This is a genomic window from Microcoleus sp. bin48.metabat.b7b8b9.023 (genome assembly GCF_013299185.1).
Taxonomy (GTDB): Bacteria; Cyanobacteriota; Cyanobacteriia; order Cyanobacteriales; family Microcoleaceae; genus Microcoleus.
The window spans coordinates 1-57,671 of sequence record NZ_JAAFKG010000035.1; the positions used below are offsets into that span (position 1 = coordinate 1).

Consider the following 57,671-nt stretch of genomic DNA (forward strand, 5'->3'; position numbering starts at 1 on the left):
CGCAAGACTCTTTGTTATTCTAAATGTGAGGAAATGCTCAAGCATTCTATTAAATTATTAATACATTACTTGAAGTTTGACGATATTCCCATTCCTGGAGCATTCATACCTTGATTCAGCAACGCCCAAATATTGTCGATGTGCATTATATATATCGGTGAACTCGCCCCTACAGCATCCGCGCATACATAAACCCGCAATGACAACTGACATGGCCCGCACGGGGTCACCGCCCCTACATACCGTCAAATATCAACGCTAATTTACAGATAATTGTTTTCCTGAATCTTGGGTTGGGGAGGGCGAGTTTACAAATATTGTCGGCGTGAATTATATATATGCGTGAACTCGCCCCTACAGCATCGGCGCATACATAAATTCACAATGACAACCGACAACGGACAACCAACAACTGATTAATTAAGATTCTTCGTCCAAGTGTTCGGCGACTGCTTGGTAAAGTTCTAAAACGTGTCGATCGAGTAAACTATAAAAAACTTGTCTCCCAACTTTGTGGTACCTTACCAACCGCATCGCTCGCAACGCCCGCAATTGGTGCGATACAGCCGATTCGCTCATGCTCAAAGCCGCCGCCAAGTCGCACACGCACAATTCTTGATTTGCTAACACAGACAGCAGCCGCAGCCGGTTCGCATCTCCCAAAAGACTGAAAAACTCTGCCATCCGTTGGGCTTTTGCTGTCTTCAGCACTTGTGTTTGGATGTGTCCAACCCGTGAACTTTCAACTGCGTGCGATCGCCCGCAGGTTGGTGTATCGTTTTCTTGGTCAGGCTGACTTATCGCTCCGTTAACAGCAGACTTCGGTGACATCTTTTCCCGGCTGATTTTAATTCTCATTTTCATATTAGCGCGATCGGTCAACCTTTTGTTACAAAACTTTTACCAGAAACAATTAGTTGAAAGCCCCAAACCGGAGCGGGAGAAATGAAAATCAGACTTTTCATTATTCCAATCCTCGGACTTAAAGGTAGAGGTCGCCCTCCTTCGGTCAACTGTCAACTGTCAACTGTCAACTGTCAACTGTTGAAATCTCCTTGACATATACCTGAATATATGTTCATATATAAAGTAGAGCGAAACACACCAGGAGAATGTAAAATGACCACAGTCACCCAAATGAAATGCGCCTGTCCTTCTTGTTTGTGCGTTGTCAGCCTCAGTGAAGCGATCGCAAAAGACGGAAAATCCTACTGTTCGACTGCTTGCGCTGACGGGCACCCCAACGGTAGCGGCTGCGGCCACACCGGCTGCGAGTGCAGCAAATAAATATTCCGCTTCCGAAAAGGTTAAGGAACCTCTGTAAAAATATATATAAGGGGAGATGCGAACAGCGCATTTCCCAATTTTTGTGTTTTTAGGTTAAATTAAGGTTAAAATAAGGGTAATCAAAGATTAAAAGTGGTTTAATCGACTAAGTACACAGGGAAAAAGCACAATTGTTACGTTGGGAATACAATAAAAGCAAGTTAGGGTCGCAATACTAAGTGCAAAGACTGCTATTAATAGCAGAGATCAAACCAAAAGTTGAATTAGGAGGGGGCAATGAAAGACCGGGAAGATTTTTTACATCCTCGCAGTCGCTACTACGGTGATTTCACACCTGAAAACTTGGCATTTAATGCCAACTTGCAGGAATTTGCTCAGAAAATAACTTATATTTGCTCTCTGGAAACTGGGGGTAAAATTAGCGCCGAGAAAGCCTATAAAGATATTAAGGCGCTTTGGAAAGATTTAAAATCCTCTAAGAAGCAATTGGGAATTGGGCAAAACCCCCCCAGTACCGATGACGGCAATTCGCCTTATTGATAGAGTCTAATAAGGTTTGTAGTGAGGACTTTAGTCCTCTGATTGATGCGGACTAAAGTCCTCACTACAAACCAAATTGCGCGCACTACGGAAAGGGTGTACAATTGCCGCCGAGGCCGGAGGTAATTGCACAAGTATTGGTTTTTAGCATTCCTTCATAGGTATCAGCACCGGTGCCTGAACCACCTAACTCGTCGCTGTAAAGTTCTTTGTCGGAAATGTTGACATTTGCTTCCCTCGCTACAGTCTGCATTAACTTCGGATTGGTTGTGGTTTCTACAAAAATTGTTGGCACTCCTGCTGTCTTAATTTGTGATGATAATTCGGCAATTCTGGCGGCTGTCGGCTGTTCTTCTGTGGTTACTCCCTGCAAAGCTCCAGCTACCTCCAAACCGTAAGCATCGGCATAGTAACTCAGAGCATCGTGAGTGGTTACTAACTTGCGTTTATCCGCCGGAATTGTCGCGATTTGAGCCTTAATCCAAACATCTAGTTTTTGGAAATCACCTGTTAATTTAGCGGCATTGCTGGTATAAAGTTCGGCATTGTTGGGAGCAATCTTTTTCAATTCATCGCGAATAGTTTCTACCATGCGGATGCCATTTTGAGCATTGTGCCAAACGTGAGGATCGGGAACTTTTTCGCCTTCTGCGTGGGGTTTGTTTTCCGCTTTTTCTTCGTGTTCGTGTTCGTGTTCGCCCATCAGCGGTTTGGGAACGGCGAGTTCGTGTACGGCTATTTTGGGTGCGGCATTGGCACTGGATTTAATTAGTTTAATGATGCTGGGTTCGTGGTCGTAGCCGGCGTATAAAATCAGATTTGCTGTTTCAATGGCTTTGCTGTCTTCTGGTTTGGTTTGGTAGGCGTGGGGATCTTCTCCGGGCTTGATGAGACAGGTGGTGTCGATCGAACTTTCGGCAATTTTTCTAGTTATGTCGCAGATGACACCAGTCGTAGCTACCACTTTTGGCAAATTGGTGGCGGGAGTGGCTTGAGTTTGAGTGGTGGCTGGACTCTGGGGCGCCGACTTGCTGGTTTCGGAACCCGAAGAACACCCAACCAGTCCGCAGGCGATCGCCAAAACCGCCACACTGCACAATCTGCTGCTTTTTTCCGTCAAGTTTTTTAACATTTCACCTTTGGAACGATAATCGTTATTACTTTTAGAGTTATCCTATTCTAGTAGGCACGAACAAGAATCGTTCTCAAAATCTGGAATTATGTTAGAAGTGCAAGACTTGGCTGTAAATTATCGAGGAATTTCGGCCCTCAACGGCGTGAATTTTCAGTTAGATCCGGGACAGTTAACTGGTGTGTTCGGCCCCAACGGCGCGGGGAAAAGCACCATGGTGAAGGCGATGCTGGGATTGATTCCGGCGTGTCGGGGTTTGGTAAAATATCAGGGGCGGTTGTTGAAGGAACAATTGCGACGGGTGGCTTACGTGCCGCAGCGATCGCAAATTGACTGGGACTATCCAATTACAGTGCACAATGCGGTGATGATGGCGCGGACTGTCCAGACTGGTTGGTTTCGCACTCCCTCGAAGCAATCGCAGGAATTGGTGAAAGCGGCTTTGTTGCGGGTGGGAATGTGGGATTTGCGCGATCGGCAAATTGGCGAACTCTCCGGGGGACAGCAGCAGCGCATATTTTTAGCAAGATCGATCGCCCAACAAGCCGACTTATTCTTCTTCGACGAGCCCTTTAGTGCGATCGACAAAGCCACAGAAGAGATTATCTTCGATATTTTCGCCGAACTCAAAGCCGAAAACAAAACATTGCTAGTAATCAGCCACGATTTAGGCGAAACCTTAAAACAATACGATAATTTATTATTGCTCAACAAGCAGTTAATCGCCACTGGTTCCTGCCGGGAAGTGCTGACTGCTGCCAATATTCAAAAAGCCTATGGATACGATTTAAGCTTAGTTTCCGCCTAAGCAAAATGAGATTATTTTAATTTTCAGGTGTGCAGAATTTTTAAATTTCATCTTCAGTCCGCGGAGGCGGACTTTGTTTGTGTAGGCGCGGTTTCAACCGCCGACTGTTATCTGTTATCAAGGAAATTTAATGTTAAACATACTAATCGATCCGCTTAAATTCGAGTTCATGCGAAATGCGATCGCCGTCGGCATATTGCTAGGAATTGTCTGTGCAGTAGTTGGCTCATACTTAATTGTACAGCAAATGGGAATGATGGTAGACATGATTGCCCATTCAGTATTAGCAGGACTGCCGGTGGCATTTTCTTTAGGTTTCAATATTTCCATCGGCGCATTTATCTCAGGAATCATTAGCGCGATAATTATGGCGTGGATTCAATCGCAATCCCGGATTAAAATAGATGCAGTTATGGCATTAATTTTATCGACATTTTTAGCAATTAGCGTCACCTTAATTAGCGTGTTGCGGACAACAAAACTAGACTTAGACGGGTTTTTGTTTGGGAATATATTGTCAGTTGCGCCGTCTGACGTACAGCAGACTTTTACGATAACTGTAATTATTTTAGTCGCAGTTAAAATCTTTTACAAAGAACTACTATTCTATACCTTCGACCCGCTAGGAGCACAGGCGTCCGGTTTGCCTGTAAACTGGATTTACTTGGGGATGATTTCGGCGATTACGCTGACGGTGGTGGCGAGTTTGCAAACGGTGGGCGCACTATTAGTAATTTCGCTGTTAATCGGGCCGGGAATTACGGCGTATTTGTTAGTAAAAGAGTTACATTTAATGATGGGAGTCGGCGCAATTATTGGAATTACAGCTAGTCTGACTGGAATGTATCTTAGCTATTATTTTAATATGCCATCTGGTGCGGCAATTGTATTAGTTGTTTTTGGATTATTTTTAGTAGCTTTGCTGTTCAGTCCCAGTCAAGGAATTTTGACGAGAAAGAGAGGAGAATAGTCCGATGAAAGGTACGTAGTTGGGCTTTAGCCCTCTTTGGATATATGCCTAAAAAGCGCTGAAGCGCAACTACGTACCTATTTTTGAAAGAGACGAGATAAGGTACGTTGTTGGGCTTTAGCCCTCTTTAATATATATGTGTAAAGAGCGCTGAAGCGCAACTACCTACCTATTTCTATGTTTGATGTACTTATTGACACCAATCCTTTTTAACCCGTCGTACAAATAACGGTTTTTTGATGCTTACTTAGCTTGACAATAGGTTTCGTAAACACCATCAAGCAGTAAATTAAGAGCAAAAGTTGCTTTCTCAGCAGCTAATAGCGCTTCTTGTTGTGCTTCTTCAGTTTCACAAAGCTGTAACAAAGCTTCGCGGGTGGCTTCCGAGTGGAACTCATCGGCTTTTTCGTGAACTTGGAAGAAAGACAAAGCAGCTTGTGAATCGATGCCGTAAAATTCCTTTAAACCAGCGATTTTGGTTGTAGAAACTTCGGGGATTTGTGCTTCGTAAGCGTAGAGGGCGGCTAAACCTTTGGCGGGAGATTCGCTGCGCGCTAAGTCTTTGAGAATGCGGACAGATTCGGTGGTTTTTTCTAAATATTCGCGATCGAGAACTGCATTTCTTTCTAAACCCAAACCTTCGGCGAAGCGCAGCCACAGTTCGGGGTGATTTGCGGCGCCTCTTTCTTCTTCAATGAGGTTTTCGAGGAGCATTTGACGAATTTTGATGTCGTCACAGGCGGCGTGGGTAGCGCTGACGTAGGTGGGGAAGTTATGAACTTGCAGGTAGTATTCTTGTGCGTACTCTTGCAACATTGCGATGTCGAGTTTGCCTTCGTTCCACATTTGGTAGAACGGATGTTTCAGCAGGTGGTTTTTGTCGAGAATGCTGTTGAGTTGTTCGAGAAATTGCTGTTGAGTCATAATTGTCGATCGCCCTTAGGGATTGTGCAGCCACTAAAATGTTATTGCAATCTGGGATTTTGTCAATACCAAGTTTTCAATTGTTTATGTTTTTGCTACACTGGGGCGATCGCCCGTTATGCCAGCTTAGCGCCGCCCGAACCCTTTGCCGCGCATAGACTTTGACCAAACCAGCAATTCCCCGCCACTACCGCCGGCTGCGAGAAATTGACCCTCGGGATGCCATGCAAGACAGGAAAAACCGCCCTCTGCACCTTCGAGAACTTGCAGCAATTGTTCTGCTTCATCCCACAAACAAACTTGACCGTCTGCGGCAGCGGAAGCTAATAAAAATGTGGTAGGTTGAAAGGCGATCGCATTTACAACTTTTTCATGAACCTCTAGGGCCCAACCTTCCCAACCGACACTTTCATCAGCATCTCTTTCCCAGACGGAAATGCCTCTTGAACTCGAAGCAGCCAACAAAGGTGCACCCAAAGAATTAGTTTTATCCGACCAAGCCAACTCGCGAACTTTCCCCGGAAAACCCTGCATTACCCACGGTTGAAAACTGCCCCACTCATTAACAATTAGGGTATTGTCCATATTGCCACAAGCTAAATACTGCCCTTGTGGCGACCAAGCAATTGCACCTGTTACAGACGGTACTGATAAAATTTCCGGGTCTTCGTCCCAATCTTCGCCACTCCAAACTTTAACACCTTGATAGCCGCTAACTGCCAGATATTGAACAAGAGGATGCCATGCTAAATCGAGGATAGATGACGAGTCGAAATTCAGCGTGACTTCCACAACATTATCATCAGCATTCCAGATTTGAACGCAGCGGCCCATGCTAAAAGCTAACTGATTGCAGTGCGGACTCCAAGCTAACTTATCAACCCAGACGCGCCGATTGTCCAAATCAGCAATTAATTCCCCAGAATTAACGCGCCAAATTCGCACCCGTCCATCTTGTCCACCCGCAGCTAGGAATTGACTGTCGGCAGAAAAAGACAAACAATCGACTGATTTCCCTGTAGCAGTTTGCAGCGGTTGTAAGGATAATTGATTAATTTCGCCTGCTGTCGCCAGCATCACTTCGCCCGCAGCGGAACAAACCGCTAAAGTTTTGCCGTCTCGCGACCAAGTAACAGCAGTTACATAGTCAGATAGCATTGCTTTCGCGTGAAATTCCAGGGCTGGTTCGCTACTTTTTAAACTAGACACCGGCGGAAATCCTCTCGCAATTGAGTTTCGTTTAAGTTGCGACCAATGAATACGAGCTCGTTTTTCGGAGTTTCCGTGGCTTTCCAAAGTCTATCGGGCTGGCCATCAAATATCATGTGCACTCCTTGAAAAACAAATCGCTCGTTTTTTCCCGCTATATTTAAAATGCCTTTTGTGCGAAAGATATTCGGGCCTTGAGTTCGCAGCAATTCCTCAATCCAATCGCTGAATTTATTACCATCAATCGCACCGGGTTCGACTATTGCTACGGAAGTTACTGTTGCGTCGTGTTCGTGTTCGTGTTCGCCCAAAAAGTCGGGTTCGATTTCTAAGGCGCGGTTCAAATCAAATGCTTTAACGCCCAACAAAGCATCCATGTCTACTTCAGCGTTGCGGGTGCGGTGGATTTTTGCCATTGCATTCATGGCGCGAATTCGCTTTTCTAATTCTGCCAACTCTTCGGCTGTGACCAAATCTGTTTTGTTGAGCAAAACTACGTCAGCAAAGGCAATTTGTTCTTGAACTTCTTCGGCATCCCAATGTTGCCATACGTGCTTGGCGTCAACGACAGTAACTACTGCATCTAGCAGCAATTGATCCCGCATATCTTCGTCTACAAAGAATGTCTGAATTACGGGTGCGGGGTCGGCTAAACCTGTCGTTTCGATGACTATGTGGTCAAATTTTTGGCGCCGCTTCATTAAGTTGCCGATAATCCGAATTAAGTCGCCTCGGACTGTACAGCAAATGCAGCCGTTGTTCATCTCAAAAATTTCTTCGTCGGCATCAATTATTAGTTGGTTGTCGATGCCTACTTCACCGAATTCGTTGACGATGACTGCAACTTTTTTGCCGTGCTCCTGTGTTAAAATGTGGTTAAGTAGCGTAGTTTTGCCTGCACCGAGATAGCCTGTGAGAACGGTCACGGGAACTGATTCGATCGCTCCAGCAGCAACCATATTTTACCTCTAGTTTTGTAGAATGATAACCATTGTCACTATTTTACACCAGACTGGCTGGTAGCAGCCACAATATTAAATAATATTAATAAATTGTTCGCGAGAGCCTGGACTTTAGTCCGCATCCATAGAAGAAGGACTAAAGTCCTGACTACGAACCTTGACAAATTGTAGGTTCGTAGTGAGGACTTTAGTCCGCATCCATAGAAGAAGGACTAAAGTCCTGACTACGAACCTTGACAGATTGTAGGTTCGTAGTGAGGACTTTAGTCCGCATCCATAGAAGAAGGACTAAAGTCCTGACTACGAACCTTGACAGATTGTAGGTTCGTAGTGAGGAATGCAAGTCCGCATCCATAGAAGAAGGACTAAAGTCCTGACTACGAACCTTGACAGATTGTAGGTTCGTAGTGAGGAATGCAAGTCCGCATCCATAGAAGAAGGACTAAAGTCCTGACTACGAACCTTGACAGATTGTAGGTTCGTAGTGAGGAATGCAAGTCCGCATCCATAGAAGAAGGACTAAAGTCCTGACTACGAACCTTGACAGATTGTAGGTTCGTAGTGAGGAATGCAAGTCCGCATCCATAGAAGAAGGACTAAAGTCCTGACTACGAACCTTGACAGATTGTAGGTTCGTAGTGAGGAATGCAAGTCCGCATCCATAGAAGAAGGACTAAAGTCCTGACTACGAACCTTGACAGATTGTAGGTTCGTAGTGAGGAATGCAAGTCCGCATCCATAGAAGAAGGACTAAAGTCCTGACTACGAACCTTGACAGATTGTAGGTTCGTAGTGAGGAATGCAAGTCCGCATCCATAGAAGAAGGACTAAAGTCCTGACTACGAACCTTGACAGATTGTAGGTTCGTAGTGAGGAATGCAAGTCCGCATCCATAGAAGAAGGACTAAAGTCCTGACTACGAACCTTGACAGATTGTAGGTTCGTAGTGAGGAATGCAAGTCCGCATCCATAGAAGAAGGACTAAAGTCCTGACTACGAACCTTTATAGGTATGACCGATGACTCAAGAGAATTAACTGCCAATTATAGCTGCAATTCGATCGCGCTCCAACTCTTTGCCAATCAGCACCAGTTTGGTTTGACGGAGTTCGGAAGGTTGCCAAGGGCGATCGTAAAAATATTCTATGCGATCGCCCACACCTTGCAACACCATCCGCATCGGTTTCTTGGGAACCGCTACAAACCCCTTAATCCGATAGATTTCTTCTTGCTGCATCAAGGCTTGCAGCTTTTTCACCAAGGCTTCTGGTTCAAATTCGCGATCGGCAATAAAGAAAGTCGAGTTAATATCATCATCGTGCTCGTGTTCCTCTTCCGTGTCGTGGTGACTCGGGCGAGACTCCAAATCATCCTCAACTGCTGCATTAAATCCCAACAGCACATCGGGGTTTATTTCGCCAGCCTTGCAAGGCACAATTTTCACACTCGGGCGTAACTCTTGCTGCAACCAGGTTTGAACTTTCTGGTGAGTTTCCGCATTTACGCGATCGACCTTCGTCAACAGTACCATATCGGCACAGGCCAACTGATCTTCAAACAATTCCTCGATCGGCGTTTCGTGATCCAAACTAGAATCAGCCTCTCGCTGCGCCATCAAAGCATCGATATCGCCGACAAAAGTACCGCTAGCAACAGCCTCGCAATCAACAACCGCAACCACACCGTCAACTGTAGCGCCCGTGCGAATTTCCGGCCAGCGAAAAGCTTGAATCAAAGGCTTAGGAAGTGCCAAGCCGGAAGTCTCGATTAAGATACAATCAATTTGGTCTTTGCGCTTCAACAATTCCTGCATAGTCGGCAAGAATTCCTCTTGCACGGTACAGCAAAGACAACCATTAGTTAATTCGACAATATTGCTGGTTACAGTTTCTTCTTCATCGCAAACTTGGCAATCGCGCAGCAGTTCTCCATCAATTCCGATTTCGCCAAATTCGTTAACTAAAACAGCAATGCGGCGGCCTTGATTGTTTTGCAATAAATGGCGAATTAGGGTGGTTTTGCCGCTACCGAGAAAACCAGTGATTACTGTAACAGGAATCTTGTGCATTATTAATTACCAATTGAGTGTTTAGAGTATGACACTTTATAGAAAGACAAGAGTGAAAATAAGTCAGGAGTTAGCATTCAATCAACTCTTAGCAAACCTTTTTATTATATAATAAAATTATTTTGCACCAGGTTTATTGAATAAAGGTACGTAGTTGCGCTTCAGCGCTCTTTGATCTAGAGCGCCCAAGCGCAACTACGTACCTTAGGAATGGCAATTTAATAACTTAAGCAATCTCGAACTTTCAATCCTTGCCTGCAAAGCTAGCGGGCGTAAAGATGCTGAAATTATTGAATTTTCATTCCTTAGAGTATTGACTCTATTTCCGCCATCTATCAAATTGGTCTTCGGAACAGCCATTAATAAATTGATTGTTCACCCAACCGTCAAGGATTGTAAAAGTTTCATTAGGAGCATTCCCAGAAGTTCGGGCGGCAATTTTCACCCAATTACCTTGTCTGCTAACAGCCCGAACTCCGTCTCCTCTTTTGAGTTTAGCTACAACCGGGTACTTATTGCCGGGGCCTTTGCGAATATTAACCGGGCCGCCTTCACCTGTAATAAACGAGCATTGAGTTTGCTTTTTTAAAGCTTCTACTTTTTCCGGCGAAAGACTTTGCTCTTTACCGAAAACTGGAAAGCTGTAAAGCGAAAAACTAAAACTTGCAAAGGCGGCTGCAATGAAAAAGGCTTTTGATTGACTAAAACTCAACATTTATTTAATCTCCTTGGGTGGGAAGGACTGAAGTCCTTACTACGAACTGTTATTTTACCGAAGCAAACCATTCGGTAATACCTTGGGCAATGGCAGAAGCTAACTTCTTCTGTTCTGTCGGATTCACAATCCATTCAAACTCTTCGGGATTGATCATAAATCCCAATTCCATTAAAACAGATGGAGCAACGGCAGGACGAGTCATCGCTAGATTGTTCCAGAATACACCATAGCTCGGACGGTTCAGTTTTGCAACTAAATAATTGTGCAAAAACATTCCCAAACTGTGCGCTTGTGGCTGAAACCAGAAAGCGCCGACACCTTTAGTATTAATCGCGTCGCCGTTATCCGGCAAAGCATTGTAATGAATTGAAATTGCAATCGCAGGTTCTTCTTTTTGAATCATTTCCACTCTCGGTGGCAAATCCAAATCGACATCTTCCACCCGCGTCATTACCACATTTGCGCCCCGATTTACCAATTCCTCCCGCACCAGTTTCGACACAATTAAAGCCACTGTTTTCTCGCGGTAGCCGGTGGGGCCGACACCCCCTGAATCCTGCGGGCCACCGTGTCCCGGATCGATCAGAATCTTAATTCCTGACAGCGGTTTTGCCTCAGAAATTGGCACCGCGCTTGTATTCACTGGCGGGTGTTTTAAAGACAGCACTAAAGTAGTGCCTTCGTATCTCAATTTATATCCCCACTGCTGGGCAGATTTGAGATTGAAAGTGTATTGTACTTGCAGCGGCGAGATTTGTTGCCATGCCAAACGCGAAATTACCGGGTCATCGTCGAGGCGAATAATGTCAGTTTGAGCGGTGGTATTGTACAGGGTTAAAGTGAACGTGCGTTCACCTTCTTGTACCGTGACTGGGACTGGTATTTCTAAAGGAAATAAGACCTCTGTCCAGCCGGAAACTTGACGGGATCTGGCGCTGCGAACAATCGATCGCGCAGGCACTGCATCCTTGACAATTCGCACCTCGGATGCTTTAATCCAAGCGCCGTAATCGAGCCGAATCCATTCTCCCTCGCGCCCGATAACTGTTGCCCGCGTTCCCTTGGGTAGCGGTGTCATCCGAGAGAAATCCGTACTCGCCCCGGTTCTAGCAACACCCGGATCTGCTGTGACTTCTGCTACTTCTAAATCGGCTGGAGATAGGATAGAAATCTTGCCAGTACCTGGTTGAGTGATAATTTGCTCGTTCATTGTTAGATAAAATATTGGTACTCCTAAATCATTTTTTTCTACCTTAGCAGAGGGGGAATTAGATTCATTGCCCCCCCTTACTAAGGGGGGGGTGGGGGGGGTAATAGCGCAACCTTGATACTGTTCGCTACTGCCTTTTTTGATGGGGGAGTTTTCGCCTAACAAGACAGATTTGTTGTCGGGGAGTTCGACTTGCGATCGCGCTTTGAGAGGAATATCAACGCCAGCCAATTTTACCGCAACTCGAGCATTCGCCGGAGCGATCGCGCCAAAGCAGATATATTCCCCTGGCAAACTGGCTGCATCGACTTTCGGCGTCAGGGAATCTTTCGCAAAAGCCAAGCCTGCGGGGACTTGTGGCTGATTCGACTCGCGCGTCACCTTGATTTGAACTTGCTGATTTTCGTAACGCAAGCTAAAGACATTTTCGCCGATTTGCAGGGGAAAAGTCGGGGCGAAATGGCCGGCTGCGCTACGCGCAATTTGTTGGCCATTTACCGATACTTGTCCGGTGGGCGGGGCTGTACCGATCAGAAAAATGCGATCGGCGATCGTTTTGTGGTTAGCTGGAGGATAAGCGACGAACAAAGGTTGAGCGGCCACAGCTACAGAAGAGAGGGCAAGTATCATCCCAAACACAACTAACGCTAAAAATTTTCTCATTCTAAATCGCAACTAATTGAGAGTCTGTGGGTTATTTATACTCGAACTTAGGCTGAGAAACCCGGTTGATGAGGGTTAAGTATAATATCATGTCTAGTCGATGACGATCGCAAAAAAGGTTCGTAGTGCGGACTTTAGTCCGCAGCGAAAAAGCGGACTGAAGTCCGCACTACGAACCTTACTTATTTTGGTTAATTGACCGGACATGATATAAGTCCTATTTACTATGCAGGCCCCAGTTTATCAGGTTTGTAGTGCCAATTGGCGATCGCACCTGAGAAACATCAATCAAGAAACTACACAACTACCCTTTCAATTTTCTCATCAGTTAACTCATACAACTTCCATAACTGCCGCAACTTACGATCGCAAATTCAATATTTTACAGAAGAATAAACGAGATATTAAAGGCAAAGTTGGTAAAATCAACTAATCTCAGAAATTCACAGGCAAGATGCCTGTGCCACTGATAGATAAGAAAAAAGATCGAGTTATTCTATATCTTCCTTCTTTTCTTACTCATCCTTCGCGCCCTAGCGCTTACGCGCGGCTTCGCCTAACGCGCCTTCGCGGTTCGTCAAATATGTTTTATTTCAGTAACAACAGATTAAAATAATCAAACCAATCCAAACACAGCCATATATAAAACCGTGAATCGACTTCCGCCCGCAATAATTATCCTAGGTCAAAACAGCCTAGCCATCGCCAAAACAATCTCCACAGTCTTCCCAGGTTCCCAGATTTACGGTTTAGTCGATCGCACATCCGACACAGATATCAACTTTAGCAACTTCGGCGAAACCCTGCGAGAACTATTCGCCACAGAAACCCCAATCATCGCCATCTGCGCCGCCGGAATCATCATCCGCACCCTCGCCCCGCTGCTATCAGACAAACGCGCCGAACCCCCAGTCTTAGCAGTCGCCGAAGACGGAAGCGCCGTAGTACCGCTGCTAGGAGGTTTGCACGGAGTCAACGACTTAGCCAGAGAAATTGCAGCAGCCCTCGGCGTACAACCCGCCATCACCACGACGGGAGATATCCGCTTTCGCACCGCCCTGCTGAGTCCTCCCCAAGGCTATTATTTGGCGAATCCAGAGGATGCGAAGACTTTTATTTCAAATTTGCTCGCCGGGGCGAAAGTACAGCTAGAAGGAGCTGCTAACTGGCTTTCCGAGAGTAATTTGCCGATGGCCCCCGCAGCCCAATTAACCATCCGCGTCACCGAAAAAGCGATTGTACCGACAGCCGACTGTTTAGTTTATCACCCGCAAATTGCAGCATTTGCACTTACAAATCTATCCTATGTTGAGCCGGAAATAGCAATTTCCTACGTGCAGCAAATCTTAGAAAATGCAGATTTAGCAGCAGCATCAGTTGCTGCTTTTTTTGCTTTGAAACATGATATGGGAAATCCGATATTAGAAGCGATCGGTCAATATTTTAAAGTGCCAGTCCGTTTGTTGAATCTTCCCGAACTTGTAGAATTCGACACAGTTAAATTAATACAATATAATTCCAGTTTTGATGTCACCGCCGCCCAAATTAGCCTGACAGCAGCAGGTGCAAACAGTCAATTAATCGCATACGATCGCACAAACGCCTTTAGTTGTGCGATCGCACTTGCTACCGAACCGATCGATCCAAGTGCGATCGGCATCAGCCGCGGCAAACTGGCGATCGTCGGTACGGGCCCCGGAGGCGCAGCTTGGATGTCCCCGGAAGTCAAGGAAATTCTGCGGGAAGCCACGGATTGGGTGGGTTACAAGTTCTATCTCGACTTAGCCGGAACTCTGCGGGAAGGACAAAACAGACACGATTCCGACAACCGCGAAGAGATCGATCGCGCGCGTTTTGCATTAGATTTAGCAGCATCCGGCCAATCCGTCGCCGTCGTTTCGTCGGGAGATCCGGGGATTTTTGCGATGGCGGCGGCGGTGTTTGAGGCGATCGACATTGACGCTAAACCCGAATGGGAAGGCATCGACATTCGGGTAGCACCGGGCATTTCTGCCATGCAGGCGGCCGCTGCTGCGATCGGAGCACCCCTCGGACACGATTTTTGTGCGATTTCGCTTTCCGACATTCTCAAGCCTTGGGAGGTCATAGAACAGCGGATTTCGGCGGCTGCAAAGGCTGATTTAGTTATGGCATTCTACAATCCAATCTCAAAACAGCGGATTTGGCAATTGGGAAGGGCGATCGAGATTTTGTTAGAAACTCGCGATGCTAAAACCCCAGTTGTATTGGGGCGAAACCTCGGGAGGCCCGGAGAATCCGTGCGCGTTTGTACTCTTGGCGAATTCCAGCCGGAAGATGCGGATATGAGAACTTTAGTAATTATCGGTTCCAGCCAAACTCGGATTATTCCTCGGAAGTTTGGAGATATTTGGGTTTACACACCGCGCAGATACAAAAATTGAGTTTAAATGATTTCTCTCTCTTCTCCTTCTCTGCGCCCTCTGCGCCCTCTGCGGTAAAAAAATCTTCTCCATAAAACCCGCCACCAATGAACCCTAAATTACCAGTTGTAGGGTGCGTCGCAGGGTAATAGTTGGTAGTAGCGAGAATTGTCGGTGGCGACGCACCCTACGCTGTCTACCTACTTCAACGAGCAGTTGAAAGCGATCGCATTATTTTTACTCAATCTGTATTGAAAACATCCTGCAAGTTACGATAACCGCTAATAACTCGCAAAATCTCAATACCATCACCAACTATTTGGTAAAAAATTATATATCCCATCAACGGTATACCGCGTAAATTGGGAGCAAATTGTGCGTAGGAACGCCCCAAATATGGATACTCCGCTAGATACTGACATTTTTTACCAAACGTTTCTACAAATCGATCGCCCGCATCTACACTTTGCGCCAAAAAATAATCAGAAATTTCAGATAAATCTCGACTATCCTAGATCGTAATTAGCAAGCGATTCATACTATTACTTCTCTAGCTTTTTTCACCTTATCTCTAAGTTGAGCTAATACATCATCTGCATTGAGCAACTCACCACGCCCGGCCTGTTCTCGTGCTATATCGATTTTCTTCCGAGTTTCTTCAACCCAAGCTAAATAGTTTGGGTTGTTGCTGCTATCGGATAAATTAAGGTCGTCGATTAATAACAGCAAGGCTGTGTTAATTGCTTCTTCAAGGGAGGAATATTGACCGTGCTTTACTAAAGCTTCAAGGACTTGGGTTTGATCTGAACTCAAGGTGATTTGCATTGTTACCTCTGATGGTGCAAGGCTTGGACAATACTTTTACTTTATCTCATTTTATCAAAAAAGCGATCGGGTGTATCTGGCGCAAGGCAAGGGTGAAGCATTTCGGCATATAATTTATGAACCAGAACCAGAGATTTACTGCCGAAATGCGATACCCCTACGAATATATTTGCATTCATTGATATGCACCCAAGTGGAATTGATGAAAGAATTCGATCGAACGTGCGATCGAACTCAATTTATCAACTCTACCGTCGCAGCAAGAGTCAACGGTTATATCGCCGGCTTTGGCACTTTATCAAATCTTCAAGAGAAATTAGAGATTTTGGTTTATCCGCAGCCTGATTTAGGTATGTAGTTGCGCTTTAGCGCTTTTTCCGATATCCCAAAAAGAGCGCTTTCATCGCAACTACGTACCTTCTGAAACCAGCATAATAATTTGCAAGATGTCTATTACTATGTAATTGTCAACTGTCAACTGTCAACTGTCAACTGCTATAGATGCCATCCTCACCTTAATCAATAGTTCATTCAGTGCAACCTTTGCATCAGAATTTGACGGCAAATGACTTGTACTGCTTGCATCTTCCAATAGTTTAATCAGCCGATCGCACTCTTGTCGATAAAACTCGATATCAGCATCTTCCAGCACCGATTTTTCCGCCCCGCCCAGCTTTCTCGCAATCAAATCGGGAATGTACGACAACTGAAACTTTTCATTTAGCTTCACCAAATTCGCCTCAATTCTCCCCGTTTGCATCAAATGAATCCCAGTCAGCAACACCCGAAAAACATACAGCAGCGGTTTCACCCGGCGCGGCCGTTCTTTCTCGAACAATTTCCATTGATTTTGAGCAAAACCGAGATAGTGGTGGCTGTGATGCTTCGTAATGCAGTTAGAAGCAATGGCTTTTAATTCCTCATGTTCGGGAGTAGTGTAAACGATTAGTGGCGAGTAAAGTTGTTCCAGTACATAGCCGTTGCGCCGCAACAATAAATCGAAAAACTTCTTAATATCGTGAGTGACTAAATCCAGTTCCAAATTTTCCCGCACCTCAGAAACTTCGATGGTTTCTTGTCCTGTAATCAATCCGACTACTTCGGGTAACGGCAAAATATGAACTCCCCGCAAATCGAAGTCAGAATCTGCGGAAGGAAAGCCGTATAAGTGCGATCCGCTGACAGTCGCAAACAGCAGCGGATAAGGTCGATCGGAGATAATCTTAACTAATTCCGAGATATATTTCATAAATTTTACCTTCTCTAAAAATGGTTCGTAGTGCGGACTTCAGTCCGCTCAATTGTTGCGGACTGAAGTCCGCACTACGAACCGATCGCACTTCGGCGTGCTACAATTAAAAATTGATTGGCTTTCTCGTAATTAGGGCGTTCTGGTAAGGAAGTTGATCCAAAAGCGCGATCGAACTCTGCGTGCAAGCTCAACCGCCAGCGATTCACCTCATCCCAGGGAATTTCTTGGTTGCGGATTGATAGCAATTGCGATCGATAATCCTGCACCCGCACCGGCACAAACCCCTCCTTAAGTACCGTAATTCCTGATAGTAGCAAGCGAATCAAGTGCATCGCGTGCTTCCAGCGAATTTCCCCAGTATTGCGGAGGTCTTGCTCCATTTTTTTAAATTGCGACAAAACGTAACTATTGTAAGTTTGATAAACCAATTGCGATAGAAAGATTTCGCGAATTTCCAGCAATTCTGCCGCTACCGGAGAAACCGTTTCTACCAAAGGCGTGTACAAACATTCGAGTACATTTGGATTAGCTTTTAGCGCCAAAATCAGAAACTTTTGCAGTTCCCAATAGCATTCCTGATTTTCCTTGTTTTCCAATTGTTCTGGAATGCCATAAAGCGACCAATGAAGAATTGCCGGCGGCTGGTAAATCCCGCGCCTGTCTGTATCAGATTGCTCGTTATCCAAACCGTAAGCTCTAGAACCAACAATGCAGCGGTAAATTACAGAATCATAGAGGTTATATTCTGCGAGAAAATCTCCTCCAGAATCCAATCCTTCGCTTTGAAACTGTTTGCGAATGCTGAATTCGTGCCGCCGCAGACTAACTTCTGTTCCGTCTGGGAGTTTGACTAAATATGCGTGGGAATTGTCCGTAGGCGATTTGACAATCACACCTACTGCTCCTTGTTTCCAAGATTGGTCGCCGCCGGGTTTTTTGACCTCAATTTTGGTGACAATTTGGGTTCCGGCGGGGACGATTAGGTTGAAATTTTGGGGAATATTGGCATTGGCCATCAGGGAACCTCCGGCGGGGGCACGAGTTACAATTTTAGTGTAGCATAGATGTAGTATAAAGGAAAGGGGGTTTTGGGCGATCGCGCCTTCCTGTTGTCCAGCACGCTCAATAACTCTTCAATAACGCTGCACCATCAGCCAACAGTTCAACCACTGTTCCAACTTGTGTGCCCCAGAGATTGTATTCAGGAATATCAACTGTCAAAGCAACAACATTGAGTAGTTTAATTGTATTCTTTACCACTTTTGTCACCTCCAGATACTACATTAGATTTGCGATTCAGCAGATCTAGATTCAGACAATTCAAGACACTAGATTTGATCGGACGCTTTTCATCCCAAAATACGATCGCAGAATAAAAATTAATTGCAGCCGATGAATTTAAAAGCTGAAAAGTTTGACGTGCAACTTCCTCGTTGTCAAAGCTGAGAAAGTAAACAGTATCATCAAAAACTACAGGTTTATTAGCTATTTCATTAATTAATCTGAACTCCAATTTTTTATAAAGCCCGCCGATCGCAATTTTCCAAGGCTTGAAAGTATAATCACCTACTCCGAAAATCGAAAATCTAGGGTTGTTTTGATAAATTTTGCTTTTTCTATTATCTAGATATTGCCCGCTTTGCTCCAGATATCTCCAGGTTTTAGGAGCTATATCTTTGATATTTTTCGTTGATTCCCCGATTGTTTTTTGAGTAATCAGCATATAGCGATCGGTAGCATTAATTCGATTTTGAGCAACACCAGATCCTTTGATCATTGGAAACAGATAAGTTTCCTCAATATCGGCAACTTCTCCCAACGTATTTACAAAATAATTATCAATTTTCCGAAATTCCATTACACTAGAACAGTCGTGCTTTACACCCGATCGCCATTTTGTCCCTGAATCCACCGCATATAGATCTCTCAATTTACTGAAAGCATCTATATCCTTAACCAGCAGATTGTTGTGATATCCAATTCGGTGACAGTTTGAACTTTCCAAACTGCTAAATACATCACAGAAGTAGTTTCGTGAATGAGCATCAAATTTGCAGAATAACAAACAAGCATCAACATTTGCATCAAAATATTTTTTAGCATCTATTGTGTAAGTTGCACAGTGAGCGAGATGCAGTTTTTGAGAATGAAGGTAATTCAATAACTTTCTGGCTGTCGAAGTCTTGCAAAGCATCGCCAAATCGGCATCGCGTTTTTGCAGCCATTGCACCGCCTGAATCAGCATCCATTCTGAGATATCGAAGTTACTCTTACCTGTGAGAGCATCTAAGCCTTTGTGATTTTGAAAGTTGTTTTTTTTAGGTAAATTTTCGCTGTGAATAGTTCCTTGTTTCGAGTTTGTCACCCAAGGAAAGTTGCCAAGTATGAGCAGTCTATCGGTGCAGTGGCTAACTAAGGATTCCCAATCGAATTGAAAGAAATCTCCGTGGAAAATATCACATCTCTCATCCTGAAATAATTGGTTATTAAGTCTAATTTGTGTTAAGTAATTTTGATTTATGTCAACTCCGATAATCTTGGCTGCGGATGGAAATGAACGTGCAGCAGCTTGAATAAAATTACCGACACCGCAGGTGGGTTCAATTATGGTGTTTGGATTGACATTAAGTTCTACTAATTTTCGACACACCATCTCGGCTAATGCCGGCGGTGTCTGAAAATCGCCGTATTCTAGTTTTGTTTTGCGATCTTTGGAACTCATCGGTTAGATTTATAAACTGCGATAACGCCTTCCTGTTGTCCAGCGCGCTCAATGACTCTGCCATACTGAAGTCTCCATTGCAACGCATTAGAAATAGTCAAAAACCCTTGCAATGGTGGATTTCTCAGTATTTCATCTGCAATGTTACCTGCTTCAATTTCGTCAACAGGTAGATTTTTGTCAAACATGAAAGCTAGCAAATCATCTTTATTGCCTTCGTTATCTAAAATATTGCGAATTCCACGAGTCATTTGAAAATCTGCTGTTCTTTCGGCACTCACGTAAATTGTATGCAAAATATTCAGCGTTGCAGTTCGGAGCGTACTGTTGTCTGTCTTTTCATAAACAAATATAATCAGTGAATATCCCAGCCCAAAAATCTTTTGCCTTGCAGATTTGAAAGGACATGACGACTGCGGTTGCCTAACGCTTGTTACTTTCACGTCAACCAATATCCCTGGGAAATCGATGCCACTTGCTGAATTGCCATCTATAAATTCATATTGCTGCTTGAGATAGAGTCTGAACTTTTGCTCCAAATATGTTCCAACAGCCTTTCCGTCTGTGATGCCATAAAGCAAAGGTTCCGGGTGTTGAGACTCGGCGGCTGAGAATATTGCGGCCTCAGAACAAAGAATTTCGGCGTTGCTTAATCATGGTATGAAAAAAATAAGTTTAAAATCCAAAACCTTTGTGGATACTGGTTTCTATGACAGACCTATTTAGCCTTTCATACCGTAAATCAGCAACGCCGAATTTCTACGGTCAGACTTGTCATATAGCGAGCCTTGCAGAATTTGTGAACATATACTTTCAATGAACGTTGGTAAGTTAGGGTGCGGTTCGATCTCTATTTATCAGTGTCCTAAGTTATCAATACTTCGGACAGTTTTTCAACGACTCTGTAAGCGTTACAGCGTAAGCCCTGGCATTTTTAATGTTTTTTTGAAAGTCAGGGCTAGACTCAAACATTGAAAAAATACTCATCCCTATAGCCATCAAGGGTTTGAGATACTCGATTAGATCTAAAAATGTCCGAAGTATTGAAGTTATATCATGTTTAGTATAACTCCCAAGTTCCCGAATTTATGCAGAATCAGGTTTTTTATCAGCCGCCCCAGGTTACAATTGAGAGGTTGGTGAAGTTAGAGTATATTATCGGAATAAAAGTGCGGGAGTTGATTAGTTTTATCGATCGATGAAAAATGAAAGTTAGAGAAGTTATTAAAATGTTAGAAGATGATGGTTGGTATCTAGCTAGAACAAGGGGCAGTCACCGTCAATTCAAACACCCAGAAAAGGCTGGAACTGTAACTGTGTCAGGTAATTTAGGCGTTGATATGCCAATTGGTACGCTTAAAAGTGTTTTGCGGCAATCTCAACTAGGGGAGGAAGATTAATGCGTTATGCTGTTGTAATTGAAAAAGGTGAAACTAGCTACGGTGCGTATGTTCCTGATTTACCCGGATGTGTAGCTGTGGCTGAAAGTTTAGAAGAGGTGAGAAATTTAATTAAAGAGGCGATCGCATTTCATATTGAAGGACTGCAAGAGGATGCTTTTCCGATTCCCGAACCTGTTTCTATTTGCGAATATGTTGAAGCTTAAGAATCTGACGGTGGTTGAAACCGCGCAAGAGTCAAACTAAGTCCGCCTGCATGAACTCAGAAATAAGACCGATAGGATAAAGTTTTTTATGGGCAATACAGGATTTGAACCTGTGACCCCTTCCGTGTGAAGGAAGTGCGCTACCACTGTGCTAATTGCCCGCAGATAGACATCATAACATACTGACTCCCCATTAGCAACTAAAATTTCCCAAAAAATTCAGCCGCTAGTTTCGGAGTGAAAATTCGACACAATGTGCGATCGCCCAATTGTCGATCGCACCTCACCATCAATCAACCACCCACCAACCCGCCGCAGGGCCAACAAACCGCACCGTCACCCACCAAGCTACCAACAGACTAATCCCGATCCAGCTTCCGCGAGATGTCCACTTCAAAAAATCGTCGCTTTGGGTTTTGGTGATCGGCAGCCAGGGATAGATACGCTCTTCTTGTCCGAACTTGTCCCCGATCGCCTCTTTGCGTCGTTTAGATTCGCCCATAATTTTTGTCTGCTAAATTTAGATTTCAATTCGATAACCACCAAATTATAGGCCAACAGGTCATCTCAAGCCTGCGTCAACCAAGTCGTATCCAAATAATCAATCCTCGCAAACGGACTCAACGCCGCTAAAATTTGCTGCCCGTAACTGCGGTGAATCACCCTGCTGTCAAAAATCGCTACCACCCCCTGACGCTCGCGCACAGGTGCGATCGCCCGCTGCAACTCATTCAACGCCGCCGGCAACAAATACAACCGAAACCAATCCCTCCGCTGCTCCTTATAAAAAGCCACACGCGCCGTCACCAAAGGATTTTCTAAAGAAGGTAGCGGCAAAGTCGCGATCGCCAGCAAGTGAGGTGCACTCAACTCCCCCTGATGTTGCCGCCAAAACTCCCACCCAGTCACCAAAATCGCATTCTCGCCCACCTCGGTTTTTTCCACCTGCACCCGAGAACCGAACTCAGAAGCCAAAATCGCCGCCATCCGAGCCTTCAGCGGTACATCCCCCACAATCAGCACCGTTAAACCCGCCACCGACGCACTCATCAACAACAAAGTCCGAATTTCTTCCATTAAAACACCCTGAAATTCCGGCGTATTCGGCAGCGGCAGCCAGTTCGGAATGTACAGTTGAATTAACTCGTTTTGTCGATCGGGCGAAAACTTCACACTCGTCAACTCAGGCAATCCCATCATTTGCCGGAAGATCGGAGCCTTCTGTTCCACATCCACCGCCCCACCAATCAACACCACAGGCACAGCAGACCAAATTTTGCTTAAAACATCAGCCACCTGCACCGGCGCGCAGAATAGCGAAAATGACCCAGCAGAGCGATGAATTTGCGCCCACCGCAGTCTGCCGTTGGTGTTCCACCGCTGCCAAAAATTGCTCCAAGCAGGCGGAATCCCAGGGTTTTGCTCGATCGTTTCAAACAGCCCTTGCAAAATATTTTGCTCTGCGGTTTCTAGCAAATAGCACTCGTCTGGTTTAGCTGGATGCTGAAACACAGCCCGCGTTAGCAACACTCGCGCTTGTCGGATCTCATCCGCCAGCATTGGCTCAGATTCCATTAAATCATTCCAATGGGCCGGTGCCAAACCCACCGTCAATTGCTGCCGCGTCCAAACTTCCAAATCATCCACACCGTCGATAATTGTCGGAATATTGCTGTGAAGTTCCGAATTTCCCGTCAAGCGCGCCGCCAGCCAAGACTGCGGATCTGCTAGCATCAACCCCCGTCCAGCGGCATTATGGGAATAAATCTCGATCCTCTTCGAGGGCTTCGCTAACGGCCTTTCAGTTTGCAGCCACTCTTGCAATCGCGGAATTTCCACCTCCTGCAAATGTTCCAGCAGCGGTGTCGGCGCCACTAAAATCACCGGATCCGGCCACATCAAAATTGGCATCAAATAGCTGACTCGATATCGCTGTCGGTAAGCCGATGCCGGCAGCCCAGTTTGGATCAGAGCGCTCCGCCCCAAGCGCAAAGCCCGCGCCACCAGTCGCGCCATCGTTAAATGGTGGGGCCAGTGCGGCTCGGAGTGCGATCGCAAAAAGCGGAGCAGCGAATTATGGACTTCTACCTCAATCAATCGATTTCACTGTTGATATTTATCAATCAAGATAATCAAAACTTGCCAGAAAATCAACTACTTTTTGACCCACAGCCAAACTAAATTTACTCTCCTGATTATTTCCACTTCGCCGACCAAAATCCTGATGAGACTGCACTGTAAAACTCTCCTGCCCCGAACTAATTAAAATAGTTTGGGTAGGTGACTGAAAAAAGTTTGTTTCCTGAGAGACATTTATTGTTGTTTCCAGCATTCTTTTCACATCAGTTAAATTAGCCATTGCTGCATTCAATGCTTTAGATAACTGTATTATCCGTTTTTTTTCTAAATTTTGATTTGCGATAGTTTTGCCAACCGCCACCACATTTTTCTGAGTTTCTAAGGCATCCTTAAAAGGAACAATCGCTAAAAAAGCTGCTGGCAATAAATGCTCGTCGCTATCAAATCTAAAAGTCAGAGTTGTCCGGCGATAGCCCACTTCTATATTGGGAGGACGGCTCATGGCTCCGTAATGCTTAGCTATTTCGCTATAGGTTGTTGCTAAAGTTCTGTTGGCTGAGTGGTCTAAAAGTGCGTCAACCACAATTCGCACCAACCCCGGCGTATGATTTAAAAACTTTCTCGCTTCAGACGACGAATTAAATTGTTGCACCAAACTGCGATCGCCTGCGGGGCTGATGTCAACCCACTGGCAATTAATATCATCTGCAATGATACCAAATCTGGGTACCAAATACATTTTTGCTCCAGTTAAAGTTGCCCCGGTCAAATCTGCGCCCACCCAATCTGCATTAATCAAATTGGTTTCTGTCAAATCGGCATGAACCAAACTAGCATTGGCTAAATTAGCATTTCTTAAATCTGCTCCGCTGAGGTTAGCTCCACTCAATTTAGTATCGCTCAGATCGGCGCCAGTGAGGTTAGCTCCGCTTAAATCCGCCCATTTGAGATTAGCTCCGCTCAAATCAGCACCGCTGAGATTCACCTCCTGCAAAGAAGCTTGTCTCAGATCGGCATTGCTCAAATTGACGCCGTTAAGTTCTGCCTTCATCAAATCGGCGCCGTGCAAATTAGCGTCTTTAAAGCTAGCTTCTTTTGCTGAAGAACCTCTAAGATTTGCACCGGAAAGATTCGCACCAGACAGATTAGCTTGTGTCAGTTTTACCTCTCTTAAGTCTGCTTCAGTCATGTTAGCGTTACTGAAGTTAGTCTTGCTAAGTTCGCAGCGGACTAATTCTCCTCTAATCAGAGATGCTCCAATTAATTGAGCTCCCGTTAAATCCGCTCTGACTAAGTTTGCTACGTTGAGACTAGCTCCGTTTAAGATTGCCCGCGAGAGATTGGTGCTGCTGAGTCTAGCCACATTCAGGTTAGCTTCGCTCAAGTCAGCTTCGCTCAAGTTAGCGCCGCTGATGTTGGTGACAAATAAGCTAGCCTGCCTTAAAATTGATTGGCTGAGGTTGATGCGGCTGAGATTAGCTTCATTCAGGTTGATTCCTGTGAAATCTCTGTCACCTTCTGTGTATCTTTTGACGAGTTCAAATCGTTTGAGAAGTTCTTCTGCTTCCATTGTTTTTACCTAGCTGAAAGGGCGATGGACTAACTTTTATGTGGCATTAATATAAAAAATATAAATAAATTTATATTATTTACTCACCAAGCTGATAAAAGCTTTTGACAAATTCAATCACCGTATTTAGGGGCGGGGTTGTAAATCTTTGGGCTTTAATTGCCGGCCCGATCGAGGTTTTGTTGACTCCCGGCAAATTGGTCAAGTTTCTGCCAAAGTCTGGGTGATAGTGAACCATCAAAGTTTCGGCGCTGGAGTTGGCCAGTATGGTTTGGGTAGGCGATTGAAAAAAACTCGACATCGGTTCGCGATCGAGGCGAATCGGCTGCATTTTCATTTCCCCTATTTTTCTAATTGTTTTGGTCATGGCGACGTTCAATTGCACTACCAAATTTGAGACTCTGACGCCTAGATTATTGCCGTTTTGGGGTTGAATCATCTTGATCAGAGTAATGAGATTTTTTTGAGTAAATGCCGCGTCGCTAAAGGGAATAATGGCAACGAAAGCTGTGGGAAAGAGTTGCTCGTCCTGCTCTATTCTAAATGATATGATTGTGCGCCGCGAATTAACTTCTATGCTGGGAGGATTGCTCAAACCCGAGTATTGACTGGCAATTTGGCGGTAGGTAGCGGCGAGGACAAAGTTAGCGTCGGGGTCGAGGGGTCGATCGACAATAATTTGTACTGTCGGCGGTGTAGCATTAAAAAACCGTTGAGATTCTTCTGGGGTAAAGCGCTGAATGTGACTGCGATCGCCGTTTGGGCTCATATCCACCCAATCGCAGGTTATATCATCGGCTTTCAGATTAAACCTCGACACCGCGTAAATTTTTGCCCCAGTCAGGGCCGCCCCCGTCAAATCTGCGCCCACCCAATCAGCGTGAGTCAAATTGGCTTGAGTCAAATCCGCGTGTACCAGAGTAGCGTTCAACAGGTTGACGTTGCTCAAATTTGCCCCGTACAAGTTAGCCCCGCTCAATCTCGCTTCATCGAGGTCAGCACCAGTCAAGTTGGCACCGCTGAGGTCGGCCCACCGGAGATTAGCGCCTCGCAAGTCAGCGCCGCTGAGGTTGGCTTGAGACAGATTAGCTTGTCTGAGTTCGGCATTGCATAGGTTCACTCCTCGCAAGTCTGCCCTGCTGAGGTCGGCTCTGTGCAAGTTAACCCGTTCCAAGTTCGCCGCTGTCAGACAAGCGCCTCTCAGGTGAGCCCCGCTGAGGTCGGCTTGCTCTAGATTGGCTTCTCTCAGGGTGGCCTCTCTCAAATCTGCTTCGCTCAAGTTGGCACCGCTCAAGTTGGCACCGCTGAGGTCAGCTCGGATCAGCTCGGCTCTGATCAATGTAGCTTCGACGAGTTGGGCTTCGCTGAGGTCGGCCCGAATCAAGTTAGCCACGTTGAGGATAGCGCCGCTGAGGTTGGTTTTGTTGAGGTTGGCAGCGCTGAGTCTGGCAACATTGAGTTTGGCTTTTCTCATGTTGGCCCCTGACAGATTGGTGCCGCTCAGGTTGGTGAGGCTCAAGATTGCCTCGCTGAAATTAGCCCCACTCAGATCGATCCTGCTGAGATTGGCTTCGCAAAGCAGGATGGCAGTAAAGTCTCTTTCTCCTGCTGCATATTTGGCGATGAGTTCTTCGGCGTCCATGCTTTTGACTTTCCCTGATGTGTTAGGTAGAACAAAGCTTTGTTATGCCAACCTTTAAAATAGAATAAGCATTTTTTGTAACTTCATGCAATATGCCTAGACATCTATATTGTGGAAGCCTTTTATAAAATCCAAAATGCTGGCGATATTAGCTTGACCCAATTTTGTGCCCTCAGCTAACTTGCCTGCGCTGGAGTTGCTGGGATCGTATTTTTTAATCAGGCGCTTGCCGAAGGCTGGGTGGTGATATACGCTGAGTCTTTGGTCGCGGGAGTTGATTAGGAGCATCTGTGTAGGAATTTGAAAAAAATTGATGCTTTCACCGATTTTGGGAAAAGAACTGGAAATTTTGATTTGGTCTACTTTGCTGATAGCTTGGTTGAGAGCTTTGCTGCATAACTGGACGTGTTTGGATTCTTTGACGCTAAGTTTGCCTGCATCGTGGGATTGAATCATTTTCATCAAAGCTATCAAGTTTTTCTGAGTTATAGCACCGTCGTTAAAAGGAATAATGGCAACGTAGGCCGTGGCAAATAATTTATCATCGCTGTCCATTTTAAAGGCGAGTACGGTGCGCCTGGAGCTGACTTCTATCGTGGGTGGCTGACTTAAACTCGGGTATTGTTGGGCAATTTGGTAATAAGTTGCAGCTAGGGCAAAATGAGCGCCTTGGTCTAAGGGCGAGTCAATTACAATCCGAACTGTGGGTAAGGTTTCGTGAAAAAATTCGTGGGTTCCTCCAGAGTTCAACCAGTAAATTTGACTGTGGTCGCCGTTGGGGCTCAGGTCAACCCACTTGCAGGTCATGCCTTCGGTTTTGATGCCGAGCCGCGAAACTGCGTGGAGTTTGGCTCCGGTTAGGGTGGCTCCGGTTAAGTCGGCTCCCACCCAGTCGGCGCGGATCAGATAGGCGTTTGACAGGTCGGCGTGAACTAAACTGGCATTGAGCAAGTTGGCGTGGCAGAGGTCGGCTCGGCTGAGGTCGGCGCCGCTCAATTTGGCTTCGCTGAGGTCGGCCCAGCGCAGGTTGCAGCCGCTGAGGATGGCCCAGCGCAAATTAACGCCGCTGAGGTCGGCTCCGCTGAGTATGGCTTGAGTGAGGTTGGCTTGTCGGAGTTCGGTACCTCGCAAGTCCGCACCGCTGAGGTCGGCTCGGCTGAGGTCGGCGCCTTGCAGGTTGGCTTGTTCGAGGTTGGCTTCTGTCAAGCACGCACCACTGAGGTGAGCGCCTCGAAGGTTGGCTTGAGTGAGGTTGGCTCCTCGGAGCGTTGCTTCGGTGAGTGTGGCGCCGCTGAGATTGGCCTCACTGAGGTTGGCTCCGCTGAGTTCGGCCCGAATTAGCTCGGCTCTGATCAGTTTAGCTCCTGTGAGTATGGCTTTTTTGAGGTCAACTCGCACTAGGTAGGCGACGTTGAGGTCGGCGTCGGTGAGGTTGGCGCCGCCGAGATGGGCGCCGCTGAGTCTGGCGATGTTGAGTTTGGCACCGGTGAGGTTGGTTTTGCTGAGGTTAGCTCCGCTTAGGTTTGCTACACTCAGATTCGCACCTGTGAGGTTGGCTCCGCTCAAGTTGACGCCGCTGAGGTTGGCCTCAGTCAGGTTGATTCCGACAAAGTTTCTTTCTCCGGCGGCATATTTTTTCAGGAGTTCCTCGACTGTCATGGGGCGGTACCGTATCGAAATATCCCCATTTTATTGCTATTGACACTCCCCGCCGTAAAACGGATGGGGATTCTTAAGAGATTTTGACTCTTAATGGCTGGGTTCTGGCACCCTCTAGACAGTCCGGTAAAACCATTCTGCTTACTTTTGCGACCAGTAATTACAGCCTCATTACAATCCGGGTTAACCAAATGTCCGTCCTTAGTCCGATACAAACCCCGTTTAACTAGCTTGCCAGAAAACTGGTAAGTTACGGGATTGTTAGCATTGAAAACAGGCAAATCGTCCTCATCCAATGCGCTAGCCTTACTGGTATGCGATTCTTCCTGTTCTCGACCAAACCATAGCGCTCGCACAACGCTTTCAGCTTGCTTCTCAATCCGTGAAAAGGAATTTGGACAAAGTTTTGATTGTTGGCGAAAGTTGGTTTTAATCCGAAAATTTTCTTGTCAAGCCGTCAAGCGAAGGACGGGGTTTCAAACCCATTTTTTATGATGAATATCGGTATTGTAGGACTTGGTTTAATTGGTGGCTCGATCGCTCTGGATTTACGATCGCGCGGGTTTAATATTGTTGGGGTTTCGAGTCGCCAACAGACTTGCGATCGGGCGCAAGCCAGAGGTGTTGTCTCTGAAGCCAGCATACACCTGTCTTTGATGGCAACAGCGGATTTGGTTTTTATTTGCACGCCCTTAGGAGCGATCGAGCCGATCGTCCAAAAATTAATTCCCCATCTTTCCCCTGATGCGATTGTAACCGATGTCGGTTCGGTAAAAACTCCCATTGTCGAGGCTGTGTCCGCTGTGTGGCCGAATTTTGTGGGGGGACACCCGATGGCGGGGACTGCTGAAAGCGGGATTGAGGCGGCGGTGAGGGATTTGTTTGTGGGGCGGCCCTATGTGGTGACTCCGACTGCACAGACTCCGGCGCAGTCAGTGGAGAAGGTTGAGGAAATTGCACGGTTGTTGGGTGCTAAAGTTTATCGGTGCGGCCCTCAAGAACACGATCGAGCTGTGGCTTGGATTTCTCATTTGCCGATAATGGCTAGCGCGACGCTGGTGGCTGCGTGCGATCGAGAGGGCGATCGAGATATTGTGAATTTAGCCCAAAATTTGGCGAGTTCCGGTTTTCGGGACACCAGCCGCGTAGGGGGCGGCAACCCCGAGCTAGGAGTGATGGTGGCCAAGTACAATCGAGAGCAATTATTGCGATCGCTCTCTATTTACCGCGACAGTCTCGACGAATTCATCAGCGATATCGAAGCCGAAGATTGGCAAGCTCTAGAACAGAAGCTGAAGCTGACTCAGCAAGCCAGAGATAATTACAACTTGTGAGCCCAAAATTGCTGAAAACTGTCCCCGCCTCCATTATGATTTGTGGACGCCTATATATTGAGTTTCAATGTACACTTATTCTCGGCTGAAGCGGGTTTTACTGGGTGAATCTCTCCCCACCAGCGCATCTGTTCACGAACGGCTGAACAACGCTACAGGACTAGCTGTTCTTGCTTCCGATGCACTTTCTTCTGTGGCCTACGCTACTCAAGAAACTCTCCTGGTGCTGTTACTAGCAGGGAGCAGCAGCTTGAGTTTATCGCTGCCGATTTCGGGAATTATTGTTTTACTGTTGGCGATCGTGGCGCTGTCTTACCGACAGACAATAAAAGCGTACCCCAACGGTGGCGGCGCTTACATTGTGGCGCGAGAAAACTTAGGTATTTATCCCGGTTTGATCGCAGCGGCTTCGCTGATGATTGACTACATCCTCACCGTAACAGTCAGTATTTCCGCTGGTATTGCCGCCTTGACTTCCGCAGTTCCCTCGTTGCTGCCCTATACCGTTGAACTGTGCTTAGTTTGTATTGTCCTGATCATGTTTGCCAATCTCAGAGGACTGCGGGAATCTGGCAAGATATTTATGGTTCCCACCTATGCGTTTATCGTGGGCATTTTTATCTTGATTGGCTGCGGTTTATTCCAACAGGCAACAGGTCATGTTTTGCCAGCATTAGAAAACATTCCAGCTAAGGAACCTTTGGGATTGTTTCTGATCGCGCGCGCCTTTGCCGCGGGCTGTACAGCCCTGACTGGAGTTGAAGCTATATCGGATGGAGTGTTGGCTTTTAAGCCTCCTGAATGGAAGAATGCGCGCCTGACTTTAACTTATTTGGGGGTAATTCTAGGAGTGATGTTTTTGGGAATTAGTTACTTAGCTAATGTCTATCATGTGATTCCTACTGAAAATGAAACACTCCTTTCTGTCTTAGGAAAAGATATTTTTGGAGTCGGTATATTTTATTACTATTTGCAGGCAGCAACTCTGCTGATTTTGCTGTTGGCTGCGAATACGAGTTATGCGGATTTTCCGCGACTTTGTTATTTTTTGGCGCGGGACGGGTATTTGCCGAGGCAGTTGTCGCTGTTGGGCGATCGGCTAGTTTATTCTAATGGCATTAATTTGCTCAGCCTCTGCGCGGCTCTGTTAATTATCATCTTCCGAGGCGATACCACCGCAGTAATTCCGCTGTATGCGGTTGGAGTTTTCACTTCTTTTACTCTCTCTCAATCGGGAATGGTGATTCATTGGTTTAAAGAGCGAGGTAAAGGTTGGCAAGCTAGTGCTGCGATGAACGGTATTGGTGCAGTGGCAACAACGGGGGTTTTGGCTGTAATTATTGCGACAAAATTCCTTTTGGGAGCTTGGGTTGTGGTAGTCACTATTCCGATTGTAGTCAGTCTGTTTTTAGCAATTCACCGCCACTATCGTTATGTAGCGGCTCGCTTGAGCATTCAGGGAATAGAACCTATATCTTATCCTCCCAGACCTAAAGTTAAGCTGGTGAAACATCCGGCGGTGGTGTTAGTTGGCCAGTTGCACCGGGGAACTTTTGATGCCTTGGATTACGCTCGTTTAATTGCTGATGAGGTTGTGGCGGTTCACGTAGATATAGGTTTGACAGATAGAGCAAAACTGCAAGCGGCTTGGCAAGATTTGCAATCTGACATTCCCCTAGAAATTCTGGAATCGCCTTACCGTTCTGTTGGTGAGGCTTTAACTCACTTTTTGACTTTGTTTGAAGAGCAACGCCCGGGAGTTTTCTTAACGCTAATTATTCCGGCTTTTGTGACGAAAAATTGGTGGGAGGGACTGCTGCACAATCAAACTGCTTTCTTTTTGAAGGCGGCTTTGCTGGCTAAAAAAAGTCGGGTTGTGACAACGGTTAGATATTATCTGTAAACTATGAAAACAGGAATTATTGAGGAGACTGTGGGAAAAGAAACCGGGTTTCTGACAAGAGACCTCTTGCAAAAGTCAAATTTACCCCGCGCAAGTCCCCCCTCCCGCGGGGGGAAACAAGAATAATCTTGCTCCCTCCCCTTAATAAGGGGAGGGTTGGGATGGGGTGCTTTGGATTTTTGCAAGAGTTCTAATAATTTTTGTGTGTTTGCGAAGTATCTAAGCAGAAACCCTGTTTCTAATACTCGCTGGGAAAAGAAACCGGGTTTCTGACAAAAATTTTGTGTGTTTGCGAAGTATCTAGGCAGAAACCCGGTTTCTGATACTCGCTGGAAGTTGACATATCAAAAATGATATGTGAGAATTGTAATAAGTAGAAAAGTTGCCTTCAACTTGTCTCTAAAAAGATTGCGGCTGCTGAACCAAAGTCTTTTACGAACTACAACATCTCTTCAATTTGTGGGGGTTGCACTGCAACCCGCAACAGACTACTTATGCAGCAGCCAAAAAACTTGAACAGGCTTTTGCGAGCTTTGTCTCGACAAGGTCTTGATGTGAGTTACAACAACAAAGTCTACTCGATTTGTCTCAATAGTTCTCTAAAAGAAAACTGGCAAGATGCCAATTGTACAGGAGAAGACTGGCAAGATGCCAATTCTACAACAGAAAACAGTGAAAATGGCTGTCCTATAACAGCAGAAGTTTTGCTTCCAGAAGGTTTTCCGGTGGAAGCAAAAGCGCTGAAACAGTTAGCAAATTTGGCGAATGTCCGTCACCCTCAAGGTGGTTGTGTTTGTCGCGCCTGCGCCACTCCAGACTTCCATCCGGGGGATGCGGGAGTGGCTATTGGCTCGATCGTCCAAACTGATAAAATGGTGATTCCGGCGGCTGTCGGCTCCGATATTAACTGCGGGATGCGCTTACACGTTGCTGATTTGTCGATCGAACAATTCCTCAGCCAGCGCGATCGATTTGTAGAGTTGATGAAAGGCGATTATTTCTTCGGTACTCGCGATGTCAGCATGACTGCAAAAACTGCCCGTGCGATGTTCCAACACGGGATACCAGGATGGCTGGATGGTATGCTGGATCGGGCAATGGGTAGCGCCGCAAATTCGGATTTTGAGCAGTTGGCGGCTGAGTGCGATCACACTTTCGGAGGCGGTTCGATGAATGGCGATGTCAAATGGGCTCCCGAAGAATTAGTCCCAAACGACGGCACAGTAAGGGATGGCGGGTTGGCTACCATCGGCGGCGGCAATCATTTTGTAGAAATTCAAGTGGTTGAAGAAGTTGTCGATCGAGCTACGGCCTATACTTGGGGAGTTCGATCGGGACAAATCGCTTTTATGATTCACTCCGGTTCGCGAAATGTCGGCAAATACATCGGCGGTATGTGGCGCGATCGAGCTTGCGAAGCCTGGCCGAAAACCCTAAAATACCCTGAATCCGGGCTGTTTCCCCTGTCTGTCGAAGCCAATCCCGAACTTGTGAGCAGCTACCTACAAGCGGAAGCAACGGCCGCCAATTACGGTTTTATCAACCGCTTGCTGCTAGCAGAACTGCTGCGACTGCGTTTGCGGCAAGTTTTCGGGGATATCGAAGCTCCTTTAGTTTACGATTTGCCTCACAATATTACCTTACCTGAAGGTGACGGCTGGGTAACGCGCAAAGGCGCTTGTCCCGCACATTCCGGCCAGCCTGTAATTGTACCGGGTTCGATGGGTGCGCCGTCTTATTTGCTAATTGGTTTGGGAAACGATCGATTTTTGCGATCGGCTTCTCACGGTGCGGGTAGGGCGCGATCGCGCTTCGATTTGAGTCGCCAAGGTGCTGACAAAACAGACGGCGCTTTGGGATTAACCGGCATAGATTGCATTACCTTGCGGGAAGAACGTAGAATCGAAGAAGCCCCGGCAGCTTACAAACCAATTCAACCAGTAATTGACGTTCAGGTGGAGGCACAAATGGTGCGGATAGTCGCTAAAATGAAGCCTGTGTTAACGTTTAAAGCCTAGGCTGATTTGTCGGTTATCAAAAACTGTTTTCACGAACCGCGTCGAAGCCCGTTTCACAAAACAATTTCCAGGTTGTGGAATGGGCTTCTAGCCTGTTCCCAAAGACAATTTCCAGGTTGTGGAATGGGCTTCTAGCCCGTTCCCAAAGACAATTTCCAGGTTGTAGAAAGGGCTTCTAGCCCGTTCCCAAAGACAATTTCACAGGTGTGGAACGGGCTAGAAGCCCTTTCCCAAAAACAATTTTACAGCTTGTGGAATGGGCTTCTAGCCCTTTCCCAAAAACAATTTCATAGGTGTGGAATGGGCTTCTAGCCCGTTCCCAAAGCCGTGAAAGTAAGTGTAAAATCTAAAACTTGTCCAATTATCCCCATCCTCAATTGTCACCAAATCCCTCTAAACCTGTCCATCCCCTCAAGCGGCTGCTGAAGTACGGGCGCCGCTACCGCCTGAAAACTTGGCTGGCAAGTATTTGTTCGCTGCTGAATAAATTCTTCGATTTAGCGCCACCAGCATTAATTGGTATTGCCGTTGATGTCGTGGTGAAACAACAAGATTCTATCCTTGCTAAGTGGGGAATAAAAGATGTTGTTTGGCAACTGGCAATCATTACCTTTTTGAGTTTGATTGTTTGGAGTTTGGAATCTATTTTTGAATATGCTTATGATTATTTGTGGCGCAATTTGGCTCAGGATATCGAACACGATTTGCGTCTGGAAGCTTACAGCCATTTACAAGAATTAGAATTAGCTTATTTTGAAGAACGCAGCACCGGCGGTTTGATTTCAATTCTCAATGATGACATCAATCAACTTGAGAGGTTTTTGGATGGTGGTGCCAATGAAGTGATTCAGGTAAGTACGACGGTAATTGTGATTAGCGCTGCTTTTTTTGCAGCATCTCCTGCTGTTGCTATCCTGTCAATGCTGCCGATTCCTTTTATTATTTGGGGCTCGTTTGCATTTCAAAATCGCCTTGCTCCACTGTATGCTGATGTGCGGGAAAAGGTAAGTTTTTTGAACGGGCAATTGTCGAATAATTTGACTGGAATTACTACTATTAAAAGTTTTACTTCCGAAGATTATGAAACTGAGCGCATCGAAACCCAAAGCCAAGCTTACCGCCAAAGTAACCGACGGGCGATCGCAATTTCGGCAGCTTTTATTCCGCTAATTCGCGTGGTGATTTTCCTGGGCTTTATTGCAACGCTATTTCTGGGCGGTTTGGAGGTAGTGGCGGGCAGATTGTCTGTAGGGACTTACAGCGTTTTGGTGTTTTTGACCCAGCGGTTGCTGTGGCCGCTGACTCGGCTGGGTGATACTATGGATCGATACCAGCGCGCCATGGCTTCTACTAATCGGGTGATGAATTTGTTGGATACGCCGATCGCAATTCGCACGGGTGATATTCGGCTGCCGGTTAGTTCGATTAAAGGCACGCTGGAATTTAAAAATGTTACCTTTTATTACAATCAAAGAAAACCGATTTTGCAGTATTTTTCGCTGACTCTGCCGGCGGGGAAGACTACGGCAATTGTGGGCGCGACTGGTTCGGGAAAAAGTACGCTGGTAAAATTAATTATGAGGCTGTACGAGGTACAATACGGTCAGATTTATCTCGATGGCATAGAATTAACTACCCTGAATTTAAAAGATTTGCGGAGAGCGATCGGATTGGTGAGTCAAGATGTATTCTTGTTTCACGGTACGGTGGCTGAAAATATTGCTTACGGCACTTTTGATGCCACCGATCGAGAGATAGTAAATGCTGCTCAAATTGCGGAAGCTGACGAGTTTATCGCGCAATTGCCGGATGGCTACAATACTATTGTAGGGGAACGCGGTCAAAAATTGTCGGGGGGACAGCGACAGCGGATTGCGATTGCGAGGGCTGTGTTGAAGAATCCACCGATTTTGATTCTCGATGAAGCTACTTCAGCGGTGGATAACGAGACGGAGGCCGCAATTCAGCGATCGCTCGAACGAATTACCAAAAATCGGACTACAATTGCGATCGCCCACCGTCTTTCTACAGTCCGTAATGCCGATTGCATTTTTGTCATGGAGCAGGGGCGAGTGGTAGAATCAGGTCATCACGAACAACTTATCGAACATAATGGAGTTTATGCGTCGCTCTGGCGCGTGCAATCTGGTATAAAATAAGTATGGTTTGTAGTAAGGACTTTAGTCCTTAAAGCATGGTTTGTAGTAAGGACTTTAGTCCTTAAATCCCGCAGGAGAGGACTAAAGTCCTCACTACGAACTCCAAAATATTAGTTTCTACAAGCAAAGAGAGAAAATGTTTTTATTTGGTAGCCCTGATTCAGAAGAAAAAAAACAAAATAACTGGCGGCGCAAATTAGATAAATTTGTAGCAGCCAACAAACAAGAATTGGCGGCTTTAGCTTGGGGGCTGTTTCAGGAAAGAGGAGAAGAAAGCGACGATATTTTGGGCATTGATATTGCCGGAACGCCACGTTTCGTGTACTGTAAGAAAGAAGCAGTAGAAGAGTTAAACCGTCAAGTTAAAAGTCATATTCAGGAAATTTTAGGAGTGCTAAACGCTCACAAACCCGAGAAAGAGGTGGCGATTTTGGCGATCGGCGAAGGTGAAATCAAGCTAATTTTGTTTGAAATTGACCCCGCACCCCCTGATTGTTTTGAACTCGCAGCAGCGGATGTCGATACATTGATCGATCGCCTAGAAAAACAAATGGCTGAATATATTAAAGGATAAATTATATCCAATCCGGTAAAAAATGCTAATTAGGTTCGTAGTGAGGACTTTAGTCCTCCGAAAATGAGGACTGAAGTCCTCACTACGAACCAGTTTTGTGGTGTTTGATATCAATCAAAATAACCAGCAATCAAAATAACAAAGGATAAATTATATCTAATCCGGTAAAAAATGTTAATTAGGTTCGTAGTGAGGACTTTAGTCCGCAGCATTTTGAGAGGACTAAAGTCCTCACTACGAACCAGTTTTGTGGTGTTTGATATCAATCAAAATAACCAGCAATCAAAATAACAAAGGATAAATTATATCTAATCCGGTAAAAAATGTTAATTAGGTTCGTAGTGAGGACTTTAGTCCTCATTTTCGGAGGACTAAAGTCCTCACTACGAACCAGTTTTGTGGTGTTTGATATCAATCAAAATAACCAGCAATCAAAATAACAAAGGATAAATTATATCTAATCCGGTAGAAAATGTTAATTAGGTTCGTAGTGAGGACTTTAGTCCTCCGAAAATGAGGACTGAAGTCCTCACTACGAACCAGTTTTGTGGTGTTTGATATCAATCAAAATAACCAGCAATCAAAATAACAAAGGATAAATTATATCTAATCCGGTAGAAAAAATGTTAATTAGGTTCGTAGTGAGGACTTTAGTCCGCAGCATTTTGAGAGGACTAAAGTCCTCACTACGAACCAGTTTTGTGGTGTTTGATATCAATCAAAATAACCAGCAATCAAAATAACCCGCAGGTGGCAAATCGTCGGTCAAAATTTGAGCTTGGTCTAAATCAGGTATAATTTCACCCAATTCTGAACCTATTTTCACATCAAGAGCTCTGTCTGTCAAGGAAAACGAAAATTCATGTCCATCTTGCACGTATTTTGCCCTGGAAACAATCTCGTCTTTCTCTAAAATAGGGCCGTTAGTCCCAATTAAAACACTATTAATATCCTTCCAAGGGCAGACGTATACCTGGGAAAACACACTTTGAAAAGTCTTCACCTTTTGGGCATAAAACTCATCTCTTTGCAGCAGATTTACTAAAACAACTCCGGCGGTTGACAAATGTTTTTGGCAAAGTTCATAAAATTCTTTAGTTGCTAGGCGGTGTGGAAAGTAGCCGTTGCCAAAAAACACGTCAGTCACGATTATATCGTACTGCACATCTGGGCTTTGCTGCTCTAGATACTCTCTCCCATCTTGGATTGCGACGCTGAGTCTGCTGTCGAACTGCACTCCAAAACACTCGACGGCTGCTTCCAGGGCGATCGCATCTACATCAGCACATTCTACAACAGTTTCCGGCAAATAATGGTGCATAACTAACGGAATTCTGCCGCCGCCAAACCCAGCTATATAAACTTTTTTAGGTTGATTTTGCCACAATAAACCCAACATCATCGCTTGGGTATATTCTGAAACTAAATGCAGAGGATTGTTGAGGTTGAACACAGATTGCAATAAATCTGTATACAAATTCACTTTTTCTACTAAACATAGCTTAATTTGACCTTTATCTTTTCTAACTGCAACATAATGAACTCCCGACTCTTTGCAAAATACAACTCCATCCGGCTGTTGTTGTACCCAAGCCAGCCGCTGCTTAATCGCAGATAAATTAATAGTTTTCCAATTTTTGGGTTCGTTAATCATTAATTTTAAATTTAATATTCCTGGACGCGTAGTGAGAAACCGGGTTTTTACTAAAATCCTATGTCGTAGTCGAGAGATTCAGAAAAAACCCGGTTTCTTTGATTTAACACGGGAGATTATTAATTTTATTTTCGGGTATTGTGAAAAAAACCTGAGATAAATTAAGTAGATGATACCTGCTTGTACGCCACCAAATCTAAACCCGAAATCGAAAAATCTATTCTTTCCCAATCTTGCTTATCACCTTCAAACTTTTCAAACGCTGCTGAGGTAAGCAAAATCTCTCCCCGTTCCGCCAAATCCTCTCCCAGCTTGGCTGCTAGATTAAATTCCGAACCGTACATATCCTCTCCTTCCAGCATCAAAACATCGCCGCAGCCAATACCAATGCAGAGGTAAATATCCATATCCGGCGGCAGAGTCGTGTTGACAGCTACCGTTTGTTTCAGAGATTCAATTGCAGATTCCACAGCAGATTTTACATCGGGAAATACTGCAAAAATATTGTCTGCTTCCTCCTTGACAACAGTACCGCCATATTCTGCAATTATCGGTTTGACAATTCCGTGCATCCGGTGAATCATTGCCAGAAAATGAATGATTCCGTAGCGAACAGTCGTTCGCGAAAATCCCGACATATCCATTACCAATATCGTGTGTTCTTGGCGGAAAGTCGCATTAATTTTGGCATCAATTTCTGCCGTTCTTTGGGGATTTTCGTTTCTTTCTTGCAGCAGTTGTTCCAAGTTAGTGCGGTTATTTGTTTTCATTGTATTTTAATTAATTAAACTCCCAATCGCGACAAAAAGGCTGAGGGCGACCAGCGGGATGTACTGCACAATTTATACCATCTTTGCCGTAATAATAATCGCAAACTTTGCAAGGTTGATTTTGCTCAATTTTTTTCATCAAAATTGCCCGGACAGTCTGAACTCGGTTGCGATACTTGTTGGCCGTCGAGTGAGTCGGTTCAATTGCCAAAGCTTGCTGGAAAGCTGCTATGCTGGTATCGTACAATTTAATAATTTGGGCGCTGTATTTTGTCCAAGCATCGGCGCGACTTTGATACAATTCGATCGTACTTAAGTTTAAAATGCCGTATTCCGTCCAAGCGTCAGCCGAAGCCCGATCGAACTTAATATTGGCATTAATCAATACTTTTTTGATGGTTGCCAAAAGTTCCCTGGGCTGCCAAGGTTTGCTAACATACGCCTCGGCGCGATCGATCGCCCTGGAGAACAAAGCTAGCTGCTGTCCCTTCCCGGTTAAAAATATTACTGGTATATTCCGAGTTTCGGGATTAGCTTTAATTAAACGGCAAACACCGTAACCGTCCATGCGGGGCATTACGATATCTAATAATACTAAATCCGGGTAATTTCTCTCAACTTTATCTAGTGCTTCTACACCGTCAGATGCTTGAATTACATTTAATCCACTGCATCTCAACTGATGTGAAATGCACTCCCGCTGGCTGCGGGAATCTTCCACAACTAAAACTGTACTCATCACTCCCCACCTGGTTTCTGATGTAAACTTGCGCGCTGCTTCGAGTTGCCCTGACTGACATTATTTTACCCACATTGAATGATTTTGTTATCACTAGCTAGGGGAATTATCTAAACTTGCAACAAATCTTAAACTGGGAAGCACAGGCGATCGCGATCGCAAAAATCTGCTTGCCAATACGGGGAATTATTGCAAGTTTGATAAAAAAAATATTCGGATTTTAAACCTTAATAACGGCAAACTGTACTGATGCAAGCCAAAAACCTTGTTGAATTGCCACAGATAATCCGCTACTGTGTACGTTGAAGTTCTTAAGGACGACACATGAATAAATTGCTCCTCACTTTGCTTGTAAGTCCGACGCTGTTTGGATCTCTGATGTCTTTGAGCGCGATCGCCCAAAATGCTCAAAACATAGGCGAAACACCGGGTAAATCGGCTGATGCACCAACCTGCGTGCGATCGCCCCACACCCAACGTCTGAGTTGCGTGCGCCTTCCCGCGAAAACCGCTGCTGCTAATGCTAAACAAACAATTGGTTGGCAGCCGCGGGATGGCCAGCCTGTGGCGATGCTGGATTTTACCGAAGAAGAAAGCGATGCGGCGGCGGCGCTGTTTGGCTGCGACTGTCAGTTGTGTATCAACTCGCTGCGGCAGTTGCGCGGCTTGCCGCCTCTGGATCTGACTTGAGCGCCCAGAAAGCGAATGTTTTTTTGGTAATATCGCGATCGTTGCGACATTTGATATTTGTGGGCGATCGCACTTGGGCTCTACAATAATTTATACCGATTGGCGATCGACAAGCCGGCGATCGGGGTATTATTTCTGCGCCAAAGCCCATACTACTAAGGGAAAATCCGGCTCATTTGCTAACGAATGAATGGAAGCATTGTAATATTCCCATTTTGAGAAGTTTGCCACAATACAAGCGCGGTTTCCCCAAGAGCCTGTTTGGATGCGCTCTAAATTGAAACCGCATTCAGCCAGCAGGTATTTGATTCCTGTTTCTGTCCAGCGAGAGCAGTCGTTAGGGTAATCGTGAATCCGAATCAAAAACGGTATAGTTATTAAAAAATAACCGTTTTTGTCGAGCATTTGATAGATATTTTTGCCAGCGCGGTAAGGCCAAAGTAAATGTTCAAATATCTGTTCGGCAATGATTAAATCAAATGTTTGATCGAGGCAACACTCGCAAATGTCAAACTCTGGATAGTTGAGGGATTTATAGCTTTGAAAAGATTCTAATTTGCCCCAACTGTCGCCAGAGATTTCTAAGGTATTTAATCGATCGGGCTGCAAGCTTTTAACGATGTTGCGAGTTTCGCGGTTCATCACAACTCGGCACCAATGTTCGTCAACTGCACCAAATACCATATTTCCTCCGTTGAGATTTGTAGGGCGATTAATAACGGGATAGCTAGCCTTCGGGAAGGGGAGAGCGAACGCTTCACGCAATTTGTCTCTACAATAACCTATTCTGATTGGCGATCGCCCGCACCGACTGCTAAAATGAAATGTATAATATTAGCGATGTAAACCGCTACTCGAAATCATGTCCGCAAATACCGCGCTACCGCCAACCCTAGCTAAAATCGTCCAGCGCTTCCAGCGACACTCCGATCCGAAACAGCGCTACGAACAACTGCTGTGGTATGCGAAGCGACTCCCACCATTTCCCGAAAGCAATAAACTGCCGGAAAACAAAGTTTCTGGCTGCGTGTCACAAGTTTATATTACTGCAACTTTAGCCGACGGAAAAGTTTCCTTTGAAGGCGATTCAGACGCACAGCTAGTCAAAGGATTAGTTGGCTTGCTCGTCGAAGGTTTGAGCGGATTGACGCCTGCGGAAATAGTCAGCGTTACCCCAGATTTTATTCAAGATACGGGATTGAATGTCAGCCTGACACCTTCCCGCGCTAACGGATTTTACAACATTTTTCAAATGATGAGAAATAAGGCACTGGCTTGCGAAGTTAGCGCGCAAGCAGAAGCAAATTAACAGGAGAAAAAGCTGTGACTCAGACTGCTGATTTAACCAAATCTAATTCTAGCAACTATCCCGCGACAGTTCAAGAATATCTCTGGAACTGGAAAGGAACGCAAATCAAAGTTATTTACGAAACTAGAGGACAGGGAAACACCGTATTATTGCTGCCAGCTTTCAGTACGGTTTCAACACGAGCAGAAATGCGTCCTTTAGCGGAATTGTTAGCTGCAAACTTTCAAGTTGTCAGTGTAGATTGGCCTGGTTTTGGCGACTCAGATCGCCCGCGCACCGACTACGAACCGCAATTATATCATCAATTTATTCAGGATTTTGTTGAGTCTACTTTTAGCAGTCCTGTGGCTGTAGTTGCGGCCGGTCACGCTGCGGGTTATGCTATGCAATTAGCGCAGTCAAAGCCGAATGTTTGGTCAAAAATTGTGTTAGCTGCACCGACTTGGCGCGGGCCTTTACCGACGATGAGCAAACAGCAAAGCGACTGGCACGGAGTTGTGAGAGAATTAGTACGATCGCCCTTACTCGGTCAATTCCTCTACAAACTGAACACTGCGCCGTCATTCCTGGGTTTGATGTACCGCCGCCACGTCTACGCGGATGCAGCAAAAGTCACCCCCGATTTTATCCAAAACAAGTGGAAAGTTACTCAGAAAGCGGGTGCGAGATTTGGTTCGGCGGCTTTTGTAACTGGTGGTTTAGATCCGGCAAAAACCCGAGAAGAATTTGTCGCCAACTTCCAAGAATTAGCAGTACCGGTGATGGTTGTAATTGCTGAGAAAGCACCGCCCAAATCTAAGGCGGAAATGGAAGTATTAGCCCAATTACCGGGAGTGGAATCGCGAGTTATTCCGGGCTCTTTGGGCTTACACGAAGAGTATGCGGCGGATTTGGCAAATGCGGTTAAGTCTTTTGACAGTTGACAGTTGACAGTTGACAGTTGACAGTTGACAGTTGACAGTTGACAGTTGACAGTTGACAGTTGACAGTTGACCGACTGAATGACTAATGACGTTGGACGTTCGCGAGCGGGGACGCTCGCGCTAATGACGTTGGACGTTCGCGAGCGGGGACGCTCGCGCTAATGACTAATGACTAATGACTTCTTCTATTCTTGATTGCCTTTCCCGCGAATATATCCGTTATCTGCAATCCGCCAAGCACCCCCAGTATTGCCGGTTAAATCGCAATCATCCACCGTAGCAATACTATCTCTGTAAACTGCGATCGCCTCACCTTCATTACCATTAATTCTACACCGACGCGCAATCAATTTTCCTCCCAATCCGACACCTATTCCCAGAGTACCGTTATTAGAGATAGTGCAATCTTCCACCGTTGCTTTGCCATTATCCGAGATAAAGATTCCGTTCCATATTCCATCATGAATTTGACAGCGACGGATTACCGAATCGGCATTAGAGCCGCAAATTCCCACTACAGAATAGTTGGCAGAAGTTATATCGCTGTCTTCTACGGTTAACTCGCCTTGGCGAATATCTACAGCGTAATATTTCCCTGTTGTTTTCATTGTCAATCCTCGCACTAAAGCGCTGTCTGTTGCCATTTGAATGCAGTTTGACTCGCTGCTTTCAAGAGTGACGCTACCCGCTTCTGTGTTGCCGAGAATTTCCACAGACTTGTCGATTATTATACTTTCTTTATACACACCCGGATGCACGTGAATTTTCGTACCAGAAACAGCATTTTTTAGGGCTTCGCTAATAGTGGTACAGTCACCTTCGCCTTGCTGAGAAACTACAATTTCTTGATTTTTCCCAATTCCTGAGTTTCGGGTTGACTCGGCGTTTTGATCGACTAATTCAGCTTTTGGTGATTCTTCCCCTGTGGCGGCAATTTCGGATGTTGGCTGCAACCGTTCTTGATATACTGTTTCTAAGTGATGTTCTAACTCAGATATTTGAGATTGCAGTTGATTTTGAGTCTGGCTGGCTGTCTCGATTTGACTTTGCATTTCCGAGAGTTGGGCGTAAATGTGCGATCGCTCTCTGTTTGCAGTTTCTAGCTGAGATGCCAATTGCGATCGAGTTTGACGCCCATTTTCTAACTGATTTTCTAAGTCGGATATTTGAGAGTGCAGTTGAGCTTGATTCTGATTGGCTGTCTCGATTTGAGTTTGCATTTCCGAGAGTTGAGAATTGAGTTGCTCTTCCAATTGCGATCGACTTTGACTGCCATTTTCCAACTGGTTTTCTAAGTCGGATATGTGAGATTGCAGTTGAGCTTGATTCTGGTTGGCTGTCTGGAGTTGGTTTTGCGATTCCGACAGTTGAGACTCTAATTGCGATCGACTTTGACTGCCATTTTCCAACTGGTTTTCTAAGTCGGATATGTGAGATTGCAGTTGAGCTTGATTCTGGTTGGCTGTCTGGAGTTGGTTTTGCGATTCCGACAGTTGAGACTCTAATTGCGATCGACTTTGACTGCCATTTTCCAACTGGTTTTCTAAGTCGGATATGTGAGATTGCAGTTGAGCTTGATTCTGGTTGGCTGTCTGGAGTTGGTTTTGCGATTCCGACAGTTGAGACTCTAATTGCGATCGACTTTGAAGCCCATTTTCTAACTGATTTTCTAAGTCGGATATTTGAGATTGCAGTTGATTTTGATTCTGGTTGGCTGTGTCAAGTTGACTTTGCAATTCCGACAGTTGAGAATTGAGTTGCTCTTCCAATTGCGATCGACTTTGACGCCCATTTTCCAACTGGTTTTCTAAGTCGGATATGTGAGATTGCAGTTGAGCTTGATTCTGATTGGCTGTCTGGAGTTGATTTTGCAATTCCGACAGTTGAGAGTTGAGTTGCTCTTCCAATTGCGATCGACTCTGACGCCCATTTTCTAACTGATTTTCTAAGTCGGATATTTGAGATTGCAGTTGAGCTTGATTCTGGTTGGCTGTCTGGAGTTGATTTTGCAATTCCGACAGTTGAGAGTTGAGTTGCTCTTCCAATTGCGATCGACTCTGACGCCCATTTTCTAACTGATTTTCTAAGTCGGATATTTGAGAGTGCAGTTGCGTTTGATTTTGATTGGATATCTCGATTTGATTTTGCAATTCCGACAGTTGAGAATTGAGGTGCGAGCGTTCGGTGTTTGCAGTTTCTAAATCTGATTGCAGTTGCGATCGCTCTTGATGTAGACTTTCTAGCTGCTGTTCTAATTCGGATACTGGAGATTGCAGTTGAGTTTGGCTCTGATTTGCTATTTCCAAGAGATTTTGCAATTCCGATAGTTGAGAGTAAATGTGCGATCGCTCTTTGTTAGCCGTTTCTAATTGAACCTGCAATTCTGACAACTGAGCCAGCAATTGTTCTCGCTCTCTAACAACCGTTTCTGATTGACTTTGCAGCTCAGATAATTGAGAGTTTAACTGCATTTTATCCTGATTCGCTGCTTCTAACTGTGTTTCCAGCTCTAATGTTTCAGGTTGCGGTTGATTTAGTTGTTGGCGGGCTGTTTCCAATTGAGAGTTGAGCATTTCTCGTTCTTGCTCTGCACTCTCTAGTTGAGCTTGCAATCCCGAAAGTTGAGACTGAAGTTGCTCCCGCTCTTGAATTGAGCGATCGAACTTAATTTGAATTTCTGACAACTGGTATTGTACCTGCAATCTGCTTTGACTAGCAGTTTCCAACTGACTTTCAACTTCCGAAAGCAGAGCGTTAAATTGAGAACGTTCTGCATTAACCGCCTCTAACTCTGCTTGCATTTCCCGGATTTGAGCGTTAAGTTGCGATCGCTCGTGCTGAGCCAATTCTAACTGATATTGAAGTTCTGCCACTTCTGCTAACTGGGACTCAGCTTGTTGAGCATTTTCTAGCTGAAACTGCAAATCAGCAATCAGAGCATTAACTTGCGATCGCTCCTCAGCAATTCCTGCCAAAAATTCTTCCAATTCCGACACTTGATTGTTTAAAACATCTTGCTCGCGAGTCACAATTTCCAAGCGACTTTGCAGCTCAGACATTTCAGAATTTAGCTGAGTTTCATTCTGCATTTTTTGCCGCAATTCCGAAGTTCTAGCATCCAACTGCGACGCCAACTTCGATATGGCTTCCTGCGAACCCTGCATCCGCACCAAATTGCGTGAATTTCGCTTATTCAAAATTAGCCAGCAGACTAATGCCCCGCCTGCAAATCCTATCAATAAAAGTAATGCTTCCATTTGTTTATTTAATTGATATAACTTGAGTTATTTTGCTGTTTCCAAAAGGGACGATCAAAAAACACTATCTTGTTCAAGGATATCACAAATTTAGTGTCTGCGTTTAACTGGCAAAAGAATTTATATTTATTTACATTTTTTGACATTGTTAAATGTTAATATTAATGCGCGATGCAGTTGTGTAGAGCGCATTAATTGGGATATTTGGGCAGCGAATTAATACAATTTTGGAAAATTAATGCAACAATATTGGTAAGGTGTCTCGCCATCTATTCCAAAAACAACAGAACATCAAACTATAGCAGTCCTTGCAGGAGTCGTAAAGTTTTTTACCCCACCCCAACCCTCCCCTTATTAAGGGGAGGGAGTAAGAAATGCACAAATGATTTAGGATTGCTATAGCGACGCAAAGCGCGACAATAGTTGACTAAACAAACTCAACTAAGAGTGTTGTAGCAAGGATTTTTTCAATTGGTATAAGTAGAAGTTTGGCATAAATATTTGATTGACAGGTCAATTATAGATTAAAAGTTTATCTAACAAAAATAAAATAGAGATAATTTTAAGTAGAGCGAGCGAATTAGTGCAATCTTGTTTAATGACTGAAATTCAACCACTCTACTTATGATGTGTCCGCAAACTATTTTGGATAATTAACCAAAGCTTAGGGTAAAGGTTTAACAGAAAGCCTTGTCAAAGCTTCCTTCAGCGCTGGCGGCAATTGGCGGATAATCTTGCCCTTGTCCCGATCGACACCAACCAAAGTTACCTGTGCTGTCACGTATAATTCTTGAGCGTCGGGCGATCGAATTTCGTAATCCCAAAGCAGCCGCACGCCCTCGGTAGCAGCCATCCGGGTTCTGACTGCCACAGATTGACCCATTTGTACAGAGCGGTGGTAGCGCAGTGAAAGCTCAACCACCGGCAATTCGACACCCTGCGCCACCCACTCTGCATACTCGATGCCGAGAGAGCGCAAACTTTCCACCCTAGCTTCCTCCATCCAAGTCAGATAAGTCCCGTGCCAAACCGCGCCGCTGTAGTCAGTATGGTGGGGGTAGACTCGCACCAAATATTCAAACCAGCCCTCCGAGTCCATCATTCCAGGTCGCTTTTGAATAGCACCACCTGCTGCAAGTTCTGGTTGAGTTCGATCGTTCTCTAACACGTTACAAATTGTTCCAAAACGCTACATTTCTACAAATCATAAAGCAAACTTGAGGCCTATGCTAAACATTAACCCACTAGAGTAATACCAATTTTTTATGAAGCTGCATAGAATCCGATCCCCCCTTAGCTTGCCCCCTACTCCCCCTTAATAAGGGGGGGACAAGATTCCGCTCAAAGTCCCCCGACCTAAGGGGGATTTAGGGGGATCAAGATATGTGCAACTTCACATTAAATTGGTATAACAACGCCCTAGTGAGAGCGCCCTACAACAAAACTCAACTGTTTTCACACCAAAAACCATGATAGAAAAAATTTTAGTAGCCGTCGCCGGTCGCGGCTTGTGCGAAGAGATGTTTAATATGTTGATGGACATCCCTTCCTTGCAACAAAGCTCTGTCACCGTTTTGCACGTCGTGCCGCAGCAAGTAACTTCCGATGGCATGGCCGAGAAGTTGGAAGAAGGAGGTAAAATTTTAGCACAAGCAGTGCAGTCTTTGAAAATAGATCCCAGCAAAGTCAATCCGCGGCTGAAACAGGGAGACCCGAAAACCACAGTTTGCCAAGTCGCAGAAGAAGAACAATCCGACTTAGTAATTATGGGTTCGCGGGGATTCGGACGGCTGCAATCGATTTTGGAAAACTCAGTCAGCCAGTATGTTTTCCAGCTAACATCGAGACCGATGTTGTTAGTAAAAGACGACATCTACGTCAAAAAAATCAAGCGCGTCATGGTAGCGCTCGACAACTCAGAATCTGCCAAACAGTCATTGCAGCTTGCGCTATCTTTGGTTAAAGAAGTGAGTGGCGGGCAGATAATTCTAGTACACGTCACCAAAGATTTGACTGGAAAATACGCCGAAGATGTGACAGCAAATGCTGAAAAAGACTCCGTATTGGCTCCGGGAGTAGCACTCGCGAAACAAATGGGAGTTAGCTACCGCTGCGTGAGTGCTACAGGTAAGCCCGGTGAAGCAATTTGTCAGATTGCAGAGGAAGTGAATGCAGATTTGTTGGTAATCGGTTCCCCGGATCGGCGGCCAAACGTTGCTAAAAATTTCCTGGATCTCGATCGACTCCTAGGAAATTCCCTATCAGACTACGTGCGAGTCTACGCCAACTGTCCCGTCTTGCTCGCTCGGACGATCGTCAGCTAAACTCTCAACACTAACTGTTAACAAAAAAAAGCGCCCCAGTAAAAAACTGTTGGCGCTTTTTTTGCAATTAGCTTTCGCCAGAAATAAATAGCAGCAGTCGCTATTGTTTTCCGCCTTCACGGCTAGCGGTTTGAATGTACAGAATGATTAGAAAAACACTGGGAACCAATACAAACAGAATGGTTGCCACAAACCCTAAATCGTTAACTTCCATGAAGACCCCCGCCTGTATCGGAAAATATGAAAATACACACAACTAGGATACCACTCAAAGGCAAAAGGGAAACTGGAATGGAGCAGAAGGTAGCACCAGACAGTTGAATAGGTAAAAAATCCACATTCAAAATCCAAGAATTTTTATTTCCTAATGCCCCATGCCCTGTTTGGCCGATGCCCCATGCCCCATGCCCCATGCCCCATCCCCCATCCCTCCGCTTCACTTCGCCCACCGGCAGTTAAGGCTTAGTCTTGACGCTCACCGGGCCGTTAACCATGGTTTGACAAGCCAAGCGATAGTTTTCTGGCTTTTTCTTGAGCTTGCGGTTCTCAAAGTCTGTGCGGGGCGACAGATTTTCACTACCCTCGACAATTTCCACAATGCAGGTACCGCATTGACCGATGCCCCCGCAATTCATCATCTTTCCCGAAAACGTGTATAAGTCGATGCGGTTTTCCAGAGCTTTGAATCTCAAATTGGCTCCGTCTGCTGCGATGACTTCCTGATTTTCCTTCACAAACTTGATATTGGCCATTGCCGATCCTTTAACGCAGTTGACATAGAACTCTATTACAAAATATTAAGTGGAGTGTCGGATATTTAACAAATGTCTAATTGTCTTTTGTAGCTATCCCGACAAGGAATCGCCCCAATCCAACTGAACCCAACCCATTTTAGATTTTAGATTTTGGAATTGGGGAATGAGTGATGAGTGGGAGTGACTGATGCAGATCGTGGCTGGGAGTTGAGGTACAGTGGGCTTTTGTTACCAGAAAGAATTGGTTGAAAGCCCGCCCGCCTTGTCGGGAGAAATTAAAATCACACTATTCATTCCCCAAATCCTCCGACTTCGAGGTCGTTGTCAACTGATTAACGCTGTCAACTGTCAACTATCAACTGTCAACTGATTAACGCTGTCAACTGTCAACTGTCAACTGTCAACTGGTATTAAGGAGCATCCGAGAGGTTATTAGTAGGAAGATTGGTCACAGCGCGCTGGAGAGACGAAAGCCCCAGGTTGTAGTTGACAATTGCCGACAATCGGTTTCTCTCAGCCCTCGTCAAATCTGTTTCCGCCTGAATTACATCAGTCTGAGTGCCTACGCCAGCTTGAAAGCGGAGTCTGGCCAGACGCAAAGCTTCCCTCGACTGCAAAACTCCGGCTTCAGAAGTTTCGATATTCTCAAAACTCGACTCCAAACCAAAATAAGCTTGTTCAACTTCTCGGCGCACCTGGTTGCGGATTTGGTCAAATCGACTTTCGGCGATCGAGATATCGGCATCCCGCTGTTTTATCCTCGCCTTCACCGCGCCCCCGTCGAAGAAATTCCAAGTCAGATTGGCTTGCACCGCATACCCGCTCGCCCAGCCGCGAGTTGCAAACGGTCTGGTATCGTCTGTAGTTAGCCCTTGAAAGTTGTAGGAACCAGTGACATTAACCTGAGGTAGCCCGCCCGCCCGAATCGATCGCCTTTGTTGCTGGCTGATATTCCTCTGTACTAACTGCTGTTCCAACTCAGGGCGATTCTTAAAAGCCTGCACGATACTCTCTTCCAAAGACAGCCTCCAGGAGCCAGCTTGCTCCACGGGGTCAGCCGCCGTCAAGTTTGCCGACTGACTGATATTCAAAATCTCAGCCAGCCGCCGCTGGGCCACCCGCTGATCGCGACGGGCTACGGACAGTTGCTGCACTTCGTTGGCCACATTTGACTGAGCCTGCAACACAGCAAAGCGGGTTCCCACCCCTGCTCGTTCCAAAGCTTCCGCATCCCGCAAACTTTGCTGGGCATTTCTCACCGAAGCTTGGCGGATAGCAACTTGTCCGTCGGAGTTTTGCAGGTTGTAGTAAGCCTCAGAAGTGTCGAAGCGGAGTTCCTCGGCTTGACGTTCCAAATCGAGTTCCCGAAAGCGCAACTGTTCCCTAGCTGCGCGAATATTAGCGGTACGGCGACCGAAAATGTCCAGATCGTAGCTCAACTGCAAAGTGTTGTTGAGACCGATGCTGCCGAAATTTTGAAATTCGGGAGAATTTGTGGGGAGTTGGCGGCTGGCGGGTAAATTGTCATTTTGGCGAAGTCGAGTCTGCACGCCAATCTGTCCGCTGGCGCTGACTTGACGGCTGGCGTTCATTTGAAAAGTCAGATCGGGAAATAAAGCAGCTTGTTGTTCGCGTACAACCGATCGAGTTTGTTCGACTTGTTTCTGAGCGATTTGCAAAATTTGGCTGTTGCGGCGGGCCAGATCGATCGCCTGCTGCAAAGTAATTGACTGAGTTTGCTCGATTCTGACATCCTCGGGCTTTGTCGGAAACTGTAGCGGATTCGGGTTGGGTTCTAGGTTCGTCGGGGGCTTGGTGTCTAAAATGCCCTTGGGGGTGAGAGGCGGGAAAGTTTCATTCGGAGTGCCGCGGGGAACAGGTGCTGGCAAATTCGGCACCGGAACATTGTTGGGGTTGCTCGGAACCGGTTTCTGCCGATTGTTTGCCGGTGCTGGTTTTGGAGACTGCGCCAAATACTCCTGCTGCTGGGTTGATGGGGCAGCCGGAGCAACCTGTTGGGGCTTTGATGCTTGTTGGTTTGACTCAATGGGGGGAGTTGCTGCGATCGACTGTTCCCCAGCTTTTTGAGATTCGGATGTTGGTGGGTTTTGGGCGATCGACTGTTGTGGATCTTCTGATGTTGGTTCTGAGGCTGTGTTGGAGGTCGATCGAATATTCTGCGCTAATTCGATCGGATTGCTAAGGGGGGAACCATCCTGAGATTGAGCCGGAGACTGTGCTGAAGCACTTTGTCCGGCGTTGCTGAAAGTAATTGCAGCGCCCACTCCGACCACCACGATTTGACGAAAAACACGCATAATTTTTTAATTACTTTGCAATTCTAGAGACAATTTTAGAGCAAGATTGAGGTCTCAAGTTTCTAGTTTGGTTCCTGAACCCGACAGTTAGCAAGTCACAATTACCGTACTCCTGTTGCTGGTGAAGGCTTGATTCAAAATTTACAATTGAACTTCAGCAGTTGCCAGACCGATCGCCCCCGAGATTAGTTCCTCTACTCCACTTACCGGCAAAATCCGGGTTTTCAGGGACTTTTCGAGCTGTTCTACAGTCATGTCGTCAAGAAAACGAGGTGAGTCCTGTTTTAGCATGACCGAGGGCAGGAGGATGCCATCTCCCAAGTCTTTTCCCTGCAAAGCTTCGAGTAAATCTTGCCCGGTGAGCAAACCCGTAACAGTGATAGTTTGTCCCCAGTAGCGGCTGGACAGTGCCACCATGTTGACGGACAAGCCGGGAATTTGGTTTAGTTGTTGTGCGATCGGGCGAAAAGCCTGTTCAACAGCATTTCCCACCACCCAAACCAACCGGCGGGGCTCAATCAGCGGCAACGGTTGCAGCTTAGCAAAAGCCGTTTCAAACTGCCCAACAAACTGCCGGATCGAACCCACACCATTACCAATTTGGGGATAATCTTCATAATCCGCCGCCGACGGCAAATCCAAACCCGCGATTAAAAACCACTCATCAGCCAGCCAAATACAGCGCGATTTTGAATTTCCCTTTTTCCCAGAAGATTTGAAATCTTCTAACTCTTCTAACTCTTCTCCCCCCCTTAGCAAGGGGGGGCTGGGGGGGGTGAATTTTGAATTCTTTTTATTCGCCTTTACATCTTCTAACTCTTCTCCCCCCCTTAGCAAGGGGGGGCTGGGGGGGGTGAATTTTGAATTCTTTTTCTTAGCCTTGCCGCCGCCTTTCCCTTGACTCAAAACAGCTTGAATTTTCTGCACTTGCGCGATAACTTCCCGCGCTTTTTCGGCAGTTACAGCAATCAATTCATCTTCCGCAGGACGAAAGCGAGTCAAACCCACCGGCACCACAGCCACCGACGCTACAGCCGGGATATTTCCAGTATGAAACTTTGCCAAATCCAACAAAGTGCGTTCCAAATGTTCGCCATCATTAATTCCCGGACAAACCACAACTTGAGCGTGAATTTGCAAGCGGCGCTCTTGAAACCATTTAATTTGTTCTAAAATCTTCCCAGCCCGAAAATTTTTCAACAAGCGAATTCGCACATCCGGTTCCGTAGCGTGCACGGAAACATAAAGAGGAGAAAGCCGCATTTGTTCGATGCGGTTCCATTCTTTTTCCGTCAGATTAGTGAGAGTGAGATAGCTGCCATAAAGAAAGCTGAGGCGGTAATCATCATCCTTGAGATAGAGAGTTTCGCGCTTTCCCGGAGGCTGCTGGTCGATAAAGCAAAAAGGGCAGCGGTTGTTGCACTGAATTAGTCCGTCGAATAAGGCAGTTTCAAATTCCACACCCAAGTCTTCGTCATAGTCTTTTTCTATTTCCAACTTGTGAGTTTTGCCCTTAGCATCTAAAACTTCTAGTTCCAGAAATTCATCGGCGCACAGGAATTGATAGTCAATCAAGTCGCGGGGTTTTTGGCCGTTGATGGCGACGATGGAGTCTCCGGCATCAAATCCCATTTCGGCAGCGATACTGTCGGGGATAACTTTAGTAATTCGGGCTGGTCTGGTGGAGGAGTCGCTCATACGATCGCGCTAGCGTTTTCAAGTTTGATAAATTGCTGTTCAAAAAAAGATTTTTATTTTAAATTCAGCCTACAACGCTATCACAATTTATATTATTTGTCAAGCGCGCTGGGTCGGGAGAAACAGTTGACAGTTGACAGTTGACAGTTGACAGTTTGAGAGTGACATCTACGCTGACTTGCAGCTTCAATCCCCGGAATGAGTAGCGAAAAAGCTGTTGTCGCCAGCATGACAACCGCCGCCAAAACCTAATATAATTGCGATCGGGCGATCGCTAATTTCCCGCAAAAATAGCACGGGCAATGCTCCAACAAAGGTTGTACCGCCCGAGATCAAACTCACACTCAGCCCAATCGTGGAAATTGCCATCGTCTAACCCCACAGTTATCAATACGCAACTTTTTGCGATCGCTCAATTCTTGAATTATGCCTCAAACTAAAATCTACGGACATACAGAATTCATCCAACAACACCGGCAAACGATATCAGACAGCATTCATGCTTGTACGATCGAAGCCTTATCTTACCCAGCAGACAAGCGATTTCAACGGTTTATCTCGCTAGCCCAAGAGGATTTTGTTTATCCCGGCGATCGAACTAACCAATATTTGGTAATTGAAATTAGTTTATTTGAAGGGCGAAGTGTAGAAGCCAAGAAAAACCTGATGCGCCTGATTTACCAAAAGCTTAATGCTGCATTAAATATCGCACCTAACGATATTGAAATTATCCTATATGAAGTGCCACCACACAATTGGGGAGTGAGGGGAGTTCCTGGAGATGAATTGAATTTAAACTACAAAATAAAGGTTTAAATACCTGCGGCGCGGGGAGATTCCATTTCAAATTATAGCCGCAAGGTTTTGATTCTTCTCACCAGTTTGTAGTGTGGACTTTAGTCCGCAAAATACAGTTTGTAGTGTGGACTTTAGTCCGAAAATACGGCACCAAAACGACGGACATAGCTTGAACCAACGCGCACGATCCATATCTGAGCAGTCGGGTACTTTGTTCGGAGTCGGCTACAGGCAACTATCTCGTTACTATCGATCTCCCATGCAGATGTCTCAATATCGATCGCCACAATTTTACCTTTGTTGCTCGGCTCAACTTGCGATCGCACTATGCGATCGTATATCTCATCGCCAAGTCGTGCAAACTCTTGCTTGCTATAACGGGGTTTCAGAATAGTCATCGCAGTTCTCTGTGGTTGTCAACTTAATTATACACTTTTAACTTTCAGACGATGTTTACATTTACCAAATCAACTGAATGAGCTTTAATATAATGCTTTATGTTGGGCAACAGCATAAAGTATTATATTTTTTCCATACACTGCGCTGCAATTTGCACGCGAAAAGTTATTCCAGATAGTCTAGGCTGCCATCCGAGTTGCATCGCTTGCCGTATCCATTGTGCTACATCAGAGGGTGTTACTGGTTTCACTTCTTGTTTTCTTACCACACATTGAGGATGGGGTCGATCGGTGATAACAACTAAAACGGAACCCAGTTTTGCGACACCATCTACTGCAACATGAAGATTTCCGCCATGAAAGCATTCTTGTGTATAAGTAGGTTGTCTGCGGATGAGCCAGATGAAAGGTTCCCCATCAACAATGATTTTTCTTGTTCCTTTTTTCGGTATTGACATAATTTGTTTCAAGTGAAATATTTCAGCATTTTTAATAATAGTTGAGAAATTGGATTTATAACTAAAAATATAGGTTTTGTTACAGAGTTTTTGCTACTAACCCGGCTTCTCTGACAGGCGCAAAATCTCAGTTTCAAGCAACCTTAATCATGATATTAAACTGTGATTTCTAACTCTTTTCGGTCATATGAAAAAGCGGTAATGTTTGTCCGGTCATTGCTTGCTGCTCAATGTCGTACTGCTTGGCATGGGCATATCATATCATGTCCGATCGATTACCAGCGATCGAGACGGTTTGTAGTGTGGACTTTAGTCCGCAAAAACTTGCCGGTTTGTAGTGTGGACTTTAGTCCGCAAAAACTTGCCGGTTTGTAGTGTGGACTTTAGTCCGCAAAAACCTGCCGGTTTGTAGTGTGGACTTTAGTCCGCAAAAACCTGCCGGTTTGTAGTGTGGACTTTAGTCAGCAAAAACTTGCCGGTTTGTAGTGTGGACTTTAGTCCGCAAAAACCTGCCGGTTTGTAGTGTGGACTTTAGTCCGCAAAATACGGAGAACCGAGACGGTTTGTAGTGTGAACTTCAGTCCAAAAAAACCTGCGGACTAAAGTCCGCACTACGAACTTGAAAAAACCTGCGAACTAAAGTCCGCACTACGAACTTGATGATGTCCGCAAAATACGGAGAACCGAGACGGTTTGTAGTGTGAACTTCAGTCCAAAAAAACCTGCGGACTAAAGTCCGCACTACGAACTTGCGGACTTTAGTCCGCACTACGAACTTGATAATGGTTATTTTAGTTACCAACGATCGCATACCACAAACTCACCATCAGGCACAAACTCGCTAAATGCTGAGGAATCAAAGATTTAATCGATCGCTTGGCAATTTTCTGAGTCACAAATATCGTCACAAACAATGACACAATTAAAGTGAAACCTTGCAAGAAACTAATCACCGCCGGATCTCCCACAAAACTCGGCAAATCATCTCTAATTTGTCCGAAAGTCGCAAAAGCTACGGGAATCACTCGCCCGCCTTCCTGCAAACCCAATCGCCAATAGTGAGCCAAACTACCGCCCCAAACTAGAGGTAGATATCCGTAGGCGAGACAGACAAATGAAAGCGGTTTAGTAATTTTAAATGGGAGAGTTTCTGCTTTTCCCAATTGGTAAATTGCTTGCATGACTGCATAGGCAGCTAACGGAATCATCGGCGGGATAATTAACACCGCAATCGACAGTCCTAAATGAGGCAAAAATTGTTCTAAATTGATGCCCAGCCCCAACAAACTATTTATTTCCGGCAAGCGGTGGATATAAATTCCGCCTAATAAGAGAAATAATAGTGCAACTTCATAACCGTGGGGAACGTGGGTAGTCCACAATTCAATGCCGGGAGGGCGCAGATTTAATTCTACCGATCGATGGGGACAAGCTTTTAAGCAAGTCATGCACAACACGCAATCTTTATTATCGGTTAATTGGGCGGGATGGGAATAAACCGGACATCCATTAGTAGTTAATCCTTCCCCAAAACCTTTGCCTCCTTTGTAGCAATGGTAGGTGCTGCATTCCGCCGCGCAGGTTCCTTGTTGGGCGCGCAGTTCGATAATTGAGAGTTTAGCAAATAATCCATTCATGCCGCCGATCGGGCATAAATAACGACACCAAAACCGCCTCTCGAATATCAGCGAAAAAATTACCGCGCCCGCCGTAATTAGCAATAACAAACAACTGGATAAATAGGCGGTATTTTCTAAATCCCACAACTCTTCCCACAGAAATATCAAAGTAAACATTCCGAAGAGAAACCATCCGCCCCATTTTTCGGCTAATTGGCGCGGCCATTTATTGAGAGTGCGCGGGAAAATTTTCAGCGATAGTTTTTGGACGATTTCTCCATAAATCATAAAGGGACAAAAAGCGCACCACAATCGCCCGATGATCGGGAATAATAATAAAATTAACGGCCACCACCAAGCCCAAAAGATATTTAGGGCAAAATTATGCTGTCGATCTTGGGGAGCAACAAACAGGATAGTTACCACTAATGCAAATACCCAAGTGGTAAACCAATAATTTACGCGATCGGGATACCAATCGCTCCGTAAAAATTGCCGGAATTTGGGATATATCTTGAATAAATTGAGTCGAAATTTTTGTTGCTTTGCCGCCTGCGCCCAAAAGACTTCTTCTGTTAATACCTGACTCCCCTGTGCTTGAACTAAAGCGCGATCGACCATTCCCTGCAATTCCTGCAAGTTTCCCGGAAAATCGTAGGCTTGCAAGCGGCGAATTGCTTCCGGCGTAATTTGGGGCTTGACTAATTTCTTTTGGCGACAAAAGATGTTGAGATAATAGTTGACTTGTGCTTCTAAATCTTCTTTACGCACCCGCAGTGACGGTACTTTAATCTTGTGTTGCGTCAGCTTATCTAGCTGGGGTTGGACGATTTCTGAGATTAAAATTATTCGAGCATTGCTAGAACGCGGTTGCGGTGGTATTTGTCCTTCTTTGACAACTGGTGTATAGGTTCCTTGGGTTAATAGTTGCTGAATCTGCGGACATAATTGAGCGGGTAATTCTTGAACGTCATTTAAAATTAACGTCCCTTCTCCCAACCATTCCAACAGCCCAGGTTTACCGCCCAAACGCCCGAATAATTCTGCTCCATTGCTCTGAAGCAAGGCACTTTTGATCTGAATAATTGGCTCGCTGCGGCGACTTGAACCGAAATGAATTAAAGCAGCTAAATTATCCTTTTGTAAGCCAGGTTCGCCAGAGATTAAAACCGATCGCTCGTCACTCGATGCAGCCCGAATTTGTTGCCGCAATTTTACCGCATAACGGCTATTCCCAATTACTCCCCGTTTCGCCCGCGGTACTAGATAGCTGCGAAGGGCATTTTGACGCTCTCTTTCATAGGCGATTTCTGCTTCTAGCTGCTCTAATTTCGCGGCCAAGCGTTGAGCGTAGGCTTCGGTGATGCGTGGATATCTTTGTAGCAAACTGCGCCAGCGATCGGCACTAATGACCCAAAATTGACATTCTGTACGAGTAATAATTCTACTATCTGCCGGTTGCGATCGCTGGAGTGCCGATAAATTGACGATCGCCCCCGGTAACAAACTACTCCCCCACATTAAACCCGGTTGTTTGCGGCGGTAGCGATCGGCTTGTCCTTTTTCTAGGATGTAGAGATTGGTGACTGGTGTATCTTCGATTACCACTCGAAATCCCGGCGGAAAAGTTGAGATTTCCATTTCCAGCGCGATCGCCTGTAAAATATCGCGGGATAATATGCCTAATTCCGTGTTCTCTTCGATCCAGTTAACTAATGTTTCGGTA

Annotated in this window: 56 protein-coding genes, 1 tRNA gene and 1 pseudogene (1 of these 58 running past the window's edge); 20 read left to right on the top strand and 38 right to left on the bottom strand. The window is 45.5% G+C overall.

Annotated elements, in window-relative coordinates; genetic code table 11:
* Nucleotides 1–420: 420 nt before the first annotated feature.
* Nucleotides 421–831, bottom strand: coding sequence for a metalloregulator ArsR/SmtB family transcription factor (locus QZW82_RS19575; protein WP_293151665.1), 411 nt, complete (start codon nt 829–831; stop codon nt 421–423).
* 288 nt (nt 832–1,119) lie between these two features.
* On the opposite strand from QZW82_RS19575, the gene QZW82_RS19580 reads away from it, so the two are divergent.
* Together QZW82_RS19580 and QZW82_RS19585 are read left to right on the top strand one after the other, a co-directional pair.
* Nucleotides 1,120–1,287: a metallothionein gene (locus QZW82_RS19580; protein ID WP_293151441.1), complete on the top strand. Its 168-nt coding sequence runs from the start codon at nt 1,120–1,122 to the stop codon at nt 1,285–1,287.
* Nucleotides 1,288–1,563: 276 nt separating this feature from the next.
* Nucleotides 1,564–1,827 carry a hypothetical protein gene (locus QZW82_RS19585; protein ID WP_293151444.1) on the top strand — a complete coding sequence of 88 codons (264 nt, stop codon included), beginning with the start codon at nt 1,564–1,566 and terminating at the stop codon, nt 1,825–1,827.
* An 85-nt stretch (nt 1,828–1,912) separates the two neighbouring features.
* Here QZW82_RS19585 and QZW82_RS19590 read toward each other — a convergent pair whose 3' ends face one another.
* Nucleotides 1,913–2,959: a zinc ABC transporter substrate-binding protein gene (locus QZW82_RS19590; protein WP_293151447.1), complete on the bottom strand. Its 1,047-nt coding sequence runs from the start codon at nt 2,957–2,959 to the stop codon at nt 1,913–1,915.
* Nucleotides 2,960–3,047: 88 nt separating this feature from the next.
* Here QZW82_RS19590 and QZW82_RS19595 point away from each other — a divergent pair, with 88 nt between their 5' ends.
* Both QZW82_RS19595 and QZW82_RS19600 read left to right on the top strand, forming a co-directional pair.
* Nucleotides 3,048–3,767: a metal ABC transporter ATP-binding protein gene (locus QZW82_RS19595; protein ID WP_293151450.1), complete on the top strand. Its 720-nt coding sequence runs from the start codon at nt 3,048–3,050 to the stop codon at nt 3,765–3,767.
* Between the two features lie 130 nt (nt 3,768–3,897).
* A complete protein-coding gene (locus tag QZW82_RS19600; RefSeq protein ID WP_293151453.1) occupies nt 3,898–4,737 on the top strand; it encodes a metal ABC transporter permease in 840 nt (279 codons plus the stop codon).
* Between the two features lie 243 nt (nt 4,738–4,980).
* Here QZW82_RS19600 and QZW82_RS19605 read toward each other — a convergent pair whose 3' ends face one another.
* From QZW82_RS19605 to QZW82_RS19630, 6 genes are all read right to left on the bottom strand, one after another.
* Nucleotides 4,981–5,661: a CADD family putative folate metabolism protein gene (locus QZW82_RS19605; protein WP_293151456.1), complete on the bottom strand. Its 681-nt coding sequence runs from the start codon at nt 5,659–5,661 to the stop codon at nt 4,981–4,983.
* A gap of 126 nt (nt 5,662–5,787) precedes the next feature.
* The gene (locus QZW82_RS19610; RefSeq protein ID WP_293151459.1) at nt 5,788–6,870 is read right to left on the bottom strand and encodes a WD40 repeat domain-containing protein; all 1,083 of its coding nucleotides are present in this window, start codon (nt 6,868–6,870) and stop codon (nt 5,788–5,790) included.
* A complete protein-coding gene (locus QZW82_RS19615; protein WP_293151462.1) occupies nt 6,858–7,829 on the bottom strand; it encodes a GTP-binding protein in 972 nt (323 codons plus the stop codon). Before QZW82_RS19615 ends, QZW82_RS19610 begins: the two co-directional genes overlap by 13 nt.
* A 1,035-nt stretch (nt 7,830–8,864) precedes the next feature.
* Nucleotides 8,865–9,899: a cobalamin biosynthesis protein CobW gene (gene cobW, locus QZW82_RS19620; protein WP_293151465.1), complete on the bottom strand. Its 1,035-nt coding sequence runs from the start codon at nt 9,897–9,899 to the stop codon at nt 8,865–8,867.
* Nucleotides 9,900–10,218: 319 nt separating this feature from the next.
* A complete protein-coding gene (locus QZW82_RS19625; protein ID WP_293151468.1) occupies nt 10,219–10,614 on the bottom strand; it encodes an SH3 domain-containing protein in 396 nt (131 codons plus the stop codon).
* A 49-nt stretch (nt 10,615–10,663) separates the two neighbouring features.
* Nucleotides 10,664–12,490, bottom strand: a complete 1,827-nt coding sequence (locus QZW82_RS19630) for an N-acetylmuramoyl-L-alanine amidase (RefSeq protein ID WP_293151471.1) — start codon at nt 12,488–12,490, stop codon at nt 10,664–10,666.
* Nucleotides 12,491–12,716: 226 nt separating this feature from the next.
* Here QZW82_RS19630 and QZW82_RS19635 point away from each other — a divergent pair, with 226 nt between their 5' ends.
* Together QZW82_RS19635 and cobJ are read left to right on the top strand one after the other, a co-directional pair.
* Nucleotides 12,717–12,923: a hypothetical protein gene (locus tag QZW82_RS19635; RefSeq protein WP_293151474.1), complete on the top strand. Its 207-nt coding sequence runs from the start codon at nt 12,717–12,719 to the stop codon at nt 12,921–12,923.
* Nucleotides 12,924–13,140: 217 nt separating this feature from the next.
* Complete coding sequence (gene cobJ, locus QZW82_RS19640) at nt 13,141–14,913, top strand: precorrin-3B C(17)-methyltransferase (protein ID WP_293151477.1); 1,773 nt, start codon at nt 13,141–13,143, stop codon at nt 14,911–14,913.
* Nucleotides 14,914–15,133: 220 nt separating this feature from the next.
* On the opposite strand, the pseudogene QZW82_RS19645 reads toward cobJ, so the two are convergent.
* Nucleotides 15,134–15,385, bottom strand: a pseudogene (locus tag QZW82_RS19645) (type II toxin-antitoxin system RelE/ParE family toxin); the annotation flags it as partial.
* A 41-nt stretch (nt 15,386–15,426) separates the two neighbouring features.
* Nucleotides 15,427–15,717 (bottom strand): hypothetical protein, encoded by a 291-nt coding sequence (locus tag QZW82_RS19650; RefSeq protein WP_293151480.1) that lies wholly within the window; start codon nt 15,715–15,717, stop codon nt 15,427–15,429.
* A 70-nt stretch (nt 15,718–15,787) separates the two neighbouring features.
* On the opposite strand from QZW82_RS19650, the gene QZW82_RS19655 reads away from it, so the two are divergent.
* A complete protein-coding gene (locus QZW82_RS19655) occupies nt 15,788–16,075 on the top strand; it encodes a hypothetical protein (protein WP_293151483.1) in 288 nt (95 codons plus the stop codon).
* A gap of 123 nt (nt 16,076–16,198) precedes the next feature.
* On the opposite strand, the gene QZW82_RS19660 is transcribed toward QZW82_RS19655, so the two are convergent.
* From QZW82_RS19660 to QZW82_RS19680, 5 genes are all read right to left on the bottom strand, one after another.
* Nucleotides 16,199–16,966 (bottom strand): nucleotidyltransferase domain-containing protein, encoded by a 768-nt coding sequence (locus QZW82_RS19660; protein WP_293151486.1) that lies wholly within the window; start codon nt 16,964–16,966, stop codon nt 16,199–16,201.
* 74 nt (nt 16,967–17,040) lie between these two features.
* Complete coding sequence (locus QZW82_RS19665) at nt 17,041–17,985, bottom strand: nucleotidyltransferase domain-containing protein (RefSeq protein ID WP_293151489.1); 945 nt, start codon at nt 17,983–17,985, stop codon at nt 17,041–17,043.
* A gap of 106 nt (nt 17,986–18,091) precedes the next feature.
* Nucleotides 18,092–18,238 (bottom strand): DUF4926 domain-containing protein, encoded by a 147-nt coding sequence (locus tag QZW82_RS19670; protein WP_366665053.1) that lies wholly within the window; start codon nt 18,236–18,238, stop codon nt 18,092–18,094.
* Nucleotides 18,210–19,691, bottom strand: a complete 1,482-nt coding sequence (locus tag QZW82_RS19675; protein WP_293151495.1) for a class I SAM-dependent methyltransferase — start codon at nt 19,689–19,691, stop codon at nt 18,210–18,212. Before QZW82_RS19675 ends, QZW82_RS19670 begins: the two co-directional genes overlap by 29 nt.
* Complete coding sequence (locus QZW82_RS19680) at nt 19,688–20,272, bottom strand: restriction endonuclease (protein WP_293151498.1); 585 nt, start codon at nt 20,270–20,272, stop codon at nt 19,688–19,690. The genes QZW82_RS19675 and QZW82_RS19680 overlap by 4 nt, the downstream gene beginning before the upstream one ends.
* A gap of 624 nt (nt 20,273–20,896) precedes the next feature.
* Here QZW82_RS19680 and QZW82_RS19685 point away from each other — a divergent pair.
* Both QZW82_RS19685 and QZW82_RS19690 read left to right on the top strand, forming a co-directional pair.
* The gene (locus tag QZW82_RS19685; protein WP_293151501.1) at nt 20,897–21,091 is read left to right on the top strand and encodes a type II toxin-antitoxin system HicA family toxin; all 195 of its coding nucleotides are present in this window, start codon (nt 20,897–20,899) and stop codon (nt 21,089–21,091) included.
* A complete protein-coding gene (locus QZW82_RS19690) occupies nt 21,091–21,297 on the top strand; it encodes a type II toxin-antitoxin system HicB family antitoxin (RefSeq protein WP_236506884.1) in 207 nt (68 codons plus the stop codon). The genes QZW82_RS19685 and QZW82_RS19690 overlap by 1 nt, the downstream gene beginning before the upstream one ends.
* An 89-nt stretch (nt 21,298–21,386) precedes the next feature.
* On the opposite strand, the gene QZW82_RS19695 is transcribed toward QZW82_RS19690, so the two are convergent.
* From QZW82_RS19695 to QZW82_RS19725, 7 genes are all read right to left on the bottom strand, one after another.
* Nucleotides 21,387–21,458: transfer RNA gene (locus QZW82_RS19695), tRNA-Val, on the bottom strand.
* Nucleotides 21,459–21,586: 128 nt separating this feature from the next.
* Nucleotides 21,587–21,799 (bottom strand): DUF2839 domain-containing protein, encoded by a 213-nt coding sequence (locus QZW82_RS19700; RefSeq protein WP_293151508.1) that lies wholly within the window; start codon nt 21,797–21,799, stop codon nt 21,587–21,589.
* A gap of 65 nt (nt 21,800–21,864) precedes the next feature.
* Complete coding sequence (locus QZW82_RS19705; protein ID WP_293151511.1) at nt 21,865–23,394, bottom strand: helicase C-terminal domain-containing protein; 1,530 nt, start codon at nt 23,392–23,394, stop codon at nt 21,865–21,867.
* A 22-nt stretch (nt 23,395–23,416) separates the two neighbouring features.
* On the bottom strand, nt 23,417–24,946 hold the full coding sequence (locus tag QZW82_RS19710) for a pentapeptide repeat-containing protein (RefSeq protein WP_293151514.1): 1,530 nt from the start codon (nt 24,944–24,946) through the stop codon (nt 23,417–23,419).
* A 79-nt stretch (nt 24,947–25,025) separates the two neighbouring features.
* Nucleotides 25,026–26,588 (bottom strand): pentapeptide repeat-containing protein, encoded by a 1,563-nt coding sequence (locus QZW82_RS19715; RefSeq protein WP_293151517.1) that lies wholly within the window; start codon nt 26,586–26,588, stop codon nt 25,026–25,028.
* A gap of 96 nt (nt 26,589–26,684) precedes the next feature.
* Nucleotides 26,685–28,247, bottom strand: coding sequence for a pentapeptide repeat-containing protein (locus tag QZW82_RS19720; protein ID WP_293151520.1), 1,563 nt, complete (start codon nt 28,245–28,247; stop codon nt 26,685–26,687).
* A complete protein-coding gene (locus QZW82_RS19725; RefSeq protein WP_293151523.1) occupies nt 28,244–28,603 on the bottom strand; it encodes a hypothetical protein in 360 nt (119 codons plus the stop codon). Before QZW82_RS19725 ends, QZW82_RS19720 begins: the two co-directional genes overlap by 4 nt.
* Nucleotides 28,604–28,741: 138 nt before the next feature.
* Here QZW82_RS19725 and QZW82_RS19730 point away from each other — a divergent pair, with 138 nt between their 5' ends.
* The 5 genes from QZW82_RS19730 (at nt 28,742) to QZW82_RS19750 (ending at nt 36,235) form a co-directional block, all read left to right on the top strand.
* Entirely contained in the window at nt 28,742–29,581 is an 840-nt protein-coding gene (locus QZW82_RS19730) for a prephenate/arogenate dehydrogenase (RefSeq protein WP_293151668.1), read from the top strand.
* A gap of 67 nt (nt 29,582–29,648) precedes the next feature.
* Complete coding sequence (locus tag QZW82_RS19735) at nt 29,649–31,484, top strand: APC family permease (RefSeq protein WP_293151526.1); 1,836 nt, start codon at nt 29,649–29,651, stop codon at nt 31,482–31,484.
* 494 nt (nt 31,485–31,978) lie between these two features.
* Entirely contained in the window at nt 31,979–33,502 is a 1,524-nt protein-coding gene (locus QZW82_RS19740; protein WP_293151528.1) for an RtcB family protein, read from the top strand.
* 377 nt (nt 33,503–33,879) lie between these two features.
* Nucleotides 33,880–35,661: an ABC transporter ATP-binding protein gene (locus QZW82_RS19745; RefSeq protein WP_293151671.1), complete on the top strand. Its 1,782-nt coding sequence runs from the start codon at nt 33,880–33,882 to the stop codon at nt 35,659–35,661.
* Nucleotides 35,662–35,797: 136 nt separating this feature from the next.
* Nucleotides 35,798–36,235 carry a hypothetical protein gene (locus QZW82_RS19750; protein WP_293151531.1) on the top strand — a complete coding sequence of 146 codons (438 nt, stop codon included), beginning with the start codon at nt 35,798–35,800 and terminating at the stop codon, nt 36,233–36,235.
* 718 nt (nt 36,236–36,953) lie between these two features.
* Here QZW82_RS19750 and QZW82_RS19755 read toward each other — a convergent pair.
* From QZW82_RS19755 to QZW82_RS19765, 3 genes are all read right to left on the bottom strand, one after another.
* The gene (locus QZW82_RS19755) at nt 36,954–37,889 is read right to left on the bottom strand and encodes a spermidine synthase (protein ID WP_293151534.1); all 936 of its coding nucleotides are present in this window, start codon (nt 37,887–37,889) and stop codon (nt 36,954–36,956) included.
* Between the two features lie 161 nt (nt 37,890–38,050).
* Complete coding sequence (locus QZW82_RS19760) at nt 38,051–38,659, bottom strand: adenylate/guanylate cyclase domain-containing protein (protein ID WP_293151537.1); 609 nt, start codon at nt 38,657–38,659, stop codon at nt 38,051–38,053.
* Between the two features lie 10 nt (nt 38,660–38,669).
* The gene (locus QZW82_RS19765; RefSeq protein ID WP_293151540.1) at nt 38,670–39,398 is read right to left on the bottom strand and encodes a response regulator; all 729 of its coding nucleotides are present in this window, start codon (nt 39,396–39,398) and stop codon (nt 38,670–38,672) included.
* A 324-nt stretch (nt 39,399–39,722) separates the two neighbouring features.
* Here QZW82_RS19765 and QZW82_RS19770 point away from each other — a divergent pair, with 324 nt between their 5' ends.
* Nucleotides 39,723–40,088 carry a hypothetical protein gene (locus QZW82_RS19770; protein WP_293151543.1) on the top strand — a complete coding sequence of 122 codons (366 nt, stop codon included), beginning with the start codon at nt 39,723–39,725 and terminating at the stop codon, nt 40,086–40,088.
* A gap of 129 nt (nt 40,089–40,217) precedes the next feature.
* Here the strand turns inward: QZW82_RS19770 and QZW82_RS19775 are convergent, their stop codons facing one another.
* Entirely contained in the window at nt 40,218–40,853 is a 636-nt protein-coding gene (locus tag QZW82_RS19775; protein WP_293151546.1) for a methyltransferase domain-containing protein, read from the bottom strand.
* A gap of 97 nt (nt 40,854–40,950) precedes the next feature.
* Here QZW82_RS19775 and QZW82_RS19780 point away from each other — a divergent pair, with 97 nt between their 5' ends.
* Together QZW82_RS19780 and QZW82_RS19785 are read left to right on the top strand one after the other, a co-directional pair.
* Nucleotides 40,951–41,397 (top strand): SufE family protein, encoded by a 447-nt coding sequence (locus QZW82_RS19780; RefSeq protein ID WP_293151549.1) that lies wholly within the window; start codon nt 40,951–40,953, stop codon nt 41,395–41,397.
* 14 nt (nt 41,398–41,411) lie between these two features.
* Nucleotides 41,412–42,320 carry an alpha/beta hydrolase gene (locus QZW82_RS19785; RefSeq protein ID WP_293151552.1) on the top strand — a complete coding sequence of 303 codons (909 nt, stop codon included), beginning with the start codon at nt 41,412–41,414 and terminating at the stop codon, nt 42,318–42,320.
* A gap of 185 nt (nt 42,321–42,505) precedes the next feature.
* On the opposite strand, the gene QZW82_RS19790 is transcribed toward QZW82_RS19785, so the two are convergent.
* On the bottom strand, nt 42,506–45,577 hold the full coding sequence (locus QZW82_RS19790; protein ID WP_293151555.1) for a right-handed parallel beta-helix repeat-containing protein: 3,072 nt from the start codon (nt 45,575–45,577) through the stop codon (nt 42,506–42,508).
* A gap of 664 nt (nt 45,578–46,241) precedes the next feature.
* Nucleotides 46,242–46,745: a thioesterase family protein gene (locus QZW82_RS19795; RefSeq protein ID WP_293151558.1), complete on the bottom strand. Its 504-nt coding sequence runs from the start codon at nt 46,743–46,745 to the stop codon at nt 46,242–46,244.
* Nucleotides 46,746–47,046: 301 nt separating this feature from the next.
* On the opposite strand from QZW82_RS19795, the gene QZW82_RS19800 reads away from it, so the two are divergent.
* Nucleotides 47,047–47,901 (top strand): universal stress protein, encoded by an 855-nt coding sequence (locus tag QZW82_RS19800; RefSeq protein WP_293151561.1) that lies wholly within the window; start codon nt 47,047–47,049, stop codon nt 47,899–47,901.
* A 100-nt stretch (nt 47,902–48,001) separates the two neighbouring features.
* On the opposite strand, the gene psbM is transcribed toward QZW82_RS19800, so the two are convergent.
* The 6 genes from psbM to QZW82_RS19830 form a co-directional block, all read right to left on the bottom strand.
* Entirely contained in the window at nt 48,002–48,115 is a 114-nt protein-coding gene (gene psbM / locus QZW82_RS19805; protein ID WP_293151564.1) for a photosystem II reaction center protein PsbM, read from the bottom strand.
* Nucleotides 48,116–48,356: 241 nt separating this feature from the next.
* A complete protein-coding gene (locus QZW82_RS19810) occupies nt 48,357–48,653 on the bottom strand; it encodes a 2Fe-2S iron-sulfur cluster-binding protein (RefSeq protein ID WP_293151570.1) in 297 nt (98 codons plus the stop codon).
* A 413-nt stretch (nt 48,654–49,066) separates the two neighbouring features.
* Entirely contained in the window at nt 49,067–50,974 is a 1,908-nt protein-coding gene (locus QZW82_RS19815; RefSeq protein WP_293151572.1) for a TolC family protein, read from the bottom strand.
* A 141-nt stretch (nt 50,975–51,115) separates the two neighbouring features.
* A complete protein-coding gene (locus tag QZW82_RS19820; protein WP_293151574.1) occupies nt 51,116–52,672 on the bottom strand; it encodes a DUF512 domain-containing protein in 1,557 nt (518 codons plus the stop codon).
* 64 nt (nt 52,673–52,736) lie between these two features.
* A complete protein-coding gene (locus tag QZW82_RS19825; RefSeq protein WP_293151577.1) occupies nt 52,737–52,862 on the bottom strand; it encodes a hypothetical protein in 126 nt (41 codons plus the stop codon).
* Nucleotides 52,859–53,041 carry a hypothetical protein gene (locus QZW82_RS19830; RefSeq protein ID WP_293151580.1) on the bottom strand — a complete coding sequence of 61 codons (183 nt, stop codon included), beginning with the start codon at nt 53,039–53,041 and terminating at the stop codon, nt 52,859–52,861. Before QZW82_RS19830 ends, QZW82_RS19825 begins: the two co-directional genes overlap by 4 nt.
* 57 nt (nt 53,042–53,098) lie before the next feature.
* Here QZW82_RS19830 and QZW82_RS19835 point away from each other — a divergent pair, with 57 nt between their 5' ends.
* Nucleotides 53,099–53,488, top strand: coding sequence for a tautomerase family protein (locus QZW82_RS19835; RefSeq protein ID WP_293151583.1), 390 nt, complete (start codon nt 53,099–53,101; stop codon nt 53,486–53,488).
* A gap of 113 nt (nt 53,489–53,601) precedes the next feature.
* Here QZW82_RS19835 and QZW82_RS19840 read toward each other — a convergent pair whose 3' ends face one another.
* Nucleotides 53,602–53,868, bottom strand: a complete 267-nt coding sequence (locus QZW82_RS19840; protein WP_293151586.1) for a hypothetical protein — start codon at nt 53,866–53,868, stop codon at nt 53,602–53,604.
* Nucleotides 53,869–53,990: 122 nt separating this feature from the next.
* Complete coding sequence (locus tag QZW82_RS19845; RefSeq protein WP_293151588.1) at nt 53,991–54,338, bottom strand: hypothetical protein; 348 nt, start codon at nt 54,336–54,338, stop codon at nt 53,991–53,993.
* 189 nt (nt 54,339–54,527) lie between these two features.
* Here QZW82_RS19845 and QZW82_RS19850 point away from each other — a divergent pair, with 189 nt between their 5' ends.
* A complete protein-coding gene (locus QZW82_RS19850; protein ID WP_293151591.1) occupies nt 54,528–54,701 on the top strand; it encodes a hypothetical protein in 174 nt (57 codons plus the stop codon).
* 202 nt (nt 54,702–54,903) lie between these two features.
* Here the strand turns inward: QZW82_RS19850 and QZW82_RS19855 are convergent, their stop codons facing one another.
* Nucleotides 54,904–55,137 carry a hypothetical protein gene (locus tag QZW82_RS19855; protein ID WP_293151594.1) on the bottom strand — a complete coding sequence of 78 codons (234 nt, stop codon included), beginning with the start codon at nt 55,135–55,137 and terminating at the stop codon, nt 54,904–54,906.
* Nucleotides 55,118–57,671 carry the 3' portion of a sigma 54-interacting transcriptional regulator gene (locus QZW82_RS19860; protein ID WP_293151597.1) on the bottom strand. 5 nt of this gene lie beyond the right edge of the window, so the window shows 2,554 of its 2,559 coding nt (coding positions 6–2,559); its start codon lies off the right edge, out of view; it ends in the stop codon at nt 55,118–55,120. The genes QZW82_RS19855 and QZW82_RS19860 overlap by 20 nt, the downstream gene beginning before the upstream one ends.

Bases quoted from the DNA above. Each gene is read 5' to 3' on its own strand.
- QZW82_RS19575 (WP_293151665.1), bottom strand. From the start codon at position 831: ATGTCACCGAAGTCTGCTGTTAACGGAGCGATAAGTCAGCCTGACCAA.
- QZW82_RS19580 (WP_293151441.1), top strand. From the start codon at position 1,120: ATGACCACAGTCACCCAAATGAAATGCGCCTGTCCTTCTTGTTTGTGC.
- QZW82_RS19585 (WP_293151444.1), top strand. From the start codon at position 1,564: ATGAAAGACCGGGAAGATTTTTTACATCCTCGCAGTCGCTACTACGGT.
- QZW82_RS19590 (WP_293151447.1), bottom strand. From the start codon at position 2,959: ATGTTAAAAAACTTGACGGAAAAAAGCAGCAGATTGTGCAGTGTGGCG.
- QZW82_RS19595 (WP_293151450.1), top strand. From the start codon at position 3,048: ATGTTAGAAGTGCAAGACTTGGCTGTAAATTATCGAGGAATTTCGGCC.
- QZW82_RS19600 (WP_293151453.1), top strand. From the start codon at position 3,898: ATGTTAAACATACTAATCGATCCGCTTAAATTCGAGTTCATGCGAAAT.
- QZW82_RS19605 (WP_293151456.1), bottom strand. From the start codon at position 5,661: ATGACTCAACAGCAATTTCTCGAACAACTCAACAGCATTCTCGACAAA.
- QZW82_RS19615 (WP_293151462.1), bottom strand. From the start codon at position 7,829: ATGGTTGCTGCTGGAGCGATCGAATCAGTTCCCGTGACCGTTCTCACA.
- cobW (WP_293151465.1), bottom strand. From the start codon at position 9,899: ATGCACAAGATTCCTGTTACAGTAATCACTGGTTTTCTCGGTAGCGGC.
- QZW82_RS19625 (WP_293151468.1), bottom strand. From the start codon at position 10,614: ATGTTGAGTTTTAGTCAATCAAAAGCCTTTTTCATTGCAGCCGCCTTT.
- QZW82_RS19630 (WP_293151471.1), bottom strand. From the start codon at position 12,490: ATGAGAAAATTTTTAGCGTTAGTTGTGTTTGGGATGATACTTGCCCTC.
- QZW82_RS19635 (WP_293151474.1), top strand. From the start codon at position 12,717: ATGCAGGCCCCAGTTTATCAGGTTTGTAGTGCCAATTGGCGATCGCAC.
- QZW82_RS19650 (WP_293151480.1), bottom strand. From the start codon at position 15,717: ATGCAAATCACCTTGAGTTCAGATCAAACCCAAGTCCTTGAAGCTTTA.
- QZW82_RS19660 (WP_293151486.1), bottom strand. From the start codon at position 16,966: ATGAAATATATCTCGGAATTAGTTAAGATTATCTCCGATCGACCTTAT.
- QZW82_RS19665 (WP_293151489.1), bottom strand. From the start codon at position 17,985: ATGGCCAATGCCAATATTCCCCAAAATTTCAACCTAATCGTCCCCGCC.
- QZW82_RS19675 (WP_293151495.1), bottom strand. From the start codon at position 19,691: ATGAGTTCCAAAGATCGCAAAACAAAACTAGAATACGGCGATTTTCAG.
- QZW82_RS19685 (WP_293151501.1), top strand. From the start codon at position 20,897: ATGAAAGTTAGAGAAGTTATTAAAATGTTAGAAGATGATGGTTGGTAT.
- QZW82_RS19690 (WP_236506884.1), top strand. From the start codon at position 21,091: ATGCGTTATGCTGTTGTAATTGAAAAAGGTGAAACTAGCTACGGTGCG.
- QZW82_RS19700 (WP_293151508.1), bottom strand. From the start codon at position 21,799: ATGGGCGAATCTAAACGACGCAAAGAGGCGATCGGGGACAAGTTCGGA.
- QZW82_RS19710 (WP_293151514.1), bottom strand. From the start codon at position 24,946: ATGGAAGCAGAAGAACTTCTCAAACGATTTGAACTCGTCAAAAGATAC.
- QZW82_RS19715 (WP_293151517.1), bottom strand. From the start codon at position 26,588: ATGGACGCCGAAGAACTCATCGCCAAATATGCAGCAGGAGAAAGAGAC.
- QZW82_RS19720 (WP_293151520.1), bottom strand. From the start codon at position 28,247: ATGACAGTCGAGGAACTCCTGAAAAAATATGCCGCCGGAGAAAGAAAC.
- QZW82_RS19730 (WP_293151668.1), top strand. From the start codon at position 28,742: ATGAATATCGGTATTGTAGGACTTGGTTTAATTGGTGGCTCGATCGCT.
- QZW82_RS19735 (WP_293151526.1), top strand. From the start codon at position 29,649: ATGTACACTTATTCTCGGCTGAAGCGGGTTTTACTGGGTGAATCTCTC.
- QZW82_RS19740 (WP_293151528.1), top strand. From the start codon at position 31,979: ATGCAGCAGCCAAAAAACTTGAACAGGCTTTTGCGAGCTTTGTCTCGA.
- QZW82_RS19750 (WP_293151531.1), top strand. From the start codon at position 35,798: ATGTTTTTATTTGGTAGCCCTGATTCAGAAGAAAAAAAACAAAATAAC.
- QZW82_RS19755 (WP_293151534.1), bottom strand. From the start codon at position 37,889: ATGATTAACGAACCCAAAAATTGGAAAACTATTAATTTATCTGCGATT.
- QZW82_RS19760 (WP_293151537.1), bottom strand. From the start codon at position 38,659: ATGAAAACAAATAACCGCACTAACTTGGAACAACTGCTGCAAGAAAGA.
- QZW82_RS19765 (WP_293151540.1), bottom strand. From the start codon at position 39,398: ATGAGTACAGTTTTAGTTGTGGAAGATTCCCGCAGCCAGCGGGAGTGC.
- QZW82_RS19770 (WP_293151543.1), top strand. From the start codon at position 39,723: ATGAATAAATTGCTCCTCACTTTGCTTGTAAGTCCGACGCTGTTTGGA.
- QZW82_RS19780 (WP_293151549.1), top strand. From the start codon at position 40,951: ATGTCCGCAAATACCGCGCTACCGCCAACCCTAGCTAAAATCGTCCAG.
- QZW82_RS19790 (WP_293151555.1), bottom strand. From the start codon at position 45,577: ATGGAAGCATTACTTTTATTGATAGGATTTGCAGGCGGGGCATTAGTC.
- QZW82_RS19800 (WP_293151561.1), top strand. From the start codon at position 47,047: ATGATAGAAAAAATTTTAGTAGCCGTCGCCGGTCGCGGCTTGTGCGAA.
- psbM (WP_293151564.1), bottom strand. From the start codon at position 48,115: ATGGAAGTTAACGATTTAGGGTTTGTGGCAACCATTCTGTTTGTATTG.
- QZW82_RS19810 (WP_293151570.1), bottom strand. From the start codon at position 48,653: ATGGCCAATATCAAGTTTGTGAAGGAAAATCAGGAAGTCATCGCAGCA.
- QZW82_RS19815 (WP_293151572.1), bottom strand. From the start codon at position 50,974: ATGCGTGTTTTTCGTCAAATCGTGGTGGTCGGAGTGGGCGCTGCAATT.
- QZW82_RS19820 (WP_293151574.1), bottom strand. From the start codon at position 52,672: ATGAGCGACTCCTCCACCAGACCAGCCCGAATTACTAAAGTTATCCCC.
- QZW82_RS19830 (WP_293151580.1), bottom strand. From the start codon at position 53,041: ATGGCAATTTCCACGATTGGGCTGAGTGTGAGTTTGATCTCGGGCGGT.
- QZW82_RS19835 (WP_293151583.1), top strand. From the start codon at position 53,099: ATGCCTCAAACTAAAATCTACGGACATACAGAATTCATCCAACAACAC.
- QZW82_RS19840 (WP_293151586.1), bottom strand. From the start codon at position 53,868: ATGACTATTCTGAAACCCCGTTATAGCAAGCAAGAGTTTGCACGACTT.
- QZW82_RS19850 (WP_293151591.1), top strand. From the start codon at position 54,528: ATGTTTGTCCGGTCATTGCTTGCTGCTCAATGTCGTACTGCTTGGCAT.
- QZW82_RS19855 (WP_293151594.1), bottom strand. From the start codon at position 55,137: ATGCGATCGTTGGTAACTAAAATAACCATTATCAAGTTCGTAGTGCGG.